Raw genomic sequence first — 57,671 nt, forward strand, 5'->3', positions numbered from 1 at the left:
CCCATTCAGATGCGGTACAACATTATATCGTCGCGTGTAGGGGCACGGCAGTGCCGTGCCCCTACGGGTGTACCTCACGTAACCGAGAATTGCTATAAACAAAAGCCTATTAAAATTTGTTATAGACTATGTAGCAGAACAAGAATCTCCCTCACCCAAAAAGAGCAAGGGTGCAGCATGACCACAGAACAACGATTAGACCGTGTGGAAAATGACCTTGACGCGGTAAGGCAACTACTCGCGTCAGCAGCAACCTATGCAGAGTCAGGTGCCAGACGATTTGACCAACTAAGCGTGAAAGTTGACAACTTGACAACGGCTCAAAATCGAACTCAGGTACAGTTAGACCTGTTAGGTTCTAGAGTTGACGACTTGACAACCGCTCAAAATCGAACTCAGGTACAGTTAGACCTGTTGGGTTCTAGAGTTGACGACTTGACAACCGCTCAAAATCGAACTCAGGTACAGTTAGACCTGTTGGGTTCTAGTATTGACGACTTGACAACCGCTCAAAATCGAACTCAAACGCAACTTGACCAACTGTCTGGAAAACTAGATGAGTTTGTCTTCCACACTCAACGGCTATTTACCCAACAAGCCACTATATTAGAACGTGTCGATGGGCGAACTGAAAGCTTAGAAGCGATTGTAAGGCGACTTGACCGTAGTTATGAGGAACAAAAATCACAGTTTCAAGAGTTCCAGCGTACTACCAGTGCGGCATTGGAACGCATTGACCGCGTTTTAGATTATCTTCTAAGGCAACAACGAGGGTAAATAGCCTTCTTCTTTGCGCCTCTGCGACTTTGTATAAGATAAAAAATTGCATAAGCCAAAAAGTGTGAGATATATGTTTTAGGTAGATAATCAAACTCACACCGCCCTGAGAAATACTTATGCATCGACAAAGCCATCGCCTCACCTTGATTGTGCTACTCACCGCTGTTTTGATGCCTTTGTCTGCCAAATTAACTGCACCATTCCAAGTGTCGCAGGTGTTGGCGCAAACAACCGATGCCCGGAAAGCTGAAGCAGACAGACTTAATAAACAGGGTATTCAGCAGTATCAAACCAGTCAATTCGAGGCGGCATTAAAGTCTTTCCAACAAGCATTAATTATCTACCGGGAAATTAAAGACCGCAAAGGCGAGGGAAAGGCGCTGGGCAATCTGGGAATTGCTTATGATTCCCTAGGGAACTACGCTAAAGCTATTGAATACTTACAGCAGTCCTTGGCGATCGCACGAGAAATTAAAGATCGTCAAAGCGAAGGGAAGGCACTGGGTAATCTGGGTATTGCTTACCGTCACCTAGGGAACTATGCTAAAGCAATTGAATACCTACAGCAACTTCTAGCGATCGCACGAGAAATTAAAGACCGTCAAAGCGAGGGAAAGGCGCTGGGTGGTCTGGGTATTGCTTACTCCAACCTAGGGAACTATGCTAAAGCAATTGAATATGAACAGCAGTGGTTGGCGATCGCACGATAAATTAAAGACCGTTCAAGCGAGGGGATTGCTTTAAACAATCTGGGCTATGCTCTGTTTAAATCTGGCAAACTTAGTTTAGCAGAAAGTACTTTAATCGAAGGTATCAAGGTTTGGGAATCTCTACGCGGTGGATTAGAGGATATCAACAAAGTGTCTATTTCTGACACCCAAAGAAATACCTATCAAACTTTACAACAAGTCCTGATTGCTGAGAATAAAACCGATGCAGCACTCGAAATTGCTGAACGGGGACGTGCGAGGGCATTTGTGGAATTACTAAATAAGCGGGTATCGGCAAATAATTCTCTAGCAGATAAGCAACTTGATCCATCTATTGCCCAAATCAAACAAACGGCAAAAGCGCAAAATGCAACTTTGGTTCAATATTCAATTATTTACGATACATTCAAAGTTGAAGGTAAACCACAAAGCAATGAATCAGAACTATATATTTGGGTAGTCAAACCTACAGGTGAAGTTACATTTCGCAAAGCTGACCTCAAACCCCTATGGCAAAAAGAGAATACAACTCTTGACAACTTTGTAATTACCAGTCGTACATCTATAGGTGCAAGAGGTCGCGGCGGTGTTGATGTGAGTTACGATCCGGCTGTGCAAGCACAAAACCGATTTCAACAGCTTCACAATTTGTTAATCAAACCCATTGCCGATTTATTACCCACCAACCCCAACCAGCGCGTTATTTTCATCCCCCAAGGTTCCCTATTCCTCGTTCCCTTCCCAGCTTTGCAAGATACCAACGGCAAGTATTTAATTGAAAAACATACCATCCTCACCGCCCCGGCAATTCAGGTATTAGATTTAACCCACCAACGCCGCGTAGGGGCGGGGTCTCCCCGCCCTTCCACACCCAGCACGTATAAGAATGGTGAAATATTAATCGTCGGTAATCCTACTATGCCTAGTGTGGCATTTGCACCGGGGTAGAAGCCGCAGCAATTACCCAGCTTACCAGGTGCGGAAACCGAGGCAAAAGCGATCGCTAGTATTTTCCACACGAAAGCGATTATCGGCAATCAAGCGACGAAAACAGCGATCGTTCAAAAAATGACTAAAGCCAGAATTGTGCATTTAGCCACACACGGCTTATTGGATGATTATAAACAATTGGGTGTACCGGGTGCGATCGCTCTTGCACCCGATCCTCAGAAAACAAACGAGGCGAATAACGGCTTACTTACAGCTTACGAAATCCTAGACCTCAAACTAAACGCCGAATTAGTCGTTTTGAGCGCTTGTGACACTGGTAGAGGTAGAATTACAGGTGATGGCGTAATCGGGCTATCTCGTTCTTTAATTACAGCAGGTGTCCCCAGCGTCATGGTGTCTTTGTGGAAAGTACCAGACGAACCCACAGCATCCCTAATGAGTGAATTTTACAAAAATATTCAACATAATACTGATAAAGCCACGGCTTTACGTCAAGCCATGCTGACAACGATGAAACAGAATCCTCAACCTTTAGACTGGGCTGCTTTTACGTTGATTGGTGAGTCAGAATGATTGTACTGCTTTAGTACATAGACCCGTAGTAAGCGATTCATCGCTTATCTTGGGTACTAAAGTCCCCACTACGAGCAATAATTAATTTTCCTATGCGCTTCAATATACTCACTACCTGGTAGAATTCTGAATCGCGTTCAATAGATAGCGCATAAGACCGTGCATACTGAGGTTGTTCTTGTTGAATTAATTTAACAAAAACAAACTCCCTACCGTTGACAAGCAAACCAAAAGTTGGTTGTGCAGAATTTGGGTTATCAAGCATATAAGCGAGTGCTTGGGGTAGGGCTACCATCACATCAAGTTTACTGCTTTTAGATTCGATAACAAGTACCCAAAAGCGCTTTTGAATAACAAGGACATCAATGTTTCCTTTAACAACAAAGCCCTCATCTTCAGCAGAAATCTCAATAGATGTCTCGGTTTCAATGTCAAAAGGAGGTTGATAAAATCCAGCTAAATCGAGTAGAGGAGACAATATTACCATCTTTACCGCCTCTTCTGACATCGGACGGCGCTTATTCAAGTTGAAATAATTGCTTTGCACTCGTGCGATCGCTTGTTTTTCACCATCAGTCAGAGTCGGTAAATTCTCTGTCCATTCTGTAAAAAAGCTGGTGTCTGTAACAACTTGCAAACCAAATTTTTCTTCTAATTCGTAAAGACTGATATCTCTAGCTTGAATTGTTTTAACCATAAATCTAACATCCCAAATGGTGTTGCAATGCCAACTTTGCTGCACCCACCATTCCCGCAGAATTGCCTAACTCAGCTGGCAATATTTGTAACCCAACGCGAGAAGTAGCCAGCACTCGTCGTTCAATTTCTGCCTTGACAGTTGGTAAGAAAAACTCAAAACTAGCACTGACACCACCACCAAGAACGATCGCCTGCGGTGTCAATACATATACCAAACTACTCAAACCTGCGCCTAAATCGCTACCATAATTTTGCCAAAAAGTCAACGCTTCCGCATCTCCCGCTTGCGCCAAAGCGCCCAATTCCGCAGGTTCTTTCCCGGTGCGGCGACGAATTGCCACGACTGAAGTATACTGCTCCAAAGAGCCTTGATTACCGCTATTACACATCGGACCATCGGGATTTAAGGTAATTAAACCCAACTCTCCAGCGGCTCCTAAATGTCCAACAAACAATTTACCATCTAAAATAACCGCGCCACCTACACCAGTTCCCAAAGTCAGCAAAATCAAGTTTTGAAAATGGCGACCGGCACCTAACCAAGCTTCTCCCAACCCCGCACAATTAGCATCATTAGCGAGAATCGTAGGTTTACCAGTTTTCGCTTCTAACCAATCAGCTAAAGGGACATCATGCCATCCTGTCAGATTGATGGCAACTTTGGCAATGCGTCCACTGGCATCCGCAGGACCGGGAGTACCGACACCGATCGCCATGCTAAGATTATCTGGGTCAATTTGAGCGATCGCATCCACCATCGCCGCCATAACTGCTTCAGGTGTCGCTGGTTGGGGAGTTGCCACAGTCAAAGATTGCAAACAAGTGCCATCCGCAGCAAATCGCCCCAACTTAATCGCCGTTCCCCCCAAGTCAATGCCGATTACTTGAGAATTCACCACATTAAACCCAAAAGCGCAAATTTTCAGATTTCAAAAGCATCTTAGCGCCTTTAGGTCTTAGCGCGAAAATCTTCTAATTTTGTCTGCTGGGGTGCAACGCTGAATGCAGCCACACTCACGGGACGAAAACTAGATTGAGCCTGGAAAGATGTTACCGGCGCACCTCGTAAAATACCTGTCAGGGCGACAGAAAGCATAAATCCACCAGCAGCAGCCACGATTAAAGAAAGGTTATCTTTCACACAAATCTCTCAGTTGGTTGATAGTTGTTAGTTGTTAGTTGTTGGTTGTTGGTTGATAGTTGTTGGTTGTTGGTTGTTGGTTGATAGTTGTTGGTTGTTGGTTGTTGGGTGTTGAGTGTTAGTTGTTGGTTGTTAGTTGTTAGTTGTTGGTTGTAAAAAAGTAGCCATAACCACTATCCACTATCCACTATCCACCATCCACCATCCACTATCCACCAACTACTATCCACTATCCACCAACTACTATCAACTATCAACTATCCACTACCCACTATCCACTACCCACTACCCACTACCCACTACCCACTACCCACTATCAACTATCCACTATCCACCAACTACTTCCGGATACTATTTTCTTTCCGCAAACGGGGATTGACAAATTCATTTAACCCCTCACCCAGCAGCGACAACCCAACTACCATTAAAGTCATCGCCAAACCGGGAAAAAGCGTAGTCCACCAAATACCTGTGGGTAGTGCTTCTAAAGCTTGTTTTAAATCGTGTCCCCATTCTGCCACTTCTTCGGGAAGTCCTAGCCCCAAAAAGCCCAAACCCCCCAACACCAAAATTGCATCAGCAGCGTTGAGGGTGAAAAGTACAGGTACGCTTTGAATTACGTTGAAAAAGAGATATTTAGAAAGAACTTGCCAAGTGTTCGCACCCATTGCTTGGGCAGCTTCGATGAAGACTTCAGTTTTCACGCTGACAGTGTGGTTGCGGACAACGCGGTAATATTGGGGGATGTAAGCAATACTAATTGCGATCGCTGCATTTAATATTCCCCTTCCCACCACAAACGCCAGCGTCACGGAAAGCAGCAACCCCGGTAAGGTATAAATGCTATCCATAAAAAACAGTAAAACCTTATCAACTCTACCACCCAGATAGCCACTCAGCATCCCCAAAGGCACACCGATAAACATACTGAGTGAAGTAGCTAAAATAACTACTTGCAAAGCAGCTTGAGCGCCGAAAACAGTGCGCGAAAACACATCATAGCCCAAGCGACTAGTGCCAAACCAATGTTTCCCGGAGAGTGGCTCATGAGGAACGTTACCGAGGAAATCTGTAGGATCTTGCAGCCATCCCCAAGCTTGAAAGACCGGAGCGAAAAAAGCCAAGAAGACGAAAAACAAAGTAATAGCTATCCCAGTCAGCATTAATTGCCGAGATAAATTGGGATTGTTCGCAAAACTAAAAAATCTGGGTAGCGGTTTTTTGATAACGGTCATGAGCGATCGCCTGCATCAAGCAAGATACGCTGACTATTGTACATATAGGGATTGGGTACTGGGTACTAGGGACTAGGAAGAGTATCTATATTATTTCTTTCCAATGCCCAATGCCCAATGCCCCATGCCCTTAAAGATTACTTTCAATCAACTTGCGGTACTCGCTTTTTTGCTTGACACCTTTAACTTCGTTGATCAGTTCTTTATTTTTGAACAGTTGAATCGTCGGTGTTCCTGTGACGTTAGCATTTTGGGCAATTTCGCGGTCTTTGTCGATGTCAATTTCGACAAAGTGGATTTTACCATCAAATTCATCCACTACTTTATTTAAAATTGGTTTGAGGGTATGGCAAGGACCGCAGCCAGGAGAAACGTATTTGACAAGAATTAGGCGATCGCTTTCATGAAACAGCTTCCGTAAAGCATAACCCCCTGCATGGCGCGTTGCATTTAAATCAAATTCTTCTGGGGTTTTCTTCTCAGCAGGCTGATGTTCTAATTCATTATCTGAAGTTTCCGGTTTTTGATGAAATTCTTCAATCAAACCAGTAGAAGACAACCAGCGTTCAGCCAACATTGCCGCCATACAACCGGTACCTGCAGCCGTAATTGCTTGACGAAACTCATGGTCTTGCACGTCACCAGCCGCAAATACGCCTTCTACACTCGTTTCTACAGAACCGTGTTTGGTGACAACGTAACCCACTTCATCAAGTTCTATTTGTCCTTCAAACAAAGATGTATTCGGCTTGTGACCAACGGCGTAAAATAAACCCTTAACGTGCAGTTGACTTTCTTCACCGGTTCTGCTATTGCGGATTTTCACTCCTTCCATGTGACCGTTACCAAAAATATCCACGGCTTCGGTGTTCCAATGTACCTGGATTTTCGGGTTACTCAAAACGCGGTCTTGCATCGCTTTCGAGGCACGCATTTTCTCAGTGCGTACCAGCATATTTACCTTTGAGCCATATTTCGTCAGGTAAATTGCTTCTTCTGCTGCCGAGTCACCAGCGCCAATTACAGCCAATTCTGCACCGTGGAAAATCGGTGTAGCACCATCACAGATAGCACAAGCCGATATACCGCGACTCCAAAATTCATGTTCGCTGGGTAAACCCAAACGCTTTGCGGTCGCACCTGTGGCAATAATAATACTGTGGGTTTTAAATTCCCGTTCCTCAGAGCGGACAGTATAAGGACGCTGACTCAAGTCAACCGATATCACATCTTCAGTATATAACTCGGCTCCCCAACGCTCCGCCTGAGCCTTCATCTCATCCATCAGTTCGGGTCCGGTAATCCCGCGTGGAAACCCTGGAAAGTTCTCAACTTCAGTCGTTGTCATCAACTGACCACCAGGTAAACCCCCAGCTTGGAAGCCTTCAAATACCACAGGTTTCAGGTTAGCCCGTCCCGCATAAATAGCCGCCGTGTATCCAGCAGGACCCGAACCGATAATTACTAAGTTTTCTACTGTAGGGTTAGTCATACGCAATTAAACGAACTCATAACGACTACGCTTATTCTAGCACAATAAATTGGATAAGTTCGTAGTCGGCGCTTCAGCGCTGTTAGCGAAGCTTTCCCGCAGGGTAGCGCTAACTACAATCTAAAGATTTTTTTTCCAGGGTGATATGAAAGCGATCGAAAGTGGGCAACTTATATCTAGAAAGCAATCAAAATATTACATCGAAACTTTCCGGAGAAACCCATGCTTAAGCCAGAATTACAAGCTAAATTCCTGCACAACCTAAACCGTAAGAAAAAAGGCGATGAAGGTTTTACTCTTATTGAATTACTAGTAGTAGTAATTATTATCGGTGTGTTAGCAGCGATCGCATTGCCTTCACTCCTCAGCCAAGTTAGTAAAGCTAGACAGTCAGAAGCAAAGCAGAATAGCGGTGCTATGAACCGGGCGCAACAGGCATACTTCTTAGAGAATAATAACGCCTTTACAAGCCAACTTGAACAGTTAGCTCTTGGTATCAGATCACAAACTGACAACTATAGCTACGAAATCAGTTCTGCTGGTAGTACTGGCACACACATCACCAATAAAGCCAAATCCATCAAAGCGAAACTGAAGTCTTATGCTGGTGTCGTTTATACATCCACCCAGACTGTGAACGGCGTCAATGAAGCAATCACCTTATCAATTTTATGTGAAAGTGTTAACCCAGCAAATACAGATAATAGCAATGGTATAACGGTAAACGATGGTACTAATGGTCCTAATTGTCCTACTGATGCCACTGGTGCAATGAAAACCATCAAGTAAGCAATATCAAAGTAATTGCCTTCGCAATTGCGGTTACATCTAGATTAAGTATGAGACTAGAGTGGGTAGTATAAACTACCCACTCTAAATTTGTGAAAACTCAAAATTAGTGTATTAAATGACTCTTAACTCCTCTTTGACTAATTTCGCCAGTTGGCAGCAGCAAGCCGAACAATGTCTAATTCAAAGTGACTACTACAAGGCTGCAATTATTTACGAACAAGCTATTGAAGCAGAGCCTGAGGTAAAATCCCACTACTGGCATTTAGGGTTAATGTTGCTGTTGCACGGACAAGAAGCGGAGGCACAGACAACTTGGCTGATGGCAATGATGGAGGGTGAGCCGGAACAAATCGAACTGTGGAACGAGGAACTGGCACTGATACTGGAAGCTGAAGCAGAACGGCGTTCAGCACTAGCAGATCGTTCTACTGCTTATTTGCTACGCCATCATTTAGGTGAAATTCAAAGAAAAAATGTTAACAATTTATTACATTTGATTCAGCTTTCGATTGAATTAGAAACTTTTACTGGTGATGAGCTAGCTTCTTGGGAAATAATTGAACTACTGCGTTCAAAGCAACCTGGAAAAGTTGATGTTAATCATTTAATGCAAGTGTTACAGCTAGTTTTAGACTGCGATCCACTACATCCTTTGTCGCGAGATTTTGCTGAAGCTTGTTTACTGCATTTAGAGCATTTACCTAAATATTTTGCTGTCGTACTGGTGGCTGCAATTAATGTTGCTTACTCGCTACTGCAACCAGCACAAGCGGTAAAACTAGCAGAGTTGTGTCAGCGAATCGATGCTGAAGATTTAGAATTGTTAAGACATTTAGCTGCTTTTTATCAAAATTCTGGCGATTATACAAAAGGTATAGAAATAGCTAAGAAATGCTATTCGCTATTAAAACCAGAAGCGCTATCAGATAGAGTTTTTGCCAATCATTTGATGTTGCGAGGGCTGATGTATGCTGGTGGATACCGCGAGGAAGCTCAGAAGGTTGTAGAACTTCAAGAGTCTCTACTGCGTGAACTAGTAGAACAGCAGCCAATTTTAAATGACTCTGCTCAGATTTCACGCTTGTTGATATCGACGTTTTTTTTACCTTATCTTCGCGATGATTTAAAGCAAAATCGAAAAATCCAAAATCAAGTTGCGGCTTTGTGCCAATCGAATCTACAAAATTATGCTAACGAGCAAGCAGAGTGGTATAAAAAGCGGCGATCGCTAGTATCTAAAAAGCTTGATAAATTAGATAAACCTTTGAAAATTGGCTATTTATCTAATTGTTTAAGGCAGCATTCTGTGGGGTGGTTAGCGCGATGGTTATTTGAGTATCACAACCGCGATCGCTTTGAAATTTATGGCTATTTTGTTAATTACAAACAAAAAGAAGACCCCTTACAAGAATGGTATGCCAATCAGGTCAACCAGGCACACAAAATGGGAATAGATAGCCGAGAAATTGCTGAAAAAATTTATCAAGATGAAATTGATATATTAATTGATTTAGATAGCCTCACTTTAGATATTAGCTGTGAAGTGATGGCGCTAAAACCTGCTTTGATACAAGCTACATGGTTGGGTTGGGATGCATCGGGAATACCGGCGGTTGATTATTTCATTGCCGATCCTTATGTACTGCCAGATGATGCTCAAAATTACTACTCAGAGAAAATCTGGCGCTTACCCCAAACTTACATAGCAGTGGATGGTTTTGAGGTAGGTGTGCCTACCCTACGTCGCGAGCATTTGAATATTCCTAGCGATGCCATAGTCTATCTTAGTGCCCAAGGGGGCTGCAAGCGACATCCAGATACTATTCGCTTGCAAATGAGAATTTTAAAAGCAGTACCAAATAGCTACTTCTTGATTAAAGGATTAGCCGAAGAAGAAGCGATTAAAAGCTTTTTTCATCGGATTGCAAATGAAGAGGGAGTGGATAGCGATCGCTTGCGATTTTTACCAATGGTTCGTTCCGAAGCGATACACCGAGCTAATTTATCACTTGCCGATGTGGTCTTAGATACTTATCCTTACAACGGCGCAACGACCACTTTAGAGACTCTATGGATGGGAATTCCTTTAGTTACAAGAGTAGGAGAACAATTTGCCGCACGTAACAGCTACACCATGATGATGAATGCTGGTATTACACAAGGCATTGCCTGGACAGATGAAGAATATGTAGATTGGGGTATTCGCTTAGGTAAAGACTCAGCTTTGCGGCAAAAAATCGCTTGGCAACTGCAACAATCACGTCACACAGCACCGTTATGGAATGCTGAACAATTTACCCAGCAGATGGAGAAAGCTTATAGAGAAATGTGGCAAATCTATCTTGATACTTAGGATTGAATTATAAAATATATTTTTACAAAAAGGGATTGCTCTATAAATAACTGAAATAGAGCATCCCTTATTTATTAACCTTCCCGTATAACGCGCCGATAAAACTCTTCCAATGCTTCTATACAAGTTTTATCATCATAGAGATAGGAATGGCGCTCTACCATTTGTTCAACAATGCTGTTTCTCCACTTTTGGTCTACCCCTAATTTAGTAGCAATATCGATATATTCCGCTTCAGTTTTAGCAATTGTGTCAGTGACTCCTAGCATTTGTAAAATTCCATAGGAATGCCGACCGCGCATAAATTCACCAGGACAAGTAACAATAGGTAAATTGCAGGCGATCGCTTCTAAAGTGGTATTACCACCTGACCATAAGAAAGTGTCTAAAAATATATCTGAAACACAGTTAAGGTTACAATAATCATCCCAACCTATTCGAGGCAATATTACACAATATTCTTCACTCTTTAAGCCAAACTCAGCAAAAGCAACTTGGAGCCGTTGCCTAAATATCTCAGTAATATAATCACTTCCGTGAGATATAAAAACAAACTGAGCTTGGGAAACTTTTTGAGCTATTGCTGGGAAAATATAGTCATACTGTGGCAAATATTTAAACAGAGATTGGCAGGATAAATATACTACGGCTTCTTCTTTTAGTCCAAATTCTGAGCGCGGTTTTTTCGGTTTAGGAATATTGGGTTTTTTATAGGAAATTCCAATATTAGGCAAGCAAATCAACTTTTCGCAATAGTGTTGTTGAGCATTGTCTGGTTCCATTAATTCGCAAGATAAAAAGTAATCGATTGTCGGGATACCTGAAGTGATGGGATGTCCCCAGGTTGTACACTGTACTGGTGCTAAACGCAATCCTGCTATTTGTGTCATTTCCGGATGCATACCGATATCTAGAATAACCAGCACATGTATTTCATCGGCGGCAATTTGTTTGCAGACTGCTTCCATATCTTCTGGTATGTGATGAAAAATATCACTATACAACCGGAATTGCTGAGTTAGAGGGTCTACTTTTGCATCTGTGTAGTAGCAATATATCTCAAACTGTTGGCGGTTACAGTTTCGCAGCCAGCCAAGCATTAATTTACCGACTGTATGTCCTCGCATACAGTTAGATACATAACCAACACGAATTTTTTGGTTTTGACTCAGAACAGGTTTAGAAAGTGGCTTAACCCATTCGGGATAGTTGGCAGACATCACTTTATGGGCAAACTCTCCGTACTGTTTTTGTAGTTCTAAATCATCTTTACCTTGATATTGTAAGTAAAAATTTGTCCGGCTACCTATAGTTTCTAGAGCGCTTTTTTTAGCTTCAGCAGTATCTAGAGATGTCTGTTGAATTAATTCTTGTAAGCCATGAATAAACCGCTGTCTATAAAAAGAAATTTCCTCTTTATTTTCATAAATAATTGGTAGCATACGTTGGCTTTCGAGCTTTAAAGCCAAAACATCTGGTAATAACTGTGATGCTTCACTAGCAATTGCGATCGCTTCCTTTGTTCTACCGAAAATTTGCAAGGTTAAAGCATACTGAAAATAAAGGTTCGCTGAATTTGGATAAACTCTTATACCTTCTTTATAAGTATTGATAGTTCCTTCGTCTTGATTGAGTTTTTGATAACAAGTAGCCAAGGAAAGATATAAATGTATATCTCCTATTTTATTTTCTAAAAACTTATGATATTCCTCAACCGCTTCTTGATATTTTCCCTGCCTGTAAAAAGCATAACCATAGTTAAGTGCTGCTTCTGCACAGTCATTTTTAGCTTCAAAAGCGGCTCCCATATTGTACAAAATATCTGGATTACGTGGTTTTAATTCCAGAGCTTTTTCATAAGCAATAATAGCTTCATCTATTTCGTTCTTTTCTAGTAAAACATTACCTAAATTGAGATAACTACCAAAATGGTTTGGTTTGGCTGCAATAGCTTGACGATAAATTGATTCAGCTTGCTTAAAATCACCTTTTTCTAAGAAGATATTACCCAATCTATTGTAAGCATCAATCCAGTTAACATCGAGAGCAATTGCTTGTTTATAAGCTTTAATTGCTTGGGTAACAGCACCGAGCTTTTCTTGAACCAAACCTAGAGTGTAATGTTGAATAGCTCCTAATGGTTCAATTTGCAGACATTTTTTAAGTGCATTTAGCGCTTCTTGATTGCGTGCAGTAGTATAATATAATGTACCAAGATTTAGCCAAGCTGATGCATGGTTATTATCCAACTCTAATACATTATTAAATTTTTCTTCTGCTTCGATAAATTGTCTATTATGGTAAAGTGCTAGAGCTTCTGTATGCAGTTGATTTATTGTTTGTTGATTATTATCAATTTCAAGCTGATAGTTGCAGATATCTTCGCTCAATAACTTATTATTCAAGTCGTAAAATGGAAGATTCTCTGCTTTTGCTTGTGCTAAGACTTGTTTATTTTCATGTTGCAAAATAATTCTTGCTTGGATACGAGGTAGCAAAGCTTCCCACTGAATATCAGCCAAATCTCTAATTAGAGATATTTCTAATCCTTCGCTAACATCTAAATTTTCTTCCATTAGCAAATTCATAGTTACACCAGATAATAAAAGTTCGGCATCTTCAAGAGAAATATTACTGGTATCGATTAGCAAGGTTGTACGATCGCTATCGGCATGAGCTGCGATCGCGCTAATAACTTGTTGCAGTTCTAAACCGAGTAATTCTTCTGGCTGTGACCAATCTGGAAATACAATTAAATTAGTTTCTCTGAGATTTAATGGCAAAAGAGTAGTATTTATTAACACTGAGCTAATTTCTTTCGCCATTTTTGACCAAGAAAACTGTTTCGCTTGTTTTAATCCAGCAGCAATCAGAGAGTTGCGAACAGATGGCTTTTGTACCTCACACAATGCATTTGCCATCTCCTCAATATCATCATCTTGCACGTACAATGCTGCTTTTCCTGCTACTTCTGGAATTGATGCATTCGGACAAGTAATCACAGGACAACCACAAGCGATCGCTTCCAAAACGGGCAAACCAAATCCTTCATATTTAGAAGGATAAATCAGCGCAACAGCACCAGAGTAAGCGATTGCTAATTCTTCATCACTCAGTTGCAATATATGTACAATGCTACCTGATGTATAAGCTCTAAAATCTAGGTCTGCTAATCCACCAATTCCTGTAGAGACAATATCAAATCCATAACTACTAGCAAGTTGATAAAAAGCCTGGAAGAACAAAATACTATTTTTATAACCGCTGCCTGCACCAACTAAAATGAAGTAAGGTTTTGCGATACCATACTTAGTTTTAAAAGCATTCAATTCTTCTGGTTGTGCTGGTGAAAATATTTGATGATTTACACCATTTTGAGCAATTACTACAGACTTGAATGGTATGTAGGAAAAACACTTTACTAAGTCTCGTGCGGTGTTTTCGGAAACAGCAATATAAGCTGAGGCATGTTTAATTCCATAGTGTTTTTCTCGCCACATGGCATTATTGAGATTCCATCCAAATAATTCAGGAATCATGTCATGTGCTAGAAATACAGAAGGTGTTGTAGTTGGTGTTGTGTAATAAGTGGAGATAAATAAACTCGCATCTTCTTCATCGCATACTTGCTGTAGCATTTGGCGATCGCTATCAGTATTGTTGTAATCATAAAGCTCTACAGTGCGATATTGGATACCTGGAATTTTCGGAGCAGTTCCAGCGCGATCGATTACAACAATATATTTAGCAAAACCGTTGTCTAACCATTCTTCCAACAAGGATTTCCAAACACGAGCAATACCAGTTTTGTAGAGTTGAAAAAATACTCCGTCTACAATAATTATTGGCTTGATTTTTGTCATATCTGGAATTTTTACCTGTGTTTTATCTGGTGGTAAAAAGAACCATTTATCATTATTTGATAGCTTTTGGGCAATTGGTACTATACCGTATGATTCAGCTTTGTCAACCATTGTGTCATCACCTACCCATGAAAAATACTGCCGCAATAAAACTGGAAATTTCGTTTGTTTATGCAAGATTTTCCATTCAGCAGCTGCATTGGTATAACCATAGTATTGTTCTTTAAATTTTAATTGCTCTGGTGTCACATACGCAAAATGTTGAAACACCAAATTATATTTTTCAGTTTCATCATGTCTAAAAGGATTTAAAGCCGCAACATTTTGCCATTGACCATTTGGCAAAGGTTCTTCTAATCTTGGTGGTTCATGTGCTACCCATACTGCTCCAGGTTTATATCGCCATGTTCTTAACCACTCTTGTTGAGGATTTTGAGTATAACAATTGCGAGTGCTAATAATTAAATTTTCTCCAACAAAATACCAACACCAATAAAAAGCAGCAGTTTTATCAGGATTATCAATAAACAACTGTCGGGCAATACAAATCTGCTCAACTGTCCACAGTTCATCTACATCTACCTGCCACAATAAACATTCCTCATTTATGTTAAATAATGGCTCATTTACCATTTCCCGTTTTCCATTCCAGAAAACACCTTCTGGCTGGCGATAAACTGTAATTTGTTCGGGATATTGGCTTACTAGTTGATCTAAATATTCTGTTGTCCCATCATTACTCCGACCGTTATGATGGATTTGATCGCTTATATGTCCACCATGCTCGATACTCCATCCAGTATCGTGCTTTAATTCAGCTACACCCTCAACAATGTGCCAATGCCATTTAAAAGGTAGTTGTTTGAAAGCCTCAATGTGGTAACGGATAAATGGTTCACCGTTCAGGACAATAGTAAAAAAATGAATCGGTAAATTTGAGTTATCTCCTGTTTTTTCTTTAGGTTTGATTTGGTCATTATTAACTCTTTTAAAAACGGAATAACCATTATAAAGATAAAAATTTTGAGTAACTAGTTCATAGTTTTTATCTATCAGCAACTTTTGATGAGAATGATAATTTTTAAAGGCATTTATATCATCAAGCAAAATATACTTAGCACCGTAAACTTCATCTAGCTCACTTAAGCCAGTAAATTCCGATCCATCAATTAATACTACATCAAAATACTCAATATTGTTTTGGTCTTTAATTTTTTGTATCCCATTTTGAGCAACACCTGATTTTTTTAAATATTCAATATCTTGTTTGAGCCAGTCTAATATTTGTTCAAGGCGATAATAGTTTAGATTTGTTTTAGTTGTATTGTAAAAATTGGATACTTTATTTGAATCGGGAAAATTTTCCAGAGCAACAGATGATAAATTGTAGCATTTTACAAAAGAGTCATTGGCATAATTTTTTTTAAGTTCGCTAAATCTAGTTTGTGAAACCTCCATGCAGAAGAGGATAGGCTTATTTGCGTTTTCTCGAATACCTTTTACTAATGCTTCTGTACTTCCTTCACCTGAAGAAGAACCAATTTCTAAAATGGTCTTTATGTCTTCTTTTCTAGCAATTTCTTGAATTATATTATAAAATTCGTCGTTTTTAATTTCCGGAAAAATTAGGTTGTTAAGTCGAGAATCTGAGATTGACTCGTTTAAAAGCTTATCAATTAAAAGTTGAACTGGAAGTGAAACTTCATCATAACTCCATTCTAATGTCTGAATGTTTTTGGTATCTGGTAAGTAAAAATGACGTGCGCCGTTTCGTGGATCTGTCTGCGAGTAACGACGAAGTTTGATACGTCGTTTTTCTTCATTATTAATAAATAAATCTAAATGATATATGCTCAAATCAACTAAAGTTTTGCCTTTATCGCTAAAACCTTGAGGCATTTCATGAACATGACCATGATAGCTAATGCCTTCATAATATCTAAATAGTCTACGCTGAGAGTCAGGATAATGTGGAGAGCTGACAATGTAATGCTTTCTATTAAATGGAGAAATCCACCTTCTAGGAATCCAAAAATTATCTGTTTCTTGTATAGACTTTTCTTTCAAAGACTTAAGAAATTTCCATGTTTTTATATTGATAAATTCATCTGAATCTAAAACAAATACCCAATCTGTTTTGACATGAGACAAAAATATGTTTCTCTGATGCGAATAATCTCCAGTCCATTTGGAATGTATTATTTTTGCTTGATATTTAGAAGCAATTTCACAGCTAGAATCGATGCTGCCTCCATCAACAATTATTAATTCATCATAAACATTATCTAGGGATTCTAGAGCAATGGGTAATGTTTTTTCGGAATTTTGCAATATCATGCATACAGACAGGCTCGGCATATAATTCGTTTCAACTCCATTAATTAAAAACTCAGTTAGCTGTAGCAAATTTCAGATAATAGAAAGGTCATCTTTTTTATTTAGTACTTGCTAGCTGACTAAGGGCGATCGCTCTTTCCTACTTGTTTCTTCATCTGCTCTAACAAAGCTTTATACTCTTTGCGTTCAGGTTGCAGTTGTACCAGTTTCTCTAACGGTTCAACAGCACCTTTAACGTCTTTTAGCTGTAGCCGTACATTTACTAACCCCTCTAAAGCCACTCGGTTTTCTGGTTCGCGTTGCAAAACCAACTCAAAACCCCGCGCTTGTTGTTTTAATGAAGACTCAACAGCCGCAGTTGCTGACTGCGGTTGCTGCGATGCCTGTTGTATTGCCGGAATCACCGCAAACGCTGTAGAACCAGCGAAGGAGATTATAGACACCACTGCGACAATCTTATGCAGACGCTGCGATCGCTTCATCCGCGCCATCATGTATTCTTTTTCAGATATAGCCATCTTTGAACTGCTGTAGTAACTTGACTGATTTTGGCTTCCGGTAAAATACAACTATATACGGATTGACTAAACAATCAATATGTGCGTTGCAAGAACGAGGTATTTTGCCGATCAGAGCAAAATCGCTCTGAATGAAATCGACCCGACTCTCATCGGTAATTGCCCATGCTCAGGATACCCATCGACAACTCAGGAACTAACATTTGTGCGAAAAATTTCGCAGCAAGAATGCGCGATTTTCTTGGATTTGGCTTGATCGCAAAACTGAGAGTGCTTGCCCTGAAGAGATTTGGGCGTTTTTTTGCGCTTTGCTGTGGTGCGGCCTTTTACAAGTCTCAAATTATTACTTCTGCGTGCAATAAAAAAATACGCCCATCGGCAGTTCATGTAGAATTGTTTTTAGTATCATAGTTATAGAAGCGCAAAACCGCTGTTTGTAATTTGCCTTTGCGATTTGTGACAAGCAAAAATATTAAATTTAGATAAATATGTCCGGTTAGTTAGTCCAAAGACAGAATATTTGCGGTATCGTGAATAACGTTTCGCTCAAAGAGACGGTGAATATTTCCAGGCAACTGCAAAGTTTACCGTTACTCAAAAATTTCCAGTGAACTCGTTGTGCTAAAGGTGTTTTTTGCCAGTATACAACGCTCTGGTTTAATCAATAGGCGTCCTCACAATTGCTATATCTGCAAGTTTTAGGACGACTAACTTTTTGCTCGGTGTCTACAACTGCTTGGTGGTATTTGAGTTTTTAGGTGGTGATTACCGTACAAAACCGAAATCATCACAACGCAACTAGAGTTAGTTATGGTACAGTTAAGAAGTTAAGACTAGCTTTGCCAAAGTACAACTCTACGCATAGGCAAAAATCCCCCAAGGGAAAGCAGTTTTGATTAAGCATTTACCATACAAAATCTGAATTCATTCGAGGCTATGACCCAGCAGCAAGTAATTCACCCTATGGTGAAATTGCAGCGTAACGTGCAATCACTCGTCGAATCTAAAATTATCAAGCCAACCGATAGCATTTGGAAAATCGCGTTGCTTTACGGCAATGAATGGCAGTACTGGAAGCAGGAACTGCTAGATTTTGGCTTTACTATGCAAGACCCAATTGGCGATTTGTTAGCAGTAGAAGCTTGGGACGAAGAGGCAGATTGAGGATAGGGGGACAGGAAGACAAGGGGACAAGGAGACAAGGGAAGCCAGCGCGTTGCGGAGGTCTCCTCCGTTGTAGCGACTGGCGTGGACAAGGAGGAATTTCTCCCTTGTCTCCCCCCTCCCCCTTGTCTTCCTTGTCCCCCCCCTCTCCCTCATCTTCCCCCACTTCTCCCCTCCCCCACTCCCTACTCCCCCTATTCGCAAGTAGCTAATGCGGCAGCGAGTTCTTTGGCTGTTTGGTAGCGATCGCGTGGCAGTGGTTCTGTAACGCGGTCAATAACCTCTTTTAATTTCCGAGTAAAAGTGGGAACGCTTGCCAAATCAAATCGAAAATTTCGACCCCGCTGGCGGTAAAACTTAAAAGGATTTTCGCCTGTTAGTAAAAAAATTAGTGTAGGTCCGATCGCGTACAAATCGGATTGTGTCAAAGGTTGCCCGCGCTCTTGTTCGGGAGCGCAATAACCTTCTGCACCAATGCGAGTACCCGGTGCGGTGCCAATTTCTTTCACAGCGCCAAAATCCAGCACCACTATCTGATTATTAGAACTTCGCACCATCAGGTTTGCGGGTTTAATATCGCGGTGAATCAGTGGTGGATCTTGCCTGTGGAGATAATCTAATATGTCACAGGTTTGGATCATCCAGGCGATCGCACGAGAAGGGGTGACAGGTCCAGTCGTGTAAACTAATCTTTCTAAATCCTGACCGTGGACTAATTCCATTGCCAGGTATTTTTTGCCGCTATCCACAAAAAAATCATAATACTTAGGAATTCCTGGATGACTCAAGGATTTGAGAGTATACGCCTCGCGTTCAAATAATTCTTGAGCCTTGGCAATTTTTGCCATATCAGCATTCATTTGCTTCAACACCAGCAATTGCGGATATCCAGCAATCCAACCCGCTGCATCCCAAGCTAGATAGGTAGTCCCCATACCTCCCTGTCCAAGCGTCCGCAACACCTGATAGTAGCGAATTACTTTTTGCACTGTCAGCGGTTGACCGCAGTGGATGCAAAATAGATTGTTAGGAGAATTACCTTCGTGGGTACAAGTTGAGCGTGAAGTTGCAGGAGTTTTTGCTGACACCACTTCTATAAAACTCTTAACAGTTGGTTCGATTTGGACACCAACTTCTTTACCCCCCAATTTAGGAGCGGGTGATTTTATTGGCTGAATTTCAAATTTAAGTAGCGGTCCGCCCTGTGCCAATTGCAACAGTGAATTATCTGGCAGCAAACTCTGTGTCACCAAGACACTATTGAGGAAAGTGCCATTTGTGCCTTGACTGATTACCTGCCAAGAACCACCATTGTTGCCAGAATTAACTTGCCTGAGTTCTAGATGATACCTAGAAACTAAATTATCAGTTAAAACAACCTGATTATCTGCCGCTCGACCAATCCGAATTACGGAGCAGTCTTCAAAGCACCACTGCTTGAGCGGCGTTTTTTCTTGCGCGTCTAACAGCGTCAGAGTAACCACAATATAAGGTAATGTTAGTTGGTAGTTGGTAGTTGTTGGTTGGTAGTTGTTAGTTGTTAGTTGTTAGTTGTTAGTTGATAGTTGGATCGTTGGAGCGTTGGAGCGTTGACGGTTAACAGTTATCCACTATCCACTATCCACTATCCACTAACCACTATCCACTAACCACTAACCATTCTTTTGACTTTCGACGTTGGGACGGACTTTTGCCCGGATGAGTACAGCAGTAATGTTGTCATGACCATTGTGTTGATTCGCCAAATCAATTAACTCTCGGACTCCGCGTTCTAAGTTAGCACCATAACTCAGCAGCGGTTCTAAGTGAGTAGAAAAATGAATTTCTAGTAAATCATTATCTGATAAACCGTCCGAAGCGAGGATGAAGAGTGTATCTTGATTAATCTCGAAAAACTGCACATCGGGATGGATCAAGTTTTCGTCTCGTGGACCAAGGGCTTGAGTAAGTTGATAAGCATCTGGGCGAGCGTAAGCTAAATTTGGTTCAACTCCACGAGCAATTTCCCGTTGACCGACTTCGTGATCTACCGTTATTTGTTTAAGTTTGTCCTTGCGAGTCAGCTTATACAAGCGACTATCCCCCACATGAGCAACTGCTGCTTGAGTGTCTTGGATTAAAAGCATTACCAAGGTAGTGCCCATGCGACCGACACCAGAACGGGCATCTTGTTGATTAACATCGTAAATTGCCTGATTTGCTAAAAGTACTGCCTCAGCGATACTGTCTTCAGTTGGGAGTTGGTTAGAAAGCCAATGTTTTTGGAAGTATTCCCGCAGAGTGGTAACTGCCAACTCACTGGCGACTTCACCACCAGCGTGTCCCCCCATTCCATCACAGAGAATATATAAACCACGCGCTTGCAAAGCTCGGTTTTTGGGCAATTCTAATTTGTTAATTTTGGTTTCAACACCAAAAAAGTCTTCATTGTGTTGGCGTTGACGCCCAACATCCGTGCGTCCTGCATCTTCTAGGCTGATTAACTGCATCGGCAGCACCACTGTTGGCATATCATCGCCTCTAGGGGCGGTATCTTCTGTGTCGTCTAATTGCAGGATAGTTGGCGATGGAGTATGTTCTTTTAGTGTTGGGTCGGTTGCGGTTGTGGCTGGTTGCAGTTCAGCGGCGATCGCCTCCAAGCGCGATCGCAATTGAGCGATCGTCTCAATCTTACCTTCCTCAATCTCGCCCAACAACTGTATCACAGAGCCAGATTGAGTGCGTTGCGACTGTCTAAATAACGCCTGCCAAATACGCCCCAAAGCTTCAATTGTCAAAGGTTGCGCTTCGCCTTCTGGCAAATCAGCAGAATTATTTCTCTGTGTTTCTACGTGTAACTCTTGTAGTGCTAGCGTCTGGTCTTCATCCAAGCGCAAATTCGATAACTCCAACAGACTTTGACGACAATTCAATGGTTCTAATAGCGCCCAGAGTTGAGTCATCTGATAAAACCAATGTAAGATTTGTAACGAAGTTATATTATCATCTTGCCATAATTCGGCTAAATACTGCCAATGCGATCGGTTCTCAATCAGTACCACCTGCATCTGGTTTTCCTGCCATGCATCGTGAATCGATGGTATTTCTGGGTGAGACCCTAGTTGCAAAGCAATATAAGGTTTAGCGAGGTTAGGAATTCTGGCTGCTTCGGTTGATGGCGCAATCAAATTGTTTTGCTGATTTTTTAGTATAGCCAGTAGCGGCGACATTTGATATGGTTGGCAGTCTAAAACTCTCACGCACACCTGAGTATGAGCGGCAACTTCTGATAGTGCTGGTAGCGGATCTAATAGTTGATAGCGCTGTTGCGAGTCTAAATAAGAGCCAACCGGGAGTTGAGAAAAAGCGATTAAGCCAGAAGGGGAGCCAGTCGCTTGGGCGAACTGGGGTGAAAGGGGAGAATCATCTTCTAAGCTTTTTGGCTGGTGAACTTCTGCTTCACTTTCCTTAACTTCCTCGACGGCAATAATTGCCCACCAAATTGTGCCGGATTCCGCGCCGCAGTTGTGACATCGTTCTGCATTGACAGCCACAGCGCTACTGCATTTTGGACAAACCTTTTGCGTCAAGGACGTGCCACAGTTTTGACAGAACTTGTTGGTATTAGAGTTTTCAAATTTACACTGGGGGCAAATCAGCATTGTGGAAGTTCCTTAATTCCCGTTCCTGGCGTGCTTCTGACCACTACAATTTGTGCATTGCCACAAATGTCGGCAGCTTATAGTAGACCGACAAAATATTGTGGTGTCAACAGTGAATTTTGGTGACAGTATTAATTCTTACGCATATTTTCAAAATATGTGAAATACAGGCAAGCCTATCCCTCAGAATAACCTGCCATTAAAAATTAGCGATCGCCCATATTTAAACACATATCTTGATTGTTTGGGGGAGTGGGCGAGTGGGGGAGTGGGAGATAAGGGGACAAGGGGACAAGGGGACAAGGAGACAAGGAGACAAAAAGAATAATTCTTCTTTCTCCCCATCCCCCCATCTCCCCATCCCCCCTCTCCCCATCCCCTGCTCTCCCCCTCTCCCTCATCCCTCACTGCTTAGTGGTAGTAAAATCGTAAAACAGGTACGGTTTGATTGACTTTCAACCTCGATTGTGCCTCCAAGGGAAAGAGTGAGTTTTTGTACTAATGCCAATCCTAATCCGGTTCCTCCTTGCTTCCAAGGGTCGTTGCTGGGAATGCGATAAAATTTGTTAAAAATGAGCGGTATTTCTGTGGTGGGAATTTCCACACCAGTATTAACTACTTTGAATTGAATTTGTTTTGATTTTAATTGAGCGCTGAGGGTGATTTGTGCTTCTGGTGGGCTAAATTTACAAGCGTTGGTGAGCAGTTCGATTAAAATACGTTCGAGACTGAAGGGATCGCAAGTGAGTGGAGGAAGATTGGCAGCTATATTTAGCTGCAACTCTTGCTGAGAACTGTTGCGATTGCGTGCTTGAAATACCTGCAACACCCGGCAAAGCCATTGCTGTAGTTGAATTGTTTCTAATACCAACGGTTTAGCGACATTATCGAGCTTTTGCAAATCCAGGAAATTATTAATTAGGTTAATTTCGCGATCGCACTCCTTGTCTAAAATTTGAAAGTAGCGAGCTGCTTTTGAGCGTTCTGTTTCTGGCTTGTCCATTTCCAACAAAAAGTTTTGCTCTTTTTTCAGTGAGATTCCCAGCATCTGAATCGCCATTTTCATATTAGTTAGTGGCGTGCGTAGTTCATGGGAAACTGTACTGAGAAATTCATCCTTCAGACGATTGAGGCTTTCAATTTCATCAAATTGCGCTTGTGCAGCTTCTTGAGTTTCTTGAAGAGCAACTTCTGCTAATTTGCGCTCTGTGATGTCAATACAACTACCAATGTAACCAGCAAAGTTACCTGTGGATGTAAATCTGGGAACCCCTGAATCTAAAATCCAACGATAATTGCCGTCATGTCGCAGGAGCCGATATTCCATCTCAAATTTGGCTCGTGCGTTAAAGGCAGATTCATAGGTTTTTAAGCAAAAATCTTGATCTTCAGGATGTACGTTTGACAACCAGCCTAAACCTTGCTCTTCTTCTAAGCTGCGTCCGGTAAAATTTAACCAAGATTGGTTGAAAAAATTACATAACGAGTCACTTCCAGACATCCACAACATAACTGGTGCTGTGTCAGCCATAGTGTGAAAGCGTTGTTCGCTTTCTCGTAACAAGTCTTCTGTCTGTTTGTAAGCGGTAATATCCTCGCAAACCATCAGAATCAGCGGATTTGCCTCTTCAGTTGGTAATATCCGCGCTTTAACTTTTACCCAAACCATTTTACTGGCATTTAAGCGAAACTCCCAATTAGTAATTTCGCTTTCGGGTGACGCTGTTAATAATTCTTTGAATGCATTACTTAACCTTTGCTTGTCTGACTCCTCAAACAAGTTAAAAATTGAAGTTTGGATTAGTTGTTCTAAAGTGTAGCCAAGACTGTCTGCACCAAATTGGTTTACAGACAAAATTTTCCCTGTTGCATCCAAGGTGAAGTACACAGAAGGTGTATTTTCATACAAACTGCGATACCACTGGAGTTCTTCTTGGGTACGACGCAGGGTTTCTGGGGTGCAAAGTTCTAAATCGGTAGCTCGTTCAGACACAACTTCCAGATGTAGAGGTGTTACAGACAAAATATCTTTTTGACGAGTGTAATGCCAGCTCGATTGCTGATTGCGGCTCATAGATTTAAACTTGCACCCAAGCGAGAAGTGTGAACTAGGCGGTAAGAAAAAAATATTATTATACAGGTTTTAAATTAATTTGTGTGAAAGGTGCAAATAAAAACTTATGTAAAGACTAAGCTTTACACTGTATAATTCTTTAATTGATAGCTCAAAACTTGCGATTGGAGATATTGATTAATCTATCTTGAAAATAGAGAGGCTTAGGCAGTTGGGTTAGGAGCGCTTAGACTAAAGGTTAGAAAAAGAGATTTTTATCGATATTGGTATAAACAGTTCATAATTTTAACCACAATTATTCAAATATAGGTAGGGAGGCTTCCCCCTTAGAAGCAATGCTTAAGGCTTAAAAATAGATGCTTTTTTCTGTGGTTTCGTTAAATTATGCAACAATTTGACTTCTTCTGGGGTAAGTTCGCGCCACTGTCCTGGTTGTAGACGATCTAATTTTAAGTGAGCGATCGCTATCCTCACCAATCGCAAGGTAGGAAACCCGACAGCAGCAGTCATTCTTCTGACTTGGCGGTTTTTTCCTTCTGTCAAAGTTATTTCTAGCCAAGCTGTGGGGACATTTTTTCTAAATCTTATTGGTGGATCGCGATCGCTTAACAACGGTTCTTCTGATAAAAGTCGTACTTTTGTTGGTCGAGTACGGTAATCTTGAATTTGCACACCTGTTTGCAATTTCTTTAAAGCATCTGCATCGGGAATTCGCTCTACCTGTACTAAATAAGTCCTTTCATGTCCAAATTGAGGATGAGAAAGGCGATGTTGCAATTTTCCGTTATTTGTTAATAATAATAACCCTTCACTGTCCCAGTCTAAACGCCCGACAGGGTACACATCAGCCACTTCGATGTAATCTTTTAGCGTACTGCGGTTAGGGCTATCTTTTGTAAATTGGCTGAGAACCCCGTAGGGTTTGGAAAAAATGATATAGCGATAGTCATTCATTGTTTGAGTAAATAACTAATGTGACATTAGTCTATGATGCCAATAATTGGACACGTCATGCATTACAACTAGCGAGCGTCAGATTTAACTTATGCGATCGCCCTGTATCGTCGGATAAATATACAAGCTTTGTTAGTCTGTAAAGTTAGAGAAATTGATGCCAAATTTCCACAAATACAATGACTACGCCAGAACTAAAGCTTTTTGACATACAATGACTATGCCAAAACTAAAGCTTTATTTTCGGACTACTGAGATAATTCTAAAATTACATCGCCCAATCGCAAAGTTATTAAAGTGGATTCCCAGACAAATCAAAGAACTTTTTCAGGTTTTTTTTCAATCTCAAGAAAACTCCGATGAAGAACTAGAAGATTTTGAGGAACAATTAGAGCAAAGACGACTTGAAAGACAAAGATTAGGACGAGGTAGGGGAGCCAATAGAAAAGACCGAGTAATTGTCAATTCTGTAGCGCGGGAAAAGAATATGAACAGAGAGCAGCGACAACAATTTGGTGATTATATTGAAGATGTTAAACGTCATCAAGGGCGAGGCGGTGCTGACAACTTCACACGCAATGAACTACTTGATTTGGCTGATGAGTTTTTAGAGAGATAATTAATTTAACCGATAAGTTCCACCTACTTAGCAGGTCGATAAAGTGAGTACGAATAAAATATCTTTAAGATTATCTGGCAATCTTACACCCTTAGAAAAATTAACACATACTTTAGGAATTACGCCGACAAAAATTCTTCACCGTGGAGAGCGTGTTTCTAAAAATAGAGTCCAACCCGTTGATATTTGGTCTTTAGAACTGGTTAATTTTGACGATCGCACCACAAAGCAAGATATAGAAAAGCAGATGTTACAAGCTGCGGTAGTGTTAAAGCAAATTGCACCAGCGATCGCATCATTAGATCGAACCAAGTGCAAAACAGATTTGTACATCAGCACTATCCGAGAAGAAGACCAGGGTGGTTTATCATTACCTACAGAACTGGTAGCAGCAGCAGCAGCAGCAAAATTATCAATCCAGATGTCCATCCTCGTGATGCTGGATGACTACGAAGAACCGGAAGCTGCTTCTATCAATACATGATTAACCTACATAAGGCTGCGATCGTCATTATCAAAGCACCGTAAAATAATATGAAAATATAAGCTTTTTAAAAGAGCAGTTATTCTGACCACAGCAGAACAACCTTTAAAGTGTGTTTACTTGTGTCAAGCATTGACAACAGTCTACTTAATAGTGCGTCTGGATGAACGCATGGGAGAAATATTCATCCAATCTGGCAATGAGATAGAAATCTTAATTAATCGTGATGGAAATTGGATATACCTATGACCAAACCAAATTTTGATGCTATGAGTGAAGGTGAATTAAGAACCTACGTCTATGAACATCGAGACGATCAAGAAGCTTTTCACGCATTTGTAGATCGTTTGAAGGCAAAACCTCCCTCTGCGGTTTATCCCGCATCGATGACACCTGAGGAAATCCATCAAGCAATATTAATGCATGTTCAGCAGAAGCAGAAAACGCAAGACGCATAGAACACTGCAACGCATACCACCTTGCTTACCTTAGGATTTGTTAACTTACTTGCGCCCATCTACAACGAAGGTGCTACAATCAACTTCCATGCTAGGGGTGCCTGCACTTTTCAGGCTGAGAACACACCCTTAACACCTGAGTCTGGGTAATACCAGCGGAGGGAAGCTGTTTATCGAGGAATTTAATATGCGGACTCAATGGGTTGCTAAACGCCAGGGACAAGATAATGTTACGCAAATCCACTACGCACGCCAGGGTGTTATCACTGAAGAAATGGATTATGTAGCCCGACGGGAAAACCTTCCCGTTGAGCTAATTAGAGACGAAGTAGCGCGGGGACGAATGATTATTCCCGCGAATATTAATCACACTAACTTAGAGCCGATGGCGATCGGTATTGCCTCTAAGTGTAAGGTAAATGCTAATATCGGTGCTTCTCCCAACTCTTCCAACATTCAGGAAGAAGTAGATAAGCTAAAACTGGCGGTCAAATACGGTGCTGATACCGTTATGGACTTGTCCAATGGCGGGGGGAATTTAGATGAAATTCGCACCGCTATCATCAATGCCTCACCAGTGCCAATTGGTACAGTACCCTTATACCAAGCACTAGAAAGCATCCACGGCAATATCGAAAAGCTGACACCAGATGATTTTCTTCATATTATCGAGAAACATGCCCAACAGGGTGTCGATTATATGACTATCCACGCGGGGATTTTGATTGAATACTTGCCCTTAGTGAAAAACCGCATCACTGGCATTGTCTCTCGCGGCGGCGGTATTATGGCACGGTGGATGTTGCATCATCACAAACAAAACCCGCTTTACACCCATTTCCGTGACATCATTGAGATTTTCAAAAAATACGATGTTTCTTTTAGCTTGGGTGATTCCCTGCGCCCAGGCTGCATCCATGATGGCTCAGACGATGCTCAATTGTCTGAACTCAAGACGCTGGGACAATTGACTCGCAAAGCGTGGGAACATAATGTTCAGGTGATGGTAGAAGGTCCCGGACACGTCCCGATGGATCAAATTGAATTTAACGTCAAAAAGCAGATGGAAGAGTGTTCTGAAGCACCTTTCTACGTGCTGGGACCTTTGGTGACAGATATTGCTCCGGGTTATGACCATATTACTTCAGCGATCGGTGCTGCGATGGCTGGTTGGTATGGTACAGCGATGCTTTGTTACGTAACCCCGAAAGAACATTTAGGACTGCCGAATGCCGAAGATGTACGTAACGGGTTGATTGCTTACAAGATTGCTGCTCACGCAGCAGATATTGCCAGACGTCGCCCAGGTGCGAGAGACAGAGACGATGAACTCTCCCACGCTCGTTATAACTTCGACTGGAACCGTCAGTTTGAATTATCACTCGACCCGGAAAGAGCGAAGGAATATCATGACGAAACTTTACCAGCAGATATTTACAAAACTGCTGAGTTTTGCTCGATGTGCGGTCCAAAGTTCTGTCCGATGCAAACTAAAGTTGATGCTGATGCGTTGACGGAGTTGGAGAAGTTCTTGGCAAAAGAGCCGGTAACGCAGGGGTAGATGCTGTAACTTAATTTCTGGACAAGCCTACCCATTACTACTCATTTTTGGGTAGGTTTGATATAAGTTGGTCAACAAAATCTCTAAGTTGTTCTTGCCAATTGGGGACAGTCTTAAGTTTTTCTAGCTGTCCTTTTCGACCTTTAAAGCTTATCGGTTTAGTGTCTAAAGGTTCTTCACCATACGGCAAAGCACCAAGTTTATGTTTTTTCTGGAAAGGCATTGATTTTTACCTTATATATTCGTAGACTAATATATAGCATCAATTAAAAGGTCGAGTCAATGCTGTTAGGTTTCAAAACTGAGCTAAAGCTATTGCTGATATGGGATTTTACGAGTTTCGTAGGCAGTTAACCTACAAGTGTGAATTGTATGGTTCAAAGTTAGTTGTAATTGACCGTTGGTTTCCATCTAGCAAGACCTGCTCAAATTGCGGCACTAAAAAAGAAACACTTACCTTGAACGAGCGAGTGTTTGAATGTAATCATTGTAATTTTGTAATTGACCGCGATTTAAACGCTGCAATCAATTTGTCCAAAATCGTCAGTTAGGCGAGGTTAGCCTGTGGACTGGTAGAAGCCGACTTCTTCAGGATGAAGCAAGGAAGTAAACGAAACCCAAAGTAGATATTTCCAATTATGGGTAGCTTTGGGTAGGTGTTATGTAACGGTTAATAGATAGCAGGCAATAAATAGCCCACAGGTTGAAACCTGGGGCTATACGAACGAAGCCCACCTACGTGGGCTATTTATCTCAATATAATTTGATACTAAAACATTAATTTTATTATTAAACGGAAACTTTTTTGCTAATATAATCGACAGCCTGTTGAACTGTTGTAATTTTTTCAGCAGCTTCATCAGGAATTTCAATATCAAATTCCTCTTCCAAAGCCATAACTAACTCTACCGCATCTAAAGAATCTGCTCCTAAATCTTGAATAAAGTTGCTGCTGAGGGTTATTGTGTCTGCTTCAACTGATAACTGTTCAGCAATAATATTTTTTATTTTGTAAGGATTCAGGTGACAGGGTATTGACAAAAAAGACAGTCTGGCCCGTCTGTGCTTCCTCAATTTTAGACCTGAATCCTTACCCGCTCTAGAACGAGTGTCAGCTGCTGTAAATAGGCACAAATCAGAACTGGAAGTTTCTTAGCGCATCTTTTGCTCAAGGAACTCTAGAAAGACTTTGACTTTCATTGGGACATATTTTCGACTGGGGTAAAGTGCGTTAATCGGGACTGGAGCTGATGACCACTGGGGTAAGACGTTTACTATATCCCCACCCTGTAACTCGTGCTGAAACAGAAATTCCGGCAGCAGCCCAATCCCTACTCCAGCAACGATTGCTTGATAAATGGGGGCACTGTCATTGCTAAGTAGTCGTGGACGAAAGGAGAGCGTTACTGTTTCCTGCTGTTCATTGTGCAATGTCCAGGTCACTTCGTTCTGATGATGAGCCATACAAAGCAGCGCATGACTGGTCAAATCAGCGATCGCCCTTGGTTCGCCAGCGGTTTTGAGATAGGTCGCGCTGGCAAAGAGTTTCATACGATCTGTGCTAATCCGCCGCACGATCAGGGTTGAATCGTCCAATTCCCCAATCCGAATCGCTAGATCGTACCCTTCTTTGACAATATCCTTGTATTCAGTCGTCGCATGGAGAATCACTCGAATATCGGGGTAGGTCAGCAGAAACTCCGGCAAATTGGGTGCGAGAACAGACTGCACAAACAATACGGTGGCTGTCACTCGCACAGTGCCTTGCGGATGCCCCTGCAAGCTAGCGATCGCATCATTACCGTCATGTAACGCATCGAGAATGGGTAAACAGTTTTCGTAATACAGTCGTCCTTCTTCAGTTAAAGAAACCCGCCGCGTCGTGCGATGAAATAATCGGACTTTTAGCTGTTGCTCTAGCTCATTGACCTTCAGACTGACGGTAGATTTAGGCAAGTCCAGCGATCGTGCTGCTGCGACAAATCCTCCCAGTTCCGCGACTTTGAGAAATATTAAAACAGCGTTCACGTCATCCATACCTTGCACTCGCTGCGCTCTTGATTATCAAAACTCCGCTATTGTCCAGCATTATAAACAATCAATCCATAAAAACTATCTTTATCTGCATGAATTGATGAATCATACTAGTGATGTCAAACATACAAAGACAGTCCTAATCAAAGCCGCATTTCTTTAATCGGAAAACCCACTAAGCGTTACATAGGAGCGTTAAAACATGAAAGTCCTAGTCATAGCAGCCGCCGGCAAGACCGGTAGAGCTGTAGTTGAACAGGCTGTAGCCGCTGGACACCAGGTCACCGCCTTCGTTCACAAAGCTGACGAATACGAGGTCTCAGACGTTCGCATCATCGAAGGTGACGCTACCGACAGTGCCACGATGGACGCAGCAGTAGTCGGTCAAGACGCTGTTCTTGACACGATTGGCGGCAAAACGCCTTACAAGGCAACCACGCTCGAATCGAGCGCCGCCAACACAATCATCGCTGCCATGCAGCGAAACGGTGTGCGCCGTCTGGTGGTAACTTCCATGCTTGGCGAAGGGGATAGTGAGGCGAATGCCACCCTGTATGAGCGCTTACTGGTTTCGACCTTTTTGCGCGGCGCGGACAAGGACAAAGCGGCAATGGAGTCTGCTGTCGAGTCGAGCGGTCTGGACTGGGTAATTCTTCGCCCAGCCCTCCTCACCGACGACCCTGCCAAGGGGAACGTTCGAGTCTTCGATGCCGAAACGGGCGAGAAGGCCCATAAAATTACACGTGCCGACTTGGCTGACTTCATGCTTGCCCAGCTTTCCAGTAACGAATACCTCCATCAAGCCGTTACTATCGCAAATAGCTAAGAACTCTTTGGCCACGCTCTCTTTTTGGGGTCAGCAGCGTGTTTGTTGAGGCTTCGGCGTCTGCTTGACCACGCGGTATGCCTCCTTTCCTGTCCGGTTTTCACAACCAAGCAAGCTAAATAGAGGTGACATATGCAATATCTTGTTATCTTCACACCCAAACAGAAATTCGAGACTGACGGAATGCCCTCTGACTTCCAGGAACGGGAACTCGAAGAGCAGGCGCAAGCGCAAGTCCTTTACGCACAGGGAGGTCTCCGTCAAGTGTGGGCGCTGGACACGAAAAATCGCGGCGCAGCCGTTCTCTTTGAAGCGGAGTCACCGGAGCATCTGCAAAAGATGATCGACAGCTTTCCGCTGATCAAGGTTGATTACGCTGACTACCAAATCTTGCCGCTCGCGCCGTATCCAGCATTCGCGAAGAAGTCCGTCTAATCGCACCGCCGGGAGCAATGCGCTCCAGCGAACGGAGGCTGGCGCTCGGGCTTTCTCTGTTTGTCGGCCCTTGTGTCGCCAGTCGCCGTCGCTGTGATGCGGACGGAGGTTGCTCCTCTCTCAATTTATATCGTCACCTTTGTCAATACCCTGGCAACTGAATCGTTACTTTATTTTTGTAAATATATTTGCTTGCAAATTATAGTTTATTGAAGGCTCTATTGCTAGATTTTTGGTTTCTGTTTGGGTGATTTGAGAATTGTTAGCTAATTTTTCTTCTCCTTCATCTTCAGATTCGTCTCTAATTTTGAAATAGTAATAAAGATTAGCAACCGCTAAATCTGATGCTTGTTCTAAATTCGATGGAACTAAAGTTTTGTAACCAGCGTTAGCAGCTTGTTGATTAATATAAAGTTCCGACTGCCGGCGTAGTTGAGAATCGAACAAAAATAATAGCTGGTCGCGCAGAGAGTAGAAATGAGATTTACCTGCTAAATCTTCGTATGTTAATTGTTCTGGTGGTGCTAAATTTGTATCTTGACTAGTTATCAAATCTGAGTTTTTGAAATCAGCGCTGGTTAAAAGTTTTAATTCTGAAGAAGGAAGCGATACTCCTTCTCCTATCGGAGAGGCTGCGCCAACGGAGTCACTTCGTGAACGCATCCAATCAATATGATTTTGCCATGAGTTTAATACTTCTAAATCGTGGTTGTAAATACGGGTAATTTCCGGAAAGAGAAAATCAAGCTCATCGTGGGATTCACAACTATTAATAATACCGACAGCATCTTTACAAACTTTATCCTGCAACTGAGATATTCGCTCACTTACCGCTGACATTTCATTTTGTACTTGATAAGTTGCAATAATTCCCTGTTCAATTATCCAAGCACATTCGAGTCTTCGTAGTTGTCCAGCAGCGGAGGTTTCTTCTAACAAATGGGGGTTTGTATAATCTGCCAAAGCTTCAAATAACATTCCCCTCGCACCGTCAATTTCAGCATTTCTACGACTTGCATCTTGTAATTGCATCGCTGAACGAAAGCGATTTATTGCTTGGATAAATAACCCATACGCTCGAACTAAAACTATACGGTGTTGTTCAAATTTGATGTCTTGGGATATCTCCTCAATTATTTGCCTAATTTCTGCTCCTTGGTCTTTTAAGGCTTGCTTGAGGTCAATAAACCCATTTTTGACCTCTAACCGCATTTGCTCAACTTCTTTTCTAAGTTTTAGTGTTTGATGCAAGTTTATCGCTGTCAATGCAACACCCGCTACTGTTCCTACACCAATCAAAGCTGTAGTTCCTTGCAGCACTCCTAAACTAGTTTGTATGCTTTGCAAACCTTTCATCACATCTGCAAAGCCTCGCTGCATTTGGTACGTTTGCACCACACTAGTAATAAATTGAGAAGCAGTTAGTAGCGGAGATAGAGGACTATTGCCGACAGTAGCAGCGATCGCATGACCAACAAACTGTCCTGTCACAGCATCTCTAGCCATACCGATTGGTACACCGTTGCTAAAAACTGGAATATATTTGCCAGCTTGAATACCCGCTTCGATTAAAGGAGAAAATTGGAATAGCATAGCTGTGGATTGATAGAAGTTTTATTGCTTCGAGGCTAACTTGTTTAGAAAAGTGAAAATAACCGTATTTACTCGGTATATTGATAAATTTTGTCTAAACCTGGGAATAATAAATTTGAAAAGTCTACGCATCGCATAATTTATGGATACTTCCCTAGTTAATCCTCAGATTGTTGATTTGTTATCACGGATTAGTGGACAAAAACTGACTCAACGCGAACTTACCCCACCCGTAATATTTTTGGCAAATTTGGTAACTATACTACTCGGAATCATTTTTGTAGATGGCATAGTCGCAGAGTCAGAAAAGCAAAGACTACTAACAACGCTTTATCGATTTAGTACACCTGAAAGTGATGTGCGGCGATTAACACATTTAATGATTAAGGGAATCAAAGAAAACCATATTTATAAAAATCTTAATGATTTACTTACTGTTAGCATTCCCCTTTCTGATTCAGAAAAGTTCTTATTGATTGCTTTTGGCTATCAAATGTCAGTCGCAGATGGCGAAATGGACTTTCGTGAGAAGCAATATATGGAGATAGTAGCCCAAAAATTAGGTATTAATCAAAAATATTTGGCAGTTTTAGAAGCTGGATTTACTAATCAAAATCTTGTCGATTCTATTGCTTTAGACGAAGTACGACTTTTGTTAGATCCTTCTCAATTTCATAACCTAGATTTGATGTTTGTCAAAGCTGCAAGCGATATGCTAGCGACTTTACCTGCTAAACCCGAAAACAAAGTAATTAAACGGACAAAAAAATCTTACGACGAATTGAAACAATTCCGAAAGCATCAAAAAGAATTAGATTGCTTTTGTTTTCGTCTCTTCCAGATAGTTGAAGATTGTCAAGAGCGCGGTTTCTTAGCTTACACTTTGATTGATGAAGTCGGTAAGATATCTAAACAATTACAATCTCAGAGTTTTCGTTTAGCAGTTGTAGGAGAGTTTAGCCAAGGTAAATCAACTTTACTAAATGCTTTACTAGGTGAAGAAATTCAACCAGCAAGAGAGATTCCTTGTAGTGGTGCAGTAACGGTTTTGAAATATGGAACCCAAAAGCGGGTAATCTGTCGATATAAGGATGGAAGAAAAGAAGAAATTCCATTTAGTGAGTATCAACTAAAAGCGACAATTTCCGAAGATGCAGCACTTGGATGTCTTAGCGATGAACTAGCAAATAACGAAATTGAGGAAATAGTTTTTGAGCATCCAGATTTAGAATTATGTAGTAGCGGAGTAGAAATTATAGATTCCCCAGGATTGAACGAACATGCGGAACGTACCGCAATTACTCAAAGAATACTCAAAGATACAGACGCAGTAATTTTTCTAACTAATGCTTCACGTTCCTTAACTCAAGGTGAACGTGACTTGCTGCAAGATTTGAAGATTCAACTTAATTACGGGAAAGAAAATGAACCTGCTAACAACCTTTTTGTAGTGGGTAATTTTATGGATTTGGTGCGAACTGAAAAGGGACGCGAACAAGTTCAAGAAAGAATAAAAAGATTTGTACAAGGTGAGAATCCTATCATTACTGGTAAGAACCGCGTTCACTTTATTTCTGCTCAATCTGCTCTAAATGCTTTTTTGCAAGGAAATGAAGATGAGTATTCAAAAAGTTTTGATAATTTTACTCAGTCTGTTGAGAATTTTTTGATAAATGAGCGTGGAGTCATAAAAAATAATCGCTGTGTTGCCGATATTAATTATTTAGTTCAAAAAACTTTAAATGGACTTGAACAAGCTGAACAAATATTAGATCGTAAAGTCAATATTTCTGAAGTTGAAAAACAGAAAATATTTGAACAAATTGGTGAAGCAAGCGGTCGTGATGTCAGAATCCGTTTAGTAGCTTCTCAATTAATAGAGCAAGTGATTGAAGAAGCGGCTGAATCTTGGGATAAGTGGTGCGAAGGATTAGGCGATCGCATGGTTGAAAAAAGTCAACGTTGGTCTTCTGAACACAGCCCTGTCTGGAGTCAAGATAAACTAATCAAAGATTATACTAATCAATTTGTCAGAGACTTATCCAAAGAAATAAATGAATGGGGAAACAAACAACTTAAAGATGTCATATTGCCAAATAGTTTGAAAGTTTTAAATGCAAATATTGAGTATGAGTTAGATGCAATACAAGCTAAATTTAAAAACATTGAACAACAAGTAAAAGCTAATTTTAGCGAACAGCTTCAACTGTCGATAAACGGTATAACTGATGATTTTATGGGTTTGGGAGGATTTGGTGGCGGTTTAGGGATAGGTGGTGCTTTAGCTGTTGGATTACTGGCATTTACAGGAATTGGCTTCTTTACCATAATTATTGCCAGTTTAGCTGCTACAATTGCTGGTTCGTTTGGTTTGGGAATGTTTGATGTAGATGGATTACATGACCAAATAAAAATGAAAATTTTTGAAATAGGATTTCAAAAGTTTGATGACTCAATGGATAAAGTTTCTGAAAAGTTACACGAAATTACTACTTCAGTTTTTGATACCAAGGTTGAATCTGCAAGTCGAGTAATTGCTCAAGCGATCGCGCTTTACGAAAATCTCATAGAACAGCACGAACAAGCACACAAAGAAACTGTAGAAGAACAGCAAACGCAGAAGGCTTGGATATCTGAAAAACGTCAAGAAATTGAGAAAGTAAAAAATGACATCGAAGCAATTCTACAACAGTGTGTTTAGGAACTTCATAGTGCGGCTATTTTCTTTGTTGATATAGCAATCCATATCCGATGCCTAGAAACCCGGTTTCTCGAATAAACCGGGTTTCTAAATTAAACTTACAAGCGATCGCACGCTAGTTCTAAAAGAGTATATCATTAAAATTATTTAATATTTATTCTTGGTAGAAAGATTATGCTTTAACCCATTCCCACGCAGTGTGTGGGAACGAGATAAGAGCAGAAAATTAAAGATAAAGTTATTAAAAAAATATTTATAATAGCTAAAAATAGAAAATTACAACATAAAAATCCGATCGCGTCCTTGGATTTTCGCTTGATTCAAAGCTTTCTCTGCTTTGGTAATCAGCATATTTATAGATAATTGCTCAGAAGGAATAATACTCGCAACCCCGATGCTGAGAGTAACGTATTCGCTTACTTTTGAATCACTATGAATTACACCACTCGCTCTAACAGCAGCGCGAATTGCTTCTGCAACACCAAAAGCTGTTTCCGCAGAAGTATTTGGTAAAGCGATCGCAAATTCATCACCTTTGTAACGCGCTACCAAATCAGCCGATCGCCTTTTGCAATTATTAATGGTGTAAGCAATTTGACATAAACATTCATCTCCAGCCGCATATCCGTAAGTATCGTTATAAGCCAGGAAAAAATCAATATTACACAAAATTAAAGAAAGAGGTAACTGTACCCCTTGCAATCTCTTCCATTCGCGCTGTAAATACTCGCTAAAATAACGATGGGTGGCAAGCTGAGTCAAACTATCAAACAAAGCATGACGTTGTAATTCTCGGTTCGACGTTTCCATCTGTACTGTCAACAGACACTCTTTTTGAATTTGTTGTTGAAGTCCGGCGATCGCCCACCTTGATGCTAGCAAGCGACTAACTCGCAAACTCAATTTGACATAATCGATGGGTTTTGTGATATAATCTTTCGCGCCCATTTGAAAAGCTTTATTAACCGACTCTTTATCATCAAGAACAGTAATCATTAAAACTGGCGGACAATTTTCACCCAAAGCCTCTTGCATTTTAGCGCAGCAACTAAAACCATCCATCGCCGGCATCATCGCATCTAATAAAACCATATCTGGCAAATGCTGTTGACAAATATCCAAACAGTGCTGTCCACCACACGCTTCTTGCACTCGATATCCTTCTTTCTCCATCGCTCTTTTCAGCACTAGTCGCAAAGTTTTTTCATCATCGACAACAAGAATTAATGGTGGCTTGTTTTGGTCTGATTTAATCATTTTGCCTCCTATAAATGTTCTAATTGCAAAGCAGCTTCTACCCGTTGATACTCTTTTTCAAGTTGTAAAACCAGAGTAGAAGCACTGATAGTTCCAGCGCGTCCCATCGCTTCTAATTGAGAGCATAATTGAGCTAGAGGCATTGCCCCGATGGTGACACTCAAAGACCTTAAAGAATGAGCCGTACTGCGTAAAAGTGCCGCATCTTTTTGTTCAACCGCAGAAGCGATCGCACTCAATCTTTGTGGTGCATCTTCCAGATAGCTATCAATAATTTCTGCCATCATTTCTGCATCGTTGCCTGTCATTTGTTTTAAACCTTGAAACGTTTCCGCGTCGAGCGCTGGTGCAACATTTTTATAAACTATTTCTGGCTGAAAAGCTAATTTTTCTTGGTTGACATCAGATGTTTCAATAGCTGAAGTGAAATCAGATTGCCGCAAGCGTTTATAATTTTCCAAAGATTGGATCAGAGCCTCAACTCGAATCGGTTTGCTGATATAATCATTCATGCCGGCGCTGAGGCACTGTTCCTTATCGCCCTGCATCGCATGAGCAGTTGTAGCAATAATCCAAGGGCGATCGCACTGCGACCATTCCTCACATATGCGCCGCGTCGCTTCTAGTCCGTCCATTTCCGGCATTTGCACATCCATGAAGACTAGATCGTAAGATTGGCGACGCAAAGCTGCCAGTGCTTCAAATCCATTATTCGCGACATCCGCACGGTAGCCCAACCGCTGTAACATTTGTATCGCTACCTTCTGATTTAAAGCAATGTCCTCTACCAGCAGAATGCGTAACGGCAACTCTTGGCTGATACGCGAATTAAATATTGGCGCTGAGAACGGCAAAGGTAGCACACAAATTCGTTGCCTGCATAACAGACGAATTAATACATCGTACAAATGCGATTGCCGAATAGGTTTACTTAGAACCGCTATAAATTCAGCTTTTGCGCCAAGTTCTTTCTGTGTTATTTTACCAACACAACTCAGTATTACCAACGGCATTTCTTCACACCCTGGTAGAGAATGGATGCGTTCTGCCAAACTTAAACCATCCATCTCTGACATGTGCATATCCAAAACGGCAATATCAAATTGCTCTTGTGATGTAATAAATTCCAAAGCTTGCAAACCCGACTTAGCCGCTTGGACAATCATGCCCCAGTTATAAGCTTGTAAAGCAATAATTTGGCGATTAATGGCGCTGTCATCTACCACTAGCAGCCGTTTGCCAACTAAATTTGATTGAAGACCTTGAAGGTCAACCATTTCTGAGGGAGCCGACTCAGCTACGAGGGTGAAATAAAATGTAGATCCGATGTCAACGCAGCTTTCTACCCACATCCAACCGCCCATCATTTTGCTCAAGCGCTTGCTAATTGCTAAACCCAATCCAGTACCGCCATAGCGACGAGTCGTCGAAGCATCAACTTGACTAAAAGGCTTAAATAGTCGCTTTATCTGTTCTTTGGGAATGCCAATACCAGTATCCCTGACCGCAAATTGAATTTCATAATAGGTAGACTTCTTGCAGAAGTCAGGTGAAAGGCTAAAAGGCAGCCAGTCGCTTGGGCAAGTCTCCGTATGAGTGGAAACTGCCGTTAAAGGGTAAAGGTTTTTCTTATTCCTTTCCCCCTCTTCAATTTGTTTTGCTGTTACAGAAACAACGACTTCGCCAACTTCTGTAAATTTAATTGCATTACTGAGTAAATTCACTAAAATTTGCCGCAATCGCGTATTATCTCCGACAATTGCGGTTGGAGTTTGCGGATCGATCAGGTACGCTAAATCTATGCTTTTCGCAGCTGCTTGAGGAGCTAATAAATCTAAAGCTTCTTCTATGCAATTCCGCAGGTTAAAAGGATGTTTCTCTAAGTCCAACTTGCCAGACTCAATCTTGGAGAAGTCTAAAATATCGTTAATCACGGCAAGCAAAACATCGCTGCTGCTGCGAATAGTTTCTACAAAGTCTTGTTGTTGCTCGGTAAGTTCCATATCCAGCAATAGCCCAGTCATGCCAATCACTGCATTCATTGGGGTACGAATTTCGTGACTCATCATCGCTAAGAATTCGCTTTTGGCTCGGTTAGCAGCTTCAGCTTCTCGTGTTGCTTGTTCTAAGGCGAGATTTTTGACGGTGAGTTCTTGACGTTGTTTGGTTTCCTGTTCTAAGAGATTCGCTTGAGCAAGAGCGATTCCGACTTGGGCAGCGACAGATTCCAGTAGCTCAATTTCATCGCTTGTCCAAGAGCGAAAGTCGTCGCATTGATGCAATGCAATCAACCCATTTGGTTCCCCTTGGTAGGATGTCCGAATTGCTAACGTCGATTTTAATTTAATTTGGCGACAGATGGATTCTATAGGTTTTAACAGAGGTTCACTATAAACATCTGGGGAAACAAGCGCCAAGTCTTGAGCTAACAACTTCTCTAGATAAGGATTGTCGATAACAGGAAGTTCCAAACCAAGCATTGATATATAGCCTGGTTCTAAATACTCAGCCATAACCTTAATATGAGGAATCGACGTAGAAATATATTCATGAATAGCACAGCGATTAACACCAAACGTTTGACCAATTTGGATTGCAGTAGTCTGAAAAATTTCTTTGGCGCTTAGGCTTTGGCGAATTTCTTGGGTAATTTGTTTGAATAGTAAAGTACGTTGAAATTGTTGTTGGAGGGCTGTTTGTGTTTGATGGCGCTCAATTTCGCTGCCAAGCCATTGCGCCATCAACTTTAAAAGTTCCTTGTCTGACGATTTGAATGGTTTATATCGCCGGGAGCGTGACCAGAAGCAGAGGGTGCAATAAAGTTTACCTGCCACTAATACTCGCGTGCCGATGTAGGACTCTATTCTCAACTTCGAGTATGCTGGGTGGTTTTGCCAAGATGAAATATTGTGACGATCTACAGTTAAGGGTTCGTCAGTGTTTAAAATTTGCGAGCAAAAAGTTTGTTTGAGGTCAAAAGTATCTCCGCAAGCTAGAGAATTGTTTGGCGATCGCGCCATGATTATTTCATAGCTCGCGCTTTTAATTCGTGCCAAAATCCCAAAATCTAAATCAAATGTTCGACATCCCATTGCTAACAGTCTCTGGATGCGTTGCTCAAAATTTCGGCTGCGATCTGCTGCTACCTCATAAAGCGATCGTACCGATGCTTCATTTTCTCGCAGTTCGGCTTCGACTCGTTTCCGCTTTTGTTGAGCTTGAGCATCTTTAATCACAATTGTCAAGTAATTCGCAACTTCCGTGAGCGTAGCAATTTCATGTTCGCTCCACTGTCGGGGTTCTGGGGAATCAAAACAAAGTAAACCTGTAAGTCCGTCTGAATCTCGTAACGGTATCTCCAAAACAGCTTGAGTGTTACCTGCCAACATCCCAGGCACTAACGAGACCAAGCGTTCATCCTGAGTTACGTCTTCAATTATCATCGTCTTACCGCTAATTAAAGCCTGGAAATAATCACCAGCAGTACTTAGGTCAACGACAAACCCTGTAATTCGCGGCATTCCTTCTGGTTCCACAGAATGAACCACCTTTAACATGCCTTGCTCATTAATAGTCGAGAAAGCCACACGTAAAGTTTGAAAATACTTGCTAATTTGTTCGACAGTATGCGAAATTACTTGTGTGACAGACATTCCGGAAGTGATGCTAGTTGCAATATTATTCAGCAGTCTCAAGCGAATCTGACTTAAAAGCAGTGCTGACTCTGCGTGCTGACGCTGGATAATAAATTCTTGTAATTGCTGCTCTCTTTCCCGTAAAGTTGACTCTGTATGCTTATGCTCAGTAATTTCTCTCTCTAGTTGCAGCTTTGCGGCTTCCAGCTGCTTTGTCCGCATTAAAGTTTTTTGAGCAAGGTAAACTGCTAATGCTAGCAGCCAACCACCGAGCAACCCTCCAATTAATACTACCGTTGGCAGATACGATTGAGCCTTATTTAGTAACTTTCGTGTTGGCTTTATCCGCACCTGCCATTTAGCATTATAAAAGTCAATTTCTGTTTGATAGCTCCATTTTTTAGGATGTTGCTTATTTTCATAATTGTTATTGTAAATCTCTTCTTTTCCGTCGAAAATACTAATTGTATATTTCTGTAACTCTTTTTCTTTAAAAATCGAGTCTATTAACGGTTTAACTTTAAAAATACCAATAATAAAGCCATCATTTTTATGCTCAGTATGTAAAGGAAAGTAAATAGAAAATCCCTTAACCCCTTGAACTAAATTTATAGACTGAGTAACAATTATCTTTTGACTTATAAGGGCAGATTCTAAAATAGCTTTTCGTTGCGAATCTACTTTCAAATTCAAATTTTTTTCGGCTGACTTACCTGCTACAGGTACAACCCAGCGGATATGGTATGAAGAATCTACCCACTCTATCGCTTGGAAACCACTGTAATGTCTGATAAAATACTTTGCATCGGCTTCCCACTCCTGCCTAGTATTGCCAGTACGAATTGAAGAGCGATTTGCCATCCGCTCTAGTACTTGAACACGAGTTTTTAACTGTGCTGTAATTTCCGTTTTCACAGCAGATGATTGCTGTTCAATTAGTTGCTCAATTTGCTCTTTCTCTTTAGCAATCAATCCCTGCCAAAGTAAAATAGTTATAAGTGAAGTACCAATTGCAATAATAATTGGTAACTTTCCTGGCATCGGTTGTTTAATGCAAACTTTTAGCCAGGAATAATATCTATTTTGTTGAGTCACTTGTTCATCTTTATCTTTAGAAATAACTGGGCACGTTCAAACCTAATTATGTCCGCCGCGAACATCCACGGCAGACGAATTATATTAACGCCTACTTATCTATATAAAGTCTCATATTATTCAACTAATTAGATATCGTATAATTGCGGAAAGTTCATAAATAATTAATAATAAATACTGATTTATCTTTACAAAAATTTAAATACTACCAATAGTATAGACTTTGCTTTTGATACATAATTTAGATTCGTAGTGAGCCAGCGCGGTCTTCTCCCAAAGGGAGAGGCTAACGCCAAGGGGAGGCACTGCGTTGGACGGGTTTCCCGGCTTGAAGCATGTGCCGTGGTTTCCCCCATGAGCGACTGGCGAACCCGTTCGCGCAGCGTCTCGAAGAGAAGGGTGAGCGCTTTAGCGCTCAAAATGCCAATCTTCTCCTCGTTCCTTGCTATAAAGCAAAAAACGAGGTGTGAACGTCTCTACATAAACGTAAGAGATCCACTTTAATCAGCAAGCTGCTGATACCTTTGCTGAATATCCTCAATCGTAAACACCGCTTCAAACTTCAACCCCACCGACTGATAAAACTCAGCACCACCCTGTAAGCGATCTATCAGTGAAATTACTTGATTAACGGTATAACCCGCATCTCTAAGTCGTTCCACCGCTTTCATCGCCGATCGCCCTGTAGTCACGACATCTTCCAACACCACTACTGTTGCATTCTCTGGCAAAGTGGGACCTTCAATATATGCTTTTGTGCCGTGTCCTTTAGCTTCTTTGCGAATAATTAAAGCGGGTATCGGTCGATTTTCATACGCAGAAACCACACTAACTGCTGTGACAATTGGATCTGCACCCAATGTCAAACCGGCTACAGCTTGCGTATTTTCTGGTAGTCGGGATAGAAGAATGCGACCAATAGCTAAAGCACCTTGAGGATTAAGTGTTACCTGCTTCCCATTGATGTAATAAGAACTCGCTTGCCCAGAAGAAAGTATAAAATCACCTTCTTGATAGGCAAGTCGGCAAAATAAATTCAGCAACTGTTGGTGCAGAATATTCAAATCGGCAGTAGATGCCCACAAGTCAGACTGGGTAAAGGTTTCAGCTTGATAATTCATCACAGTACATTAAAAGTTGTGCTACACCAAAGGTTGAACTCATCAAAGTTCTGAAATTAAGCATAAGTTAAGATTCGCCCATCATATTGAGGAGTAATAAATATGGGTATAAAATTTCAAGCTCTTGGCGGTTTATTAGTGCTGCTAGCTGCGAGTATTAGCATCCCAGCTTTTGCCGATGACAAGGGGACAACTAATTATGAAACACCGAATGAAGTATTTGATCGAGCTTTCTTTAAAAACGATCGCAATTTCTACGGCAACAACACTTTTAGACGGCAAATAGACTGGCTGGTAGGACCTGGTTCGTTGTTCCGCAATTCCTTCCCGGAAAGTGAAATAGCGCGTGATGCTGAATTGGTTAACGTTGTCTATCGCGACATTCTCAATCAGCAAGTTGGCAACGATCCATATATTCGCACGCCAGATTTACCCAATCCTTATAATACATCGTTAATGATGTCTCCTCGCTTAAACTCCAACAAGCTCAAAACCGGCACTGAATTTAGGTTTGATACTGTACCACCTCGGTAAAATACCGCTACGCTAAATCAATAGTCAATAGTCATGATAATCATGACTATTGACCAAAGTCCAAAATTTTTGGCGTTGTATATTTTCGGGATAATTTTGTGATATGCGTCAAAAATTGAACGTATTGTAGAGACGTTCCAGTGGAACGTCTCTACGATTCATGCGGAACGTCTCTACGATTCATCCCACGGTTATGCAATGCCAAATTTATCATGATTGGATGCGCCCTACTGGAATCGAACCAGTCTGAAAGCGAATTATGAGCTCGCTGCCTCCCCAATCGGCCAAAGGCGCTTATTTAGGTTTGAGATTGCTATGAGTTATTACTTCAACGCTATTGCTAATTTTAGCGTTAGGTAGCAACCTCACGACTCGATTTTAGCATGAGTTCACAGACTGTGAACCCTCTACAATAGTTTAGCAGATTTTATACTACATCATTTGACACAGAAATAGGGCAGACTAATATTGATTAAGTCTTTTAAAGATTGAAGTACACAGCTTCAATCCTTTTACATAAATAGACTATCATTCTTTGGCAATAGCTTCTTGGCAATGAAATTAAATTCCACTGTACTTCTGACGTTGATTTTATTAACCCTAATGTTGGGAGCGGGTTCTGTAAGCGCGTTTTGGGGCTTTACTTTGGGGAGTTCCGCACTTAAGGGTGTGACAACCCCAGATGGTCGTCCTACAACTAAATTCGCCAGCAGTAAGGCAAACAGCGCCCAACATCAAGCGGTAACGTTATTAAGAGAGGAAGAAATCCTCAAAATTGTTAAGTCCCGGATTGAGGGTAAGAGCAAGGCTGCTAAAGCTAAAAAATCTGATGACGAGGACGAAGAAAATACCAGCAAGCCAAAACCTCAGGAAACACCGACTGAAGTCGAAGAAAAACCCCAAGCCGGATTTCCCATCGCTGCTGAAAGCCAGAAAGTAACGATTTCTGTACAATCTGCTCGCTACTCTGGCGGTGATTTGCTACTTCGCGTGAAAATGCAGAATAAAGGAGCCGATTCCGTGCGCTTTTTATACAGTTTTTTGGATGTCACTGATGACAAAGGACGAACCTTAAGCGCTAGTACCGACGGCTTGCCAGCAGAATTGCCTGCAAATGGACCGACATTTTCTGGTACAGTAAGTATTCCTACGCCTTTGCTTGACGATGTAAAGCGTATCTCACTTGCCTTGACTGATTATCCCGATCAAAAATTGAAACTGGAAGTGCCAAATATTCCTGTGGAAAGATAGGGCATGGGGCATGGGGCATGGGGCATTGGGCATTGGGCATGGGGCATGGGGCATGGGGCATGGGGCATGGGGCATAGGTTTGGCTGTGCGTTGCTCTGGTTCCCTCCGAGTCCCGCATCTGCCGTCATTGGTAATAATTCTTTCCCTTTCCCCTTTCCCCTTTCCCCTTTCACGGCAGGTGCTACAACGGGGGGAACCAGAGCACAACGCACTGCCTCCCCTTTTCCCCTCTTAAAAAAGCCCCCAGCTCCCCCTTGTCCCCCTTGTCCCCCTTGTCTCCCTAATCCCCAGTTTGGTCGTAAACAATCAACAACTAAGCACTAACAATCCCTAATCTCAAGATTATCTTTCTAAATAGGAGCGTCAGTTGTACACGGGCTTTGACGGTGATTGGTTTTCCTAGTTTAAGTTTGACAGATGTGGGGCTGCGATTGTTGTCAGTGCTGCTGCTGATAGCGATCAATGCTTTTTTTGTAACAGCCGAGTTTTCGATAGTGACAGTGAGACGATCGCGCATTCAGCAGTTAGTCGAAGCTGGTGACATTCAGGCGATCGCGGTGGAAATGTTGCAACGTAGTATAGATAGATTGCTATCTACTACTCAGTTAGGCATTACTTTGTCTAGCTTGGCGTTGGGTTGGATTGGCGAAAGTACAATTGTCGGGTTAGTAAGTTCATGGCTGGAATCATTACCTTTACCTATGGGGACGAGTGTTTTTATCGCTCATTCCCTATCGATCCCGATCGCCTTTTTCTTAATCGCTTATCTACAAATTATTTTAGGCGAACTATGTCCCAAATCGATCGCCATGCTGTACTCAGAACAGCTAGCGCGGTTTTTGGGACCTTCAGTAAAAGCGATCGTTAGATTTTTCAGCCCCTTTATCTGGATTCTCAACCAATCAACTCGTGCCATCATGCGATTGTTTGGCATTCAGTATACAGGACAAAGCTGGCTACCACCTGTTACCTCAAAAGAACTGCAACTTATTATCTCTACAGAACAAGAATCTACTGGTTTGCAGCTTTCAGAGCGAGAATTGCTGAATAATGTGTTTGAATTTGGTGATGTAACAGCACAATTGGTGATGGTTCCCCGCACCAGCATTATAGCTTTGCCCAAAGATGCGACCTTCAACAGATTGCTGACTGAAATGGTAGCGACTGGTCACTCTCGCTATCCTGTCATCGGCGAATCTTTAGACGATATTCGCGGCATTATTTATTTTAAAGATTTGGCAGAACCTTTAGCTACTAACAAGCTGACGTTACAGACACATATCCAGCCTTGGATGCGTCCTGCGCGGTTTGTCCCAGAAAATATGCCATTAAGTGAATTATTGCCCCGGATGCAGCAAGAGAAACCAGCAATGGCGATCGTCGTCAATGAATTTGGCGGTACTGTTGGGCTAGTAACCATTCAAGATGTCATAGCCGAAATTATTGGCGACGCAGACGAAGCCGAAAGTAGCGACGACTTGTTAATCAAGATGTTAGATGAACAGACATATTTGGTGCAAGCGCAAATCAACTTAGAAGACTTTAACGAAGTCTTGCACTTCAATTTGCCTTTAACTAAAAAATATCAGACATTAGGTGGCTTTTTGCTCTACCAATTGCAAAAAATTCCTTCTATGGGGGAAACCTTTAATTATAACAATCTGGAGTTTACCGTCATGTCCGTCACCGGACCACGCCTGCACCAAATCCAAGTGCGACGCCTTGAAGAGGGGGAGAGGGGGGGATGAGGAGATGGGGAGATGGGGAGATGGGGAGATGGGGAGATGGGGAGATGGGGAGATGGGGAGATGGGGAGAGGAGGGGTAGAGGAGTTTGAGGCGACTGGCGAACCCGAAGGGGAAGAAAGAATTGTCTCCTTGTCTCCTTGTCCCCTTGTCCTCCTTGTCCTCTTGTCCCCATGCCCTACTCAACATACGCGACTGGATCGACGATTCCCAATTCGGCAAAAGCCGCGAGACGCAAGCGGCAAGAATCGCACACTCCGCAAGCTTTATCACCGCCGGCGTAGCAAGACCAAGTTAATTCCCACGGTACGCCCAATTTATTGCCAAGTTGGATAATTTCGGTTTTTTTCAGGTTAATTAGGGGTGATTCAATCGTAATTGCTTGCCCAAGACGCCCTTGTTTTGTTCCTAAACTAAAGACTTCTTGCATCGCTTGGATGTAATCGGGGCGACAATCAGGATATCCAGAATAATCTAAAGCATTAATCCCAATGTAAACGCGATCGCCGCCAATAATTTCCGCTCTTGCGAGGGCAAAGCTTAAAAATATTGTATTGCGAGCCGGAACATAAGTTACAGGAATATCTTCCGACATTTGAGCGAGCGATCGCTCTTGGGGTAAATCAATAGTGTCGTCTGTAAGTGCCGAACCGCCCCATTGCCGTAAGTCAAATTTTACTACTTGATGTTCTACCACTCCAGCTTGTTGAGCGACTAACAGCGCTGACTGTAACTCTCGTCGGTGTCGCTGCTGGTAATCAAAGGATATGGCGTGACACTCACAACCGTCAGCTTTGGCTTGATAGAGAATTGTGGAAGAATCTAATCCTCCAGACAACAGAATTACAGCTTTCATCTGAGTTTTAATTTTTGATTTGATTTGTCAACATGCCACAAACAGAGGTTGTGTCAGTGTCTTTAGCGTGGTCTATACGAAACAAGAGAGTGGCAAGCCGCCTTAAATAAGGAAATTGCATCAATCGAAGCCAAAACGTGGCACGATGACTTAAACAAGCCGCTCTGGGTTTCTGCCGGATTTTGGAGATTATTCAATGAAAATAATTTAAGTGTATAAGCGATCGCAATTTCAAATGAAACTCTTCTTGTTGAAAATCCTCTAAGTAGTATATTTTTTGGCTTTTGTAATTTTACTGACAATAAAGTGAAGAATTTTAACTTGTCTTCAATCAATATTGATCCCGGTAAGTAATTGCCTAAATGCAGAGCGAGAAAGTAACCCTTATTTCTTACTTAATTTTTCAAGTTAATAAAAAGACATATTCGGTTTTGTGTAAAGCGCAAAAAAACTAATCGCTCAAAACTAAATATACAAAACAAACTTAGATTGCGGGAACTCACAACAAACTTTGAAATTCTTCATAAATAGAACCTCTATGTTACCATCTGGATGGTTTTAGACGGCTCATGACTAGCAATAAAGTATAAACGCCAACGCTCGAAGCGTCTTTAGATTTGGTGGTTGAGGAGAAAATAGTAGTGCAAAATAGCATGTCAGTGGCAGAATTGAATCCATATATACAACGAAACCAGCCACGACCGATCCGCATAGGCGTGATTGGGGTGGGTAATATGGGACAACATCACACGCGTGTACTCAGTTCAATGAAAGACGTTGAACTGGTCGGGGTGTCAGATATTAATGTTGAGCGAGGGTTAGAAACCGCCAGTAAATATAAGGTGCGTTTCTTTGAAGATTACTGTGACTTGCTGCCTCATGTAGATGCAGTTTGTGTCGCGGTTCCCACCCGCTTGCATTATGCCGTCGGCATCAACTGTCTTTTGGCAGGAATTCATGTTTTGATGGAAAAGCCGATCGCTGCGAGCATTTCTGAGGCAGAATCCTTAGTAAATGCCGCTGCTGAATCTCAATGTATCCTGCAAGTAGGTCACATTGAGCGCTTTAGTCCAGCTTTCCAAGAATTGAGCAAAGTGCTGAAAACAGAGGAAGTGCTGGCTCTAGAAGCTCACCGCATGAATCCTTACTCAGACCGGGCAAACGATGTGTCAGTTGTGTTGGATCTGATGATCCACGACATTGACCTACTTTTAGAATTAGCCGCATCCCCAGTAGTGAAGTTGACGGCTAGTGGTAGTCGCGCCCAAGACTCTGGCTATTTAGATTATGTCACAGCTACCTTGGGGTTTGCTAATGGCATTGTCGCTACCCTCACAGCCAGCAAAATCACTCACCGTAAAATTCGCCGCATTTCTGCTCATTGCAAAAACTCGTTTACGGAAGCAGATTTTCTTAAAAATGAAATTTTGATTCATCGGCACAGTATTGCCAATTCAATGATGGATCATCGACAAGTCTTTTACAAGCAGGATGGTTTAATAGAACAAGTCTACACCAGTAATATTGATAAGTTGGGTGCAGAATTAGAGCATTTTGTCAACTGCGTACATGGTGGCAATCAACCTTCAGTTGGTGGCGAACAAGCGCTAAAAGCTCTCAGATTAGCAAGTTTAATTGAACAAATGGCTTTGGAAGATAAAGTTTGGAATCCATTAGAGTGGCAATCTGAACATTTAGTGCAATCATTGTCTCCTACAGTTTAAAAGGTAAAAGGTAAAAGGTAGAAGGTAGAAATAACTTTTACCTTTTACTTTTTTTTGGCTTCGTGTTATTAAGGCGGAAAGTGCAAATTTTATTGCCGCATCAAAATATTTAAACTCTGACAAAAGTAAATTATTAATTATTAATAAATATTAAGTTTAATTTAGCAATTAAACAGCTGTAGTAATTTTAGGAGTTGACTTCATGGGAGATTGGATCAAAAATACGATTGAATCCCTAGGTTACTTGGGAATAGCGGCGCTGATGTTTGTGGAAAATCTTTTTCCCCCAATACCTTCAGAACTAATCATGCCACTGGCGGGATATAGTGCGAATCTACCAGGAGCAAAACTCAACGTTATTGGCGTGTTTTTTGCGGGGCTATGTGGTTCTGTATTGGGAGCATTAGTTTGGTACTACCCAGGCAAATTTTTGGGCGAAGAGCGTTTGAAAGCTTTGGCTGACAAGTACGGCAAGTGGATAACTGTATCTAGCAAAGATATCACTAAGGCAAAACGCTGGTTTGATAGGCAAGGTAGCAAAGCGGTGTTGATTGGTCGCCTTGTGCCGGGAGTCCGCACATTAATTTCTGTGCCCGCAGGCATTAGCAATATGCCGTTGTTGCCTTTCCTATTTTACACAACTTTGGGTAGCGCTGCTTGGGTAGGTTTGCTAACATACTCTGGATACGTGTTGGGTAGTCAATACGAACTTGTGGACAAGTACCTTGCGCCTGTATCTAAAATCGTGCTTGGGTGTCTTGCTCTGGCATTTATTTTTTGGGTAGTCAAACGCAAGCGAAAAAACAGGAGAAAATGACAACAAGAGCGCTAATTGTGTAATAGCAAGCGTGAAGAGTGCCAAAAATTCGCCTACATTATCCTAAATAATGTTAACTTTTTTAACGCATTAAGTAATTCTTGGCGTATTTCTGGCAACACCAAACGCAAGCAAAAGTTTCTGCTTGACGCATTTTTGTAAGATGAGCATGATAACTTTTAAAGCTAAGTAAAGACTAGGAGCTTTCATGACAGACCAACCTTCCGCCGCTACTCCAATGAATGCCGCTGCTATCCCCATGAATAGAGTGTCGGCATCTACCCCGCTAAATGCTGCTAATAATGTTCCCAAGCCAGGTATAGGTATGGTTACAGGGAAAGCGATTCTTAGTGTTGATTTAGGTAGAACTTCCACCAAGACTTGTGTAAGTCGCGAACCGAACAATGTGATGTTCGTGCCCGCTAACGTCAAGCAAATGACTATGGAACAGGTGCGTGGAGGCGTTTTTGAGGCACGCGCTACTGACCCGTTAATGGATCTGTGGCTGGAATATCAAGGTAATGGCTATGCTGTTGGTCAACTAGCAGCAGATTTTGGAGCAAATCTCGGAGTCGGTCAATCTAAGGTTGAAGATGCACTGGTAAAAGTTTTGGCTTGTGCCGGCTACTTCAAGCTGAAAGATGAAATCTCAGTTATTCTCGGTCTGCCTTTTCTTTCTTTAGAGCAATTTGAAAAAGAAAAAGCACAACTGATCAGTCAGGTAGGTGGTCCCCATGTGATGAACTTCCGAGGGGAATCTGTGAACCTGAATGTTAGCAAGGTTTGGGTAATGCCAGAAGGCTATGGCAGTCTTTTATGGTGTGAAGCTCAACCGAAAAAAGGACCGGGTGTTCCAGATTTTACCAAAGTTTCGGTGGCGATCGTCGATATCGGACATCAAACTATCGATTGTTTAATGGTGGATAACTTCCGTTTCGCTCGCGGTGCTTCTAAGAGCGAAGACTTTGCGATGAGCAAGTTTTATGAAATAGTCGCCAAAGAGATTGAAGGAGCGGATAGTCAGTCTCTAGCGTTAATTTCAGCTGTGAACAAGCCCAAAGGCGATCGCTTTTATCGTCCAAAAGGTGCCAGCAAGCCAACTAACCTAGATGATTTTCTCCCCAACCTGACAGAGCAGTTTTCTCGTCAGATATGCGATCGCGTGCTAGCATGGCTACCAGAACGCGTTACTGATGTGATTCTCACTGGCGGTGGTGGTGAGTTCTTCTGGGAAGATATGCAACGACTGCTCAAAGATGCGAAAATTAATGCCCACCTAGCTGCTCCCTCTCGCCAAGCTAACGCTTTGGGGCAGTATATTTATGGAGAAGCACAGATTTCTTCCAGTCGCTCCGCTAGGGCTTAAAACTGATGTTCCAATGGTCAAAAAAGGTAGTAAGATCGGTCACGTTCAATCCAGGGGTCGCTGACGAGAGCTTGTTGGCGCTTGTAGATAGCCATTTGGAAAAAGACCCAGAGAAGACTTTCAGCGACCTCTGTAAAGAAGCCTTATGGCAATCTTTATGTGTACCGGAATCTGTCCGACCATCACCAACAACGCCAGAAAAACCGACAGCACCAGCATTTGAAGAACAACAAATCGCTGAATTGCAACGTCAAGTGGCAGTTCTTGAGGAACGTTTTTTTGCTAAGGAATCTAATCGTTTGGAGGTTATGGAACGCCAGCTTTTGCAACTTAGTCAACAAGTTGCACAGCTGGCAATCATGGTGAATGAACGACCAATCATTCAACTTCAAACCCAAGCAACATCAGCACCACAAGAGGTAGTAAATCATACTAATTATGCTGTTGCTGCAACTCCTCCTCAAGATGTTGACCCTGTAATCAGCCGTCTGAGTCAGTATCTCGATGATTTTTAAACAGTCATCAGGTGTTGAGCAGAAAATGTCAATAAACATCCTTAATAGTAATTACTATTAAGGATTGTTAATTTTTTTAGATAAGATTTATAGACAATTGATGGTATGTGGGTAAGTGTAAAATTGCGCTTTATCGCCCTTAAGCGCTTTAGCCTGGGGCTATACATGCGAAAAGCCTACCTAGCCTGTAGCAACGTTACGCACGGCGAACGTAGGCTAGTTAGGCGTATTTTCATAGATAAAGTGTTAGTAAACTGCAAGTTATCGGGTAAAATTACTTAGTAACAGATTTGAAACTATAACTTATGGAGCCTGTATCATTGACGGCTGGGGCGATCGCTACTCTGGTTTTAACCAAAGCTATTGAAAAGACAGGTGAAAAGCTAGGAGAAAAGGCGCTGGAGAAAGGCAAAGAGTTAATGCAATTGCTGAAGCGCAAGTCTCCAAATACCGCAAGTGCCATAGAACTGGCTGCACAACGTCCAGAATTAACACAACAACAGCCAGAGGATTATGGTATAGAGGTTTTGCAGGCAAAATTAGAGGAATCTGCTAAGGTTAATCCTGAAGTTGCTCAAGCAGTCCAAGCTGTAGCAGATGTTGTCAAGTCTCAACCTGCCAGCGTTCAAAATTTTACGAAATTAGCAGAAAAAATTGGGATGGTTGTACAGGGAGGTACAATTCATAACCCAACAATAAATATATGACTACAAAATCCTGAGCAGCGCCGGAAAAAAGCAAAACTTAGCTTTGATTGCTTAATTAAAAAGGTTAAAAAAGAATTTAGCTTTCTAGAGGATTTAGATCCATACGAAGCCGGAAATCTTTGGAATTGTTTGGTAATAGATCAATCCGGAAAATTTGATTTTATGGATCTTGAAATACAAATTTTGAGATTGGTGGTTGGCTATTGCTGCTACTATTCTCATGGATTTAGTTTACCACCACCAGCAAATGATTTAAATATTCTTGAAAGCGAAAAAGAATATTTCGCTCTAATAAAAAAGCTGTCTACATCAGGAGATTTAAGAAAAGAAAATCGTCAACATAAGCTTAGTTCTATAATTAAAAATAAACAATTAAAAAAAATTATCATCTCAATGGAATGAAGTAATGTATTTAAATGATACTGAAAAACGAAGACTGATTCGAGAATATTTCAAATATCGAAAAGCATTGGAATCACTTTCATGGTTGGAAGATGAATCAATATTTGAATATCATAATTTGAATCATGTTATTTCAGAATTTATTGAGGAGAGTTGCAGGGATTTATGGCAATCAATCATTCAACGAAGATTTCCGAGAAAAGGTATATGGCTTTGTATAGGTTTTTTAACTTTAGTAAGATTAGGATATTCTTTAACCAGAGGAATAATAGAATTTTTTAATACACTTTTAATCAGCAATCTTATATTTCTATTTGTTGGTATAGCAATTGTTATTTATCTATTGCCAAAATTGAAGTTAAGAAAGGTCATATATAAATTATATAGAGATAATCTCCCTCGCTCTCAAGTTACGGATGAGCAGATTATTGAATGGTTAAATGAAGATATATATAACCTTATAAAAATAAGTTTATTGGAGCTAAATATAGATGACAATGGGAGGCATCTTGAGAAAATCAAAAATAAATTAAGAGTTGAAGATTTAGAAGATGATGAATTAGAAGAATATGAAATCAATTCAAGAAAGAAGCAAAACTTACTTCAGCAAAGTCCAATATGGCTAAAATCTGGACGTGATGAAAAAAGTTTAAAGTCTATGATTCAAATAGATAACTCTCGTATTGCATCTGACAAACAAAGACTTTTGATATCTCCAGGAGATTTTCAGAGTGTAACAACTACTGATGGCAGGAAAAGAATATACGGTGTATATGAGTTTATAGTAATCTTTCTATGCAAAAACTTTTTATCATACTACAGATGCCATTGGAATTTCATGAGAGGTGTCTCTAGAAATGATGAAATGTGTGAATATCTGTATGACAGTATTGTTTCGGTTAAAATTAGAGAAAGAGCATCTTCTAATATAATCGATAGTACATTAAAGAAGAGAGTTTATAGTGAGTTCATATCTATCACCACTAAAGACGGTAAAGAAGTTGAATTTAAAATAGAACAAGGAAAAAAATTATCTTCTAATACTTGTTATCGCTCACCCGCTAAATCGGCAGTCAAAGCTATCCGGCGAATGCTAAGACAGCGGCGAATCGATGTTTTGAGAGTAGAACAAGAAGATAGCCAAGCATATTTAAATGATATGGATTGGGATGATGAGTAATTATTTATAATAATTTATTAGAAGTATCTACGGGTTAATCGCTCCAAAAAATACTATTACTATCTGTTTTGGATAAGAGCAAGACAAGGGATAATAGTCTGACTATAAATCGGTTTCTATTACGTTAAGCATCCTTAACCGAACTTAATTTTTATCGCACTTCTAGGAACACATTTACTCACATTTGTGTCCTAATTGATTAGGGCTAACTCTATTTTTTATATACTTAATTGTTTTTTTACATAAAAAGATGTATAAATGCTAGAATTCACAGTTGGAAAGTTAGGATACCTCAATGCCAGTTGTAGCTAGCGAAATCAAGTTTGGTACAGACGGCTGGCGGGGCGTGATTGGTGATGAATTCACCTTTGAACGCCTCGCTTTAGTCGCACCAATTGCAGCGCAAGTATTATTTAACACGTATAATTCAACGGTGAATAGCCCGACAATTATTGTCGGTTACGATCGCCGATTTATGGCGGAAGATTTCGCCCGTGCTGTTGCTGATAGTGTCACGAAGATCGGATTTGATGTATTATTGAGCGAAACCTTTGCCCCAACTCCGGCTTTTAGCTGGGCGGCAAAACAACTCAATGCGTTGGGTGCGCTGGTAATTACAGCAAGTCATAATCCGGGAAAATATTTGGGCTTAAAAGTCAAGGGGGCTTTTGGGGGATCGGTGCCGCCAGAAGTAACCCATGAGATAGAAGCGCTTTTGTCTGATAAAGTGCAAACTGCTGCAACTCCAGGCAAAATCGAAATGTTCAACCCTTGGGGCAGTTATTGTCAAGGGCTTGAAGGCAAAGTTGATATTGCCAAGATTCGAGAGGCGATAAATTCAGGTAAACTGACGGTATTCGCCGATGTGATGCATGGAGCTGCATCTGGTGGATTGGCGATGCTGCTAGGAAATCAAGTAAAAGAAATAAATAGCGATCGCGATCCGCTTTTTGGTGGTGGTGCCCCAGAACCGTTACCCAAATACATGAAGCGTCTATTTGAAGTGATGAAGACGCACCGCGAAAGCAATCAAGGTTTGACGGTAGGATTAGTATTTGATGGAGATTGCGATCGCATTGCCAGTGTAGATGGTGAAGGTAACTTCCTCAGTTCACAAGTATTAATCCCAATATTAATCGACCACTTAACCTTAAGGCGCGGTTTTAAAGGCGAAATAGTCAAAACTGTTAGTGGTTCTGACTTAATTCCCCGCGTTGCTGCACTGCACAAGTTATCAGTATTTGAAACAGCAGTTGGTTACAAATACATCGCCGATCGCATGTTAGTATCGCAAGTATTACTAGGCGGCGAAGAATCAGGCGGAATTGGTTATGGTAGCCATATTCCCGAACGCGATGCACTGCTATCAGCATTATACGTGCTAGAGGCAATTGTTGAATCAAAACTGGATTTAGGCGATTATTACCGTCATTTGCAAGAACAAGCTGGTTTTGATTCGGCATACGATCGCATTGATTTACCTCTAGCAAGTATGGATGTGCGATCGCGTCTTTTGCAACAACTGCAAAAAGAACCTTTAACAGAAATTGCCGGACTTGCAGTCATTGATTGTCAAACAATCGACGGCTACAAGTTCCGTTTAGCTGATAATAGTTGGTTGATGATTCGTTTCAGCGGAACTGAACCAGTTTTACGTCTATACTGCGAAGCGCCAACACTCGAACAAGTGCATCAAACTCTCGCTTGGGCGAAAGATTGGGCGAATTCTGTTTAACAAAGTGTAGTAGCATAGATAAATATGCCTATGCTACTACAATTGTTAGTTTAGTTTGCTAACAGGGAATCCTAAAGCAAACACCAGCTTAGGAGTGATTATTATGGAGTTAAACAACTTCAGCCTTAGTATTTCACCAGGAACTGAATTATCTGGAGGTTATGTGCAGCTAGAACATAACACCCAGTACAAGGTAGTTTTGGCTAATCAGCGTGCTATGCGTTGTGATGCCAAGCTCGAAATTGATGGCAAGCATGTGGGAACGTGGCGACTTGAAGAGTATGATTCAATTGTGCTGGAACGTCCGGCACATGATACCGGACGATTTACGTTTTATAAATTGGGAAGTGCTGAGGCTGCCAAAGCTGGTATTAGTAAAGAGAATGCCAATCTTGGTTTAGTCAAAGTTACCTTTACTCCAGAGCATCAAGTTCAAACACGCACATCACCAGCTTACAGTTCACCTCCAGTAACAAGAGGAACGATAGAAGAAGGCACAACACGTTCCTTTAGTGCTGGTGGTACAGGATTATCTGGTGAGAGTAAGCAGCAATTTGGCAATGCGACTGCAATTGATTACGATTATTCACAAGCTACTGTAATTCACCTGCGGTTAGTAGCAAGAGTTGACGAACCCCGTCCTTTGACACCGTTATCGAATCCAGTACCCCCACCAATTCACTTGTAGAAAAACGACGATGACAAGACTTGTGGTTGCAACCTCAAATCCCGGTAAGTTGCGGGAAATGCAAGCTTACCTGGCTGATTTAGGTTGGGAATTGACTTTAAAACCTGAGGAATTGGAAGTTGAGGAGACAGGGGACACCTTTGCTGCAAACGCTTGTTTAAAAGCCTCTCAGGTGGCTAATTCGACAGGAAATTGGGCGATCGCCGATGACTCTGGTTTGCAAATTGATGCTCTTGGTGGGGCACCCGGAGTGTATTCTGCACGTTATGGCAAAACTGACTCTGAACGCATTGCCAGGGTATTGAGAGAATTGAAGGACGAACCGAATCGGCAAGCGCAATTTGTGTGTGCGGTGGCGATCGCTCGTCCAGATGGAGCGGTGGCGCTACAATCTGAAGGTGTTTGTCGTGGCGAAATTCTCGAATCCCCCCGTGGTAATGGTGGTTTCGGCTACGATCCAATTTTTTATGTTCCAGAAAAACAATTAACCTTTGCCGAGATGACAGCAGACTTGAAACGGTCAATTAGTCATCGAGGCAAAGCAATTGAGGCTTTACTTCCCCAACTGAAGAAAGTTAGGAGTTAAAAGTTATGAGTTATGAGTTATGAGCTGAAGAATATTTTTAATTCAAAACTCAAAGCCCAAAACTTTTAGAGAAAGTTAGGAGTTAAAAGTTATGAGTTATGAGTTATGAGCTGAAGAATATTTTTAATTCAAAACTCAAAGCCCAAAACTTTTTATTCCTAACTCCTAATTCCTAACTCTTAACTCTTAATTCCTAACTCCTAACTTTTTTAAACTGCTTCTGTGTTCTTTTCCCCGGTACGAATGCGTACAACTTGCTCAACCGGTGAGATAAAAATCTTACCATCACCGATTTCACCAGTGCGGGCAGCGGCGATAACTTTGTCTACCACCATATCAACTTGGCTGTCTTCTACGACAATTTCCACTTTGAGCTTTTGCAGAAACTCAACCGTGTATTCAGAACCGCGATAGCGTTCGGTTTGACCTTTTTGCCGTCCGAAACCCCGGACTTCGGAAACGGTCATAC

At 41.5% G+C, this 57,671-nt stretch carries 50 protein-coding genes, 1 tRNA gene, 2 pseudogenes and 1 riboswitch (1 of these 54 running past the window's edge); of the genes and pseudogenes, 30 read left to right on the forward strand and 23 right to left on the reverse strand.

Annotated features, from left to right (window positions below):
* Nucleotides 1-177: 177 nt before the first annotated feature.
* From AABK37_RS11835 to AABK37_RS11845, 3 genes and pseudogenes are all read left to right on the forward strand, one after another.
* Nucleotides 178-777 carry a 6-aminohexanoate hydrolase gene (locus AABK37_RS11835; protein ID WP_432551765.1) on the forward strand — a complete coding sequence of 200 codons (600 nt, stop codon included), beginning with the start codon at nucleotides 178-180 and terminating at the stop codon, nucleotides 775-777.
* Nucleotides 778-896: 119 nt separating this feature from the next.
* Nucleotides 897-1,490, forward strand: coding sequence for a tetratricopeptide repeat protein (locus tag AABK37_RS11840; protein ID WP_432551766.1), 594 nt, complete (start codon nucleotides 897-899; stop codon nucleotides 1,488-1,490).
* Between the two features lie 267 nt (nucleotides 1,491-1,757).
* Nucleotides 1,758-3,014: pseudogene (locus AABK37_RS11845) on the forward strand (CHAT domain-containing protein).
* Nucleotides 3,015-3,051: 37 nt separating this feature from the next.
* On the opposite strand, the gene AABK37_RS11850 reads toward AABK37_RS11845, so the two are convergent.
* The 5 genes from AABK37_RS11850 to trxB form a co-directional block, all read right to left on the reverse strand.
* Nucleotides 3,052-3,711, reverse strand: a complete 660-nt coding sequence (locus AABK37_RS11850) for a type I restriction endonuclease subunit R (RefSeq protein WP_432551767.1) — start codon at nucleotides 3,709-3,711, stop codon at nucleotides 3,052-3,054.
* A 4-nt stretch (nucleotides 3,712-3,715) separates the two neighbouring features.
* Nucleotides 3,716-4,612 (reverse strand): ROK family protein, encoded by an 897-nt coding sequence (locus AABK37_RS11855; protein WP_432551768.1) that lies wholly within the window; start codon nucleotides 4,610-4,612, stop codon nucleotides 3,716-3,718.
* A gap of 50 nt (nucleotides 4,613-4,662) precedes the next feature.
* Entirely contained in the window at nucleotides 4,663-4,854 is a 192-nt protein-coding gene (locus AABK37_RS11860; protein WP_432551769.1) for a hypothetical protein, read from the reverse strand.
* Nucleotides 4,855-5,192: 338 nt separating this feature from the next.
* The gene (locus AABK37_RS11865; RefSeq protein ID WP_432551770.1) at nucleotides 5,193-6,089 is read right to left on the reverse strand and encodes an ABC transporter permease; all 897 of its coding nucleotides are present in this window, start codon (nucleotides 6,087-6,089) and stop codon (nucleotides 5,193-5,195) included.
* Between the two features lie 130 nt (nucleotides 6,090-6,219).
* Nucleotides 6,220-7,581 (reverse strand): thioredoxin-disulfide reductase, encoded by a 1,362-nt coding sequence (gene trxB, locus AABK37_RS11870; RefSeq protein ID WP_432551771.1) that lies wholly within the window; start codon nucleotides 7,579-7,581, stop codon nucleotides 6,220-6,222.
* A gap of 222 nt (nucleotides 7,582-7,803) precedes the next feature.
* Between trxB and AABK37_RS11875 the strand changes: the two genes are divergently transcribed.
* Together AABK37_RS11875 and AABK37_RS11880 are read left to right on the forward strand one after the other, a co-directional pair.
* Nucleotides 7,804-8,370: a type IV pilin-like G/H family protein gene (locus AABK37_RS11875; protein ID WP_432551772.1), complete on the forward strand. Its 567-nt coding sequence runs from the start codon at nucleotides 7,804-7,806 to the stop codon at nucleotides 8,368-8,370.
* A gap of 118 nt (nucleotides 8,371-8,488) precedes the next feature.
* The gene (locus AABK37_RS11880; RefSeq protein ID WP_432551773.1) at nucleotides 8,489-10,726 is read left to right on the forward strand and encodes an O-linked N-acetylglucosamine transferase, SPINDLY family protein; all 2,238 of its coding nucleotides are present in this window, start codon (nucleotides 8,489-8,491) and stop codon (nucleotides 10,724-10,726) included.
* Between the two features lie 74 nt (nucleotides 10,727-10,800).
* On the opposite strand, the gene AABK37_RS11885 is transcribed toward AABK37_RS11880, so the two are convergent.
* Together AABK37_RS11885 and AABK37_RS11890 are read right to left on the reverse strand one after the other, a co-directional pair.
* Nucleotides 10,801-16,947: a tetratricopeptide repeat protein gene (locus AABK37_RS11885; RefSeq protein WP_432551774.1), complete on the reverse strand. Its 6,147-nt coding sequence runs from the start codon at nucleotides 16,945-16,947 to the stop codon at nucleotides 10,801-10,803.
* Nucleotides 16,948-17,045: 98 nt separating this feature from the next.
* Nucleotides 17,046-17,444 (reverse strand): tetratricopeptide repeat protein, encoded by a 399-nt coding sequence (locus AABK37_RS11890; protein ID WP_432551775.1) that lies wholly within the window; start codon nucleotides 17,442-17,444, stop codon nucleotides 17,046-17,048.
* Between the two features lie 936 nt (nucleotides 17,445-18,380).
* Between AABK37_RS11890 and AABK37_RS11895 the strand changes: the two genes are divergently transcribed.
* Together AABK37_RS11895 and AABK37_RS11900 are read left to right on the forward strand one after the other, a co-directional pair.
* The gene (locus tag AABK37_RS11895; RefSeq protein ID WP_089127000.1) at nucleotides 18,381-18,608 is read left to right on the forward strand and encodes a DUF4327 family protein; all 228 of its coding nucleotides are present in this window, start codon (nucleotides 18,381-18,383) and stop codon (nucleotides 18,606-18,608) included.
* Entirely contained in the window at nucleotides 18,605-18,820 is a 216-nt protein-coding gene (locus tag AABK37_RS11900) for a hypothetical protein (RefSeq protein ID WP_432551776.1), read from the forward strand. Before AABK37_RS11895 ends, AABK37_RS11900 begins: the two co-directional genes overlap by 4 nt.
* On the opposite strand, the gene AABK37_RS11905 is transcribed toward AABK37_RS11900, so the two are convergent.
* On the reverse strand, nucleotides 18,803-20,092 hold the full coding sequence (locus AABK37_RS11905) for a protein kinase domain-containing protein (RefSeq protein ID WP_432551777.1): 1,290 nt from the start codon (nucleotides 20,090-20,092) through the stop codon (nucleotides 18,803-18,805). The genes AABK37_RS11900 and AABK37_RS11905 overlap by 18 nt on opposite strands.
* Before the next feature lie 168 nt (nucleotides 20,093-20,260).
* Nucleotides 20,261-22,249 (reverse strand): serine/threonine phosphatase, encoded by a 1,989-nt coding sequence (locus AABK37_RS11910; protein ID WP_432551778.1) that lies wholly within the window; start codon nucleotides 22,247-22,249, stop codon nucleotides 20,261-20,263.
* A 260-nt stretch (nucleotides 22,250-22,509) separates the two neighbouring features.
* Between AABK37_RS11910 and AABK37_RS11915 the strand changes: the two genes are divergently transcribed.
* The gene (locus tag AABK37_RS11915) at nucleotides 22,510-22,701 is read left to right on the forward strand and encodes a hypothetical protein (protein ID WP_432551779.1); all 192 of its coding nucleotides are present in this window, start codon (nucleotides 22,510-22,512) and stop codon (nucleotides 22,699-22,701) included.
* On the opposite strand, the gene AABK37_RS11920 is transcribed toward AABK37_RS11915, so the two are convergent.
* On the reverse strand, nucleotides 22,647-24,323 hold the full coding sequence (locus tag AABK37_RS11920) for a PAS domain-containing sensor histidine kinase (protein ID WP_432551780.1): 1,677 nt from the start codon (nucleotides 24,321-24,323) through the stop codon (nucleotides 22,647-22,649). The two genes, AABK37_RS11915 and AABK37_RS11920, sit on opposite strands and share 55 nt — an antisense overlap.
* Before the next feature lie 339 nt (nucleotides 24,324-24,662).
* On the reverse strand, nucleotides 24,663-25,277 hold the full coding sequence (locus AABK37_RS11925) for a pseudouridine synthase (protein WP_432551781.1): 615 nt from the start codon (nucleotides 25,275-25,277) through the stop codon (nucleotides 24,663-24,665).
* 220 nt (nucleotides 25,278-25,497) lie between these two features.
* Between AABK37_RS11925 and AABK37_RS11930 the strand changes: the two genes are divergently transcribed.
* From AABK37_RS11930 to thiC, 5 genes are all read left to right on the forward strand, one after another.
* Nucleotides 25,498-25,896, forward strand: coding sequence for a hypothetical protein (locus tag AABK37_RS11930; protein WP_432551782.1), 399 nt, complete (start codon nucleotides 25,498-25,500; stop codon nucleotides 25,894-25,896).
* A 43-nt stretch (nucleotides 25,897-25,939) separates the two neighbouring features.
* On the forward strand, nucleotides 25,940-26,380 hold the full coding sequence (locus tag AABK37_RS11935) for a DUF4279 domain-containing protein (RefSeq protein ID WP_432551783.1): 441 nt from the start codon (nucleotides 25,940-25,942) through the stop codon (nucleotides 26,378-26,380).
* An 84-nt stretch (nucleotides 26,381-26,464) separates the two neighbouring features.
* Entirely contained in the window at nucleotides 26,465-26,629 is a 165-nt protein-coding gene (locus AABK37_RS11940; protein ID WP_432551816.1) for a DUF6888 family protein, read from the forward strand.
* Entirely contained in the window at nucleotides 26,626-26,838 is a 213-nt protein-coding gene (locus tag AABK37_RS11945; protein WP_432551784.1) for a DUF6887 family protein, read from the forward strand. Before AABK37_RS11940 ends, AABK37_RS11945 begins: the two co-directional genes overlap by 4 nt.
* A gap of 83 nt (nucleotides 26,839-26,921) precedes the next feature.
* Nucleotides 26,922-27,019: riboswitch (TPP riboswitch) on the forward strand.
* A gap of 6 nt (nucleotides 27,020-27,025) precedes the next feature.
* The gene (gene thiC / locus AABK37_RS11950) at nucleotides 27,026-28,399 is read left to right on the forward strand and encodes a phosphomethylpyrimidine synthase (RefSeq protein ID WP_432551785.1); all 1,374 of its coding nucleotides are present in this window, start codon (nucleotides 27,026-27,028) and stop codon (nucleotides 28,397-28,399) included.
* Between the two features lie 37 nt (nucleotides 28,400-28,436).
* On the opposite strand, the gene AABK37_RS11955 is transcribed toward thiC, so the two are convergent.
* Nucleotides 28,437-28,622, reverse strand: a complete 186-nt coding sequence (locus tag AABK37_RS11955; protein ID WP_432551786.1) for a hypothetical protein — start codon at nucleotides 28,620-28,622, stop codon at nucleotides 28,437-28,439.
* An 82-nt stretch (nucleotides 28,623-28,704) separates the two neighbouring features.
* Here AABK37_RS11955 and AABK37_RS11960 point away from each other — a divergent pair.
* Nucleotides 28,705-28,950, forward strand: a pseudogene (locus AABK37_RS11960) (RNA-guided endonuclease InsQ/TnpB family protein); the annotation flags it as partial.
* A gap of 238 nt (nucleotides 28,951-29,188) precedes the next feature.
* Here the strand turns inward: AABK37_RS11960 and acpP are convergent.
* A complete protein-coding gene (gene acpP / locus AABK37_RS11965) occupies nucleotides 29,189-29,434 on the reverse strand; it encodes an acyl carrier protein (RefSeq protein ID WP_432551817.1) in 246 nt (81 codons plus the stop codon).
* 117 nt (nucleotides 29,435-29,551) lie between these two features.
* On the reverse strand, nucleotides 29,552-30,436 hold the full coding sequence (locus tag AABK37_RS11970) for a LysR family transcriptional regulator (protein ID WP_432551787.1): 885 nt from the start codon (nucleotides 30,434-30,436) through the stop codon (nucleotides 29,552-29,554).
* A 199-nt stretch (nucleotides 30,437-30,635) separates the two neighbouring features.
* Here AABK37_RS11970 and AABK37_RS11975 point away from each other — a divergent pair, with 199 nt between their 5' ends.
* Together AABK37_RS11975 and AABK37_RS11980 are read left to right on the forward strand one after the other, a co-directional pair.
* Nucleotides 30,636-31,259 (forward strand): NAD(P)-dependent oxidoreductase, encoded by a 624-nt coding sequence (locus AABK37_RS11975; protein ID WP_432551788.1) that lies wholly within the window; start codon nucleotides 30,636-30,638, stop codon nucleotides 31,257-31,259.
* Between the two features lie 132 nt (nucleotides 31,260-31,391).
* On the forward strand, nucleotides 31,392-31,694 hold the full coding sequence (locus AABK37_RS11980) for a muconolactone Delta-isomerase family protein (protein ID WP_432551789.1): 303 nt from the start codon (nucleotides 31,392-31,394) through the stop codon (nucleotides 31,692-31,694).
* 165 nt (nucleotides 31,695-31,859) lie between these two features.
* Here the strand turns inward: AABK37_RS11980 and AABK37_RS11985 are convergent, their stop codons facing one another.
* Nucleotides 31,860-33,287, reverse strand: coding sequence for a hypothetical protein (locus tag AABK37_RS11985; protein WP_432551790.1), 1,428 nt, complete (start codon nucleotides 33,285-33,287; stop codon nucleotides 31,860-31,862).
* A gap of 142 nt (nucleotides 33,288-33,429) precedes the next feature.
* On the opposite strand from AABK37_RS11985, the gene AABK37_RS11990 reads away from it, so the two are divergent.
* Entirely contained in the window at nucleotides 33,430-35,988 is a 2,559-nt protein-coding gene (locus AABK37_RS11990; protein WP_432551791.1) for a dynamin family protein, read from the forward strand.
* Nucleotides 35,989-36,264: 276 nt separating this feature from the next.
* Here AABK37_RS11990 and AABK37_RS11995 read toward each other — a convergent pair whose 3' ends face one another.
* The 3 genes from AABK37_RS11995 to pyrE all read right to left on the reverse strand — a co-directional run bounded on the left by AABK37_RS11995 (nucleotide 36,265) and on the right by pyrE (nucleotide 43,096).
* Nucleotides 36,265-37,245 carry a GGDEF domain-containing response regulator gene (locus AABK37_RS11995; protein ID WP_432551792.1) on the reverse strand — a complete coding sequence of 327 codons (981 nt, stop codon included), beginning with the start codon at nucleotides 37,243-37,245 and terminating at the stop codon, nucleotides 36,265-36,267.
* 8 nt (nucleotides 37,246-37,253) lie between these two features.
* Entirely contained in the window at nucleotides 37,254-41,975 is a 4,722-nt protein-coding gene (locus AABK37_RS12000) for a response regulator (RefSeq protein ID WP_432551793.1), read from the reverse strand.
* Between the two features lie 500 nt (nucleotides 41,976-42,475).
* Nucleotides 42,476-43,096 (reverse strand): orotate phosphoribosyltransferase, encoded by a 621-nt coding sequence (pyrE, locus tag AABK37_RS12005; RefSeq protein ID WP_432551794.1) that lies wholly within the window; start codon nucleotides 43,094-43,096, stop codon nucleotides 42,476-42,478.
* 102 nt (nucleotides 43,097-43,198) lie between these two features.
* Between pyrE and AABK37_RS12010 the strand changes: the two genes are divergently transcribed.
* Nucleotides 43,199-43,630, forward strand: coding sequence for a hypothetical protein (locus tag AABK37_RS12010; protein WP_432551795.1), 432 nt, complete (start codon nucleotides 43,199-43,201; stop codon nucleotides 43,628-43,630).
* 221 nt (nucleotides 43,631-43,851) lie between these two features.
* Here the strand turns inward: AABK37_RS12010 and AABK37_RS12015 are convergent.
* Nucleotides 43,852-43,924 (reverse strand) — tRNA-Ile (locus AABK37_RS12015).
* A gap of 261 nt (nucleotides 43,925-44,185) precedes the next feature.
* Between AABK37_RS12015 and AABK37_RS12020 the strand changes: the two genes are divergently transcribed.
* A complete protein-coding gene (locus AABK37_RS12020; protein ID WP_432551796.1) occupies nucleotides 44,186-44,881 on the forward strand; it encodes a hypothetical protein in 696 nt (231 codons plus the stop codon).
* Here AABK37_RS12020 and AABK37_RS12025 read toward each other — a convergent pair.
* On the reverse strand, nucleotides 44,836-45,093 hold the full coding sequence (locus AABK37_RS12025; RefSeq protein ID WP_432551797.1) for a hypothetical protein: 258 nt from the start codon (nucleotides 45,091-45,093) through the stop codon (nucleotides 44,836-44,838). The two genes, AABK37_RS12020 and AABK37_RS12025, sit on opposite strands and share 46 nt — an antisense overlap.
* A gap of 174 nt (nucleotides 45,094-45,267) precedes the next feature.
* Here AABK37_RS12025 and AABK37_RS12030 point away from each other — a divergent pair, with 174 nt between their 5' ends.
* Entirely contained in the window at nucleotides 45,268-46,629 is a 1,362-nt protein-coding gene (locus tag AABK37_RS12030; protein ID WP_432551798.1) for a hemolysin family protein, read from the forward strand.
* Here the strand turns inward: AABK37_RS12030 and AABK37_RS12035 are convergent.
* A complete protein-coding gene (locus AABK37_RS12035; RefSeq protein WP_432551799.1) occupies nucleotides 46,565-46,801 on the reverse strand; it encodes a hypothetical protein in 237 nt (78 codons plus the stop codon). The genes AABK37_RS12030 and AABK37_RS12035 overlap by 65 nt on opposite strands.
* Before the next feature lie 3 nt (nucleotides 46,802-46,804).
* A complete protein-coding gene (queC, locus tag AABK37_RS12040; protein WP_432551818.1) occupies nucleotides 46,805-47,494 on the reverse strand; it encodes a 7-cyano-7-deazaguanine synthase QueC in 690 nt (229 codons plus the stop codon).
* Between the two features lie 641 nt (nucleotides 47,495-48,135).
* Here queC and AABK37_RS12045 point away from each other — a divergent pair.
* From AABK37_RS12045 to rdgB, 10 genes are all read left to right on the forward strand, one after another.
* The gene (locus tag AABK37_RS12045; protein ID WP_201280392.1) at nucleotides 48,136-49,206 is read left to right on the forward strand and encodes a Gfo/Idh/MocA family protein; all 1,071 of its coding nucleotides are present in this window, start codon (nucleotides 48,136-48,138) and stop codon (nucleotides 49,204-49,206) included.
* A 202-nt stretch (nucleotides 49,207-49,408) separates the two neighbouring features.
* On the forward strand, nucleotides 49,409-50,023 hold the full coding sequence (locus AABK37_RS12050) for a DedA family protein (protein ID WP_432551800.1): 615 nt from the start codon (nucleotides 49,409-49,411) through the stop codon (nucleotides 50,021-50,023).
* Nucleotides 50,024-50,231: 208 nt separating this feature from the next.
* A complete protein-coding gene (locus AABK37_RS12055) occupies nucleotides 50,232-51,389 on the forward strand; it encodes a ParM/StbA family protein (RefSeq protein ID WP_432551801.1) in 1,158 nt (385 codons plus the stop codon).
* A gap of 5 nt (nucleotides 51,390-51,394) precedes the next feature.
* Nucleotides 51,395-51,904, forward strand: a complete 510-nt coding sequence (locus tag AABK37_RS12060) for a plasmid segregation centromere-binding protein ParR (protein ID WP_432551802.1) — start codon at nucleotides 51,395-51,397, stop codon at nucleotides 51,902-51,904.
* A 305-nt stretch (nucleotides 51,905-52,209) separates the two neighbouring features.
* Entirely contained in the window at nucleotides 52,210-52,611 is a 402-nt protein-coding gene (locus AABK37_RS12065) for a hypothetical protein (protein ID WP_432551803.1), read from the forward strand.
* Between the two features lie 129 nt (nucleotides 52,612-52,740).
* A complete protein-coding gene (locus AABK37_RS12070; RefSeq protein ID WP_432551804.1) occupies nucleotides 52,741-53,013 on the forward strand; it encodes a hypothetical protein in 273 nt (90 codons plus the stop codon).
* Nucleotides 53,014-53,017: 4 nt separating this feature from the next.
* Nucleotides 53,018-54,193 (forward strand): hypothetical protein, encoded by a 1,176-nt coding sequence (locus tag AABK37_RS12075; protein WP_432551805.1) that lies wholly within the window; start codon nucleotides 53,018-53,020, stop codon nucleotides 54,191-54,193.
* 295 nt (nucleotides 54,194-54,488) lie between these two features.
* Complete coding sequence (locus AABK37_RS12080; protein ID WP_432551806.1) at nucleotides 54,489-55,928, forward strand: phosphoglucomutase/phosphomannomutase family protein; 1,440 nt, start codon at nucleotides 54,489-54,491, stop codon at nucleotides 55,926-55,928.
* 103 nt (nucleotides 55,929-56,031) lie between these two features.
* Nucleotides 56,032-56,616 (forward strand): hypothetical protein, encoded by a 585-nt coding sequence (locus AABK37_RS12085; RefSeq protein ID WP_432551807.1) that lies wholly within the window; start codon nucleotides 56,032-56,034, stop codon nucleotides 56,614-56,616.
* A 10-nt stretch (nucleotides 56,617-56,626) separates the two neighbouring features.
* Nucleotides 56,627-57,202 carry an RdgB/HAM1 family non-canonical purine NTP pyrophosphatase gene (gene rdgB, locus AABK37_RS12090; RefSeq protein ID WP_432551808.1) on the forward strand — a complete coding sequence of 192 codons (576 nt, stop codon included), beginning with the start codon at nucleotides 56,627-56,629 and terminating at the stop codon, nucleotides 57,200-57,202.
* Between the two features lie 209 nt (nucleotides 57,203-57,411).
* Here rdgB and AABK37_RS12095 read toward each other — a convergent pair whose 3' ends face one another.
* Nucleotides 57,412-57,671, reverse strand: partial view of a P-II family nitrogen regulator gene (locus AABK37_RS12095; RefSeq protein ID WP_190825925.1) — the 3' portion only. Its footprint extends 79 nt past the window's final position; 260 of the gene's 339 nt are visible here — the last part of the coding sequence; its start codon lies off the right edge, out of view — the gene reads right to left on this strand; it ends in the stop codon at nucleotides 57,412-57,414.

Source organism: Tolypothrix sp. VBCCA 56010 (assembly GCF_050875635.1).
Classification (GTDB): Bacteria; Cyanobacteriota; Cyanobacteriia; order Cyanobacteriales; family Nostocaceae; genus Hassallia.

Coding starts and splice junctions, on each gene's coding strand:
- AABK37_RS11835 (WP_432551765.1), top strand. CDS start 178: ATGACCACAGAACAACGATTAGACCGTGTGGAAAATGACCTTGACGCG.
- AABK37_RS11840 (WP_432551766.1), top strand. CDS start 897: ATGCATCGACAAAGCCATCGCCTCACCTTGATTGTGCTACTCACCGCT.
- AABK37_RS11850 (WP_432551767.1), bottom strand. CDS start 3,711: ATGGTTAAAACAATTCAAGCTAGAGATATCAGTCTTTACGAATTAGAA.
- AABK37_RS11865 (WP_432551770.1), bottom strand. CDS start 6,089: ATGACCGTTATCAAAAAACCGCTACCCAGATTTTTTAGTTTTGCGAAC.
- trxB (WP_432551771.1), bottom strand. CDS start 7,581: ATGACTAACCCTACAGTAGAAAACTTAGTAATTATCGGTTCGGGTCCT.
- AABK37_RS11875 (WP_432551772.1), top strand. CDS start 7,804: ATGCTTAAGCCAGAATTACAAGCTAAATTCCTGCACAACCTAAACCGT.
- AABK37_RS11880 (WP_432551773.1), top strand. CDS start 8,489: ATGACTCTTAACTCCTCTTTGACTAATTTCGCCAGTTGGCAGCAGCAA.
- AABK37_RS11885 (WP_432551774.1), bottom strand. CDS start 16,947: ATGCCGAGCCTGTCTGTATGCATGATATTGCAAAATTCCGAAAAAACA.
- AABK37_RS11890 (WP_432551775.1), bottom strand. CDS start 17,444: ATGGCTATATCTGAAAAAGAATACATGATGGCGCGGATGAAGCGATCG.
- AABK37_RS11895 (WP_089127000.1), top strand. CDS start 18,381: ATGACCCAGCAGCAAGTAATTCACCCTATGGTGAAATTGCAGCGTAAC.
- AABK37_RS11910 (WP_432551778.1), bottom strand. CDS start 22,249: ATGCTGATTTGCCCCCAGTGTAAATTTGAAAACTCTAATACCAACAAG.
- AABK37_RS11920 (WP_432551780.1), bottom strand. CDS start 24,323: ATGAGCCGCAATCAGCAATCGAGCTGGCATTACACTCGTCAAAAAGAT.
- AABK37_RS11925 (WP_432551781.1), bottom strand. CDS start 25,277: ATGAATGACTATCGCTATATCATTTTTTCCAAACCCTACGGGGTTCTC.
- AABK37_RS11930 (WP_432551782.1), top strand. CDS start 25,498: ATGCCAAAACTAAAGCTTTATTTTCGGACTACTGAGATAATTCTAAAA.
- AABK37_RS11945 (WP_432551784.1), top strand. CDS start 26,626: ATGACCAAACCAAATTTTGATGCTATGAGTGAAGGTGAATTAAGAACC.
- thiC (WP_432551785.1), top strand. CDS start 27,026: ATGCGGACTCAATGGGTTGCTAAACGCCAGGGACAAGATAATGTTACG.
- AABK37_RS11955 (WP_432551786.1), bottom strand. CDS start 28,622: ATGCCTTTCCAGAAAAAACATAAACTTGGTGCTTTGCCGTATGGTGAA.
- AABK37_RS11970 (WP_432551787.1), bottom strand. CDS start 30,436: ATGGATGACGTGAACGCTGTTTTAATATTTCTCAAAGTCGCGGAACTG.
- AABK37_RS11975 (WP_432551788.1), top strand. CDS start 30,636: ATGAAAGTCCTAGTCATAGCAGCCGCCGGCAAGACCGGTAGAGCTGTA.
- AABK37_RS11980 (WP_432551789.1), top strand. CDS start 31,392: ATGCAATATCTTGTTATCTTCACACCCAAACAGAAATTCGAGACTGAC.
- AABK37_RS11985 (WP_432551790.1), bottom strand. CDS start 33,287: ATGCTATTCCAATTTTCTCCTTTAATCGAAGCGGGTATTCAAGCTGGC.
- AABK37_RS11990 (WP_432551791.1), top strand. CDS start 33,430: ATGGATACTTCCCTAGTTAATCCTCAGATTGTTGATTTGTTATCACGG.
- AABK37_RS11995 (WP_432551792.1), bottom strand. CDS start 37,245: ATGATTAAATCAGACCAAAACAAGCCACCATTAATTCTTGTTGTCGAT.
- pyrE (WP_432551794.1), bottom strand. CDS start 43,096: ATGAATTATCAAGCTGAAACCTTTACCCAGTCTGACTTGTGGGCATCT.
- AABK37_RS12010 (WP_432551795.1), top strand. CDS start 43,199: ATGGGTATAAAATTTCAAGCTCTTGGCGGTTTATTAGTGCTGCTAGCT.
- AABK37_RS12020 (WP_432551796.1), top strand. CDS start 44,186: ATGAAATTAAATTCCACTGTACTTCTGACGTTGATTTTATTAACCCTA.
- AABK37_RS12035 (WP_432551799.1), bottom strand. CDS start 46,801: ATGGGGACAAGAGGACAAGGAGGACAAGGGGACAAGGAGACAAGGAGA.
- AABK37_RS12045 (WP_201280392.1), top strand. CDS start 48,136: ATGTCAGTGGCAGAATTGAATCCATATATACAACGAAACCAGCCACGA.
- AABK37_RS12050 (WP_432551800.1), top strand. CDS start 49,409: ATGGGAGATTGGATCAAAAATACGATTGAATCCCTAGGTTACTTGGGA.
- AABK37_RS12055 (WP_432551801.1), top strand. CDS start 50,232: ATGACAGACCAACCTTCCGCCGCTACTCCAATGAATGCCGCTGCTATC.
- AABK37_RS12060 (WP_432551802.1), top strand. CDS start 51,395: ATGTTCCAATGGTCAAAAAAGGTAGTAAGATCGGTCACGTTCAATCCA.
- AABK37_RS12065 (WP_432551803.1), top strand. CDS start 52,210: ATGGAGCCTGTATCATTGACGGCTGGGGCGATCGCTACTCTGGTTTTA.
- AABK37_RS12075 (WP_432551805.1), top strand. CDS start 53,018: ATGTATTTAAATGATACTGAAAAACGAAGACTGATTCGAGAATATTTC.
- AABK37_RS12080 (WP_432551806.1), top strand. CDS start 54,489: ATGCCAGTTGTAGCTAGCGAAATCAAGTTTGGTACAGACGGCTGGCGG.
- AABK37_RS12085 (WP_432551807.1), top strand. CDS start 56,032: ATGGAGTTAAACAACTTCAGCCTTAGTATTTCACCAGGAACTGAATTA.
- rdgB (WP_432551808.1), top strand. CDS start 56,627: ATGACAAGACTTGTGGTTGCAACCTCAAATCCCGGTAAGTTGCGGGAA.